The organism is Blochmannia endosymbiont of Camponotus modoc, assembly GCF_023585785.1.
GTDB lineage: Bacteria > Pseudomonadota > Gammaproteobacteria > Enterobacterales > Enterobacteriaceae > Blochmanniella.
The window spans coordinates 1-57,671 of sequence record NZ_CP097765.1; the positions used below are offsets into that span (position 1 = coordinate 1).

The following is a 57,671-nucleotide window of genomic DNA, read 5'->3' on the forward strand; positions in this document are numbered from 1 at the left end:
CAACATTAAATACTAAAACAGGCGAATTAATATCCTAATTAATTCGCCTGTTTTAGTATTTAATGTTTCAAGGAATGGAGTATGTCTACTAAATTATGCATTGGTATTATTTGTGGGGGTCGTTCTTTAGAACACGAGATTTCATTAAAATCAGCTATGTGTATTGCACAGTTTATTGATAAATTTCGTTTCGAGGCCATGATTTTATGGATAGACAAAAAAGGATGTTGGCATTTGAAAGATATCAACTTCCGTAATTTATCATATCATAAAAATGATAAAATTTCTATTTTTTTACAAAACTGTCCTCATCCATTTAAATTTCATACTAAAAATATAAATTTTTTATTAAAATTTGATGTTATTTTCCCGGTAGTCCATGGAACACTAGGAGAAGATGGTGCTTTGCAAGGTTTATTGTGTATGATGAATTTGCCATTTGTTGGGTCTAATGTTTTGAGCTCATCTGTAGGGATGAATAAAGACGTGTCTAAATGTTTGTTGCGTGATGCGGGTTTATCCGTAGTACCATTTAGAACTGTTTTGGCTCAGGATCAAGATAATATAGATTTTGACTATTTTGTTTCTATCTTTGGATTACCTTTGTTTGTGAAGCCATCAAATCAAGGGTCATCGATAGGAGTATCGAAAGTGACTAAATGTGAAGATTTTAACTTAGCTTTAAACAAAGCTTTCTCTTTTAGTAATAAAATATTAATAGAACCAGCTATTATTGGAAGAGAATTGGAATGCGCGGTATTGGGTAATGATAATCCAAAAATTAGTGTGTGTGGCGAAGTTATATTATCAGATAATAATTTTTATACTTATCATGATAAATATGTGGAACATAAAGCACAGATCATGATACCTGCTTTAATTAATGATGCAATAAGTGACGATATTCGTCATATTGCTTTACGTGCATTTCAGGTGTTAAATTGTTCTGGAATGGCGCGGGTAGATTTTTTTTTAGGTTTGGATAATAAAATTTTTATTAATGAAGTTAATACGTTACCTGGATTTACTTGCGATAGTATGTATCCTAAATTGTGGGAGGTAAGTGGATTAAATTTTCAAGAATTAATTACGAAATTGGTAGAATTAGCGCTAGATCTACATGATAAAAATAATTATTTTTATCATGTAGATGGCGCTGTATTTAAGTATTTTCGGCATGAGAGGATTTGAACCTCTGACCTCCGACACCCCATGACGGTGCGCTACCAAACTACGCTACATGCCGTTTTAGGTTTATTATAAAAAAATTTGTGAAAGTGAATACATAACTGTAGATTTTCATTCTGAATATGATTGTTAGTTTTTGTTTGTGATCACTCAGATATTTTTATATATATTTGATGTTGTGTGTATTGGTATTTTATTATTTTATATTTAATATTTATTAAATTTAATTTTCATTAGTTATTATAAACATTTTATTGCATGGTTAATGTGTATGTATATTTATATTATATAAAGAAAACAAGTCTTAATTTATAATTAAAGATGTATTTTTTAATTAGGTGTTATTTTTAAAATAAATTATGTTATTAAACACGTGTAAAATCAATATGTATTAGTTTAGCCTTGAAAGGATGATATTGTAGTTCTTGCACCTTGACTGTAATAGTTTGTTGATTTTCTATAAATAATAGAATAACATTATTTTTGTATAATTGTATTACAGCTTCAGGATGTAAGATATCGTTTTGATTCAATACAATGGGTACGCTTGGTTCCTGGCCTCTATTGTAGATAATAGCTGGACATTTGTTTTGTTTACGTAATCGTCTTGTTGCGCCTTTTTTGTGATAAATGCGTAAATTAGCTTTGATTGTTAACATTATTGTAGTACCTAATTAAATATTTTTATTAATAATTTGATTATAATATATCTTTCAATTTGAAACGATGATTCCTTTTATCACATAATATAATATGAATAACCATTTATATAATTAAATACTACATACCAATAAATGTTATTTAGTATTTTTCTGTCGTGATGAATTTTCAAGTGAATCATTTTAACCGATTAATATATTCAACAATGAAAGTAATTGAAAATTTAATATTTATACTTTATCAGTTTTATTTGATTATATTACTCTGATATATTTTATTTGTATTAAGTATATTAACATGTGAAAATCATAAAAATTCTGATGGTTTTATAGCCCTATACTCGTGATATTCATTGAATTTGATATCTTATTTTATTTTAAAGTATTTATAGTATCATAAAATTTATAAACAATGTAATAGAATAAATATTTTCAATGATTTGATCAATTTTTAAAATTTTTATTATTTGTAAAATATTTTCGATAGAAAAAATATATTAAAAATAAATGAGTAAATACAATTTTATTTCAATATTTTTAATATATTAATGGATACATAATTTATTTGTAGATTACAAAATTATCAATGTGATTTACAGAGATATTTATGTATAAACATGAGAATACATTATTGATGTTCTTGCATAAATTATAATATTTATTGTTTACAATATGAAAGTGTTGATAATGTTTAGGTGTTTTTTATAACAAATGCAATTATATAAGAATATCTAAGTAATTTAAAAAATTAATATACTTGATTGTGGGTTTGTAATAATAAAATATCCATTTTGAATATTAATCAATGTATACTTTGATTTAATTAAAATGTTTCTAAATTGGTGATAAGTACAATATATTACGTGCAAAGTTTTTCATGAGTGCGTTTTTAGAGAAAGTTATATGTCTATATTAACACAAGAAGCGCTATTAGTACGTGATGCTTTATTAGTGCGAGGATTAGAAAATCCATTAATTGAGCTGAATATTAATCATCAAATACGTAAACGTCGTATTGAAGATCATATGAGAGCTATTGTGCGTCTTCTTAATCTCGATTTAGAACATGATAGTTTATTAAATACCCCTAAACGTATAGCTAAGATGTATATAGAAGAAATTTTCTCAGGTTTAGATTATTCAAATTTTCCTAAAATTGCAATTATTCAGAATACAATGCAAATAAATGAGATGATAACAGTGAGGGGTATTAATATCACTAGTACTTGTGAACATCATTTCATTGTTTTTAATGGTAAAGTGACTATTTCTTATATTCCAGAAAAAAATGTGATTGGTTTGTCAAAAATAAATAGAATAGTTCAATTTTTTTCTAAAAGACCACAGTTACAGGAACGATTAACAAAACAAATTTTTTTAGCGTTGCAAACCTTACTTAATACAGATAATGTGGCAATATTTATTGATGCAGTACATTATTGTGTTAAAGCTAGGGGTATTCATGATGTTAGCAGCACTACAACTACTACTGCGCTAGGGGGGTTATTTAAATCTAATACGAATACTAGAAAAGAATTTCTGCATGCAATTATGTATTGTAATCATTGATTTATATTTTTTATTTAAAATTTAATAAGGTTATTATATATATCATAGAATATGAATTCTAAAGACATAGCAATCTGCTTATAGTATTTGTTTAAGTATTTGCAATGGAAACGGAATGTTTGATGCTTATTTTAATAGATATTAGAATCGTTTTAAAGATTTGTTTTTATTGATATAGAGCTGTAACTGTATATCAGAATATAGATTTAAGTATTTTTATAGCTTTTTATTAAATAAATTGATCTAAGAATTTATTTTTTTATGATTAAATGTGTCAAAAAAAAGATCATGAAAATTGAAATTTCAGTGTAATTGAATTTATTTGTGTTAATTAATAATATGGATTTAATATCTATCTATATCCATCTTATGTTTTGGGATCGTAGTTGAGGAGTGTTGTATTTAGAGATTATATTTTGAATGGAAACATGAATGAAGTATAGTTAGAAACCAAAATTTTTTAAATTATATAAGAATATTGATATGAATGGTGCATGTAAATAAAAATAAATTTTATCAAGTAATAGTCTTGTGAATGAAAGGAATGATTATGATTAAAATTATTTAATATTTAATTTTTGTTTATTGTCATTGATTTTATTATAATTATTGCGTTGTAGACGGCATATTTTAATATAGTGTTGTTTCAATTTCAAAATGTTTTAACAGAATTAAATAGTATTATCTGTTGTTGTATCTTAATGAGATTAAGAAATATTTTTGTTTATCTGTGTTAAGGTATTGAATGTAACATTACATTTATGTATATGTAAAATTTTTTCAAGTGATATTGTTATTAAACAAGAGCCTATATCATATATATTTTCATTTTTGATAATAAATTCACGTATAGATTTCATTGTGTAACGTATGCACTAATACAGTTAGTTGTTTTAGCGTCGTTATTGTGTGTTTATGTTAAATAGTGATTTGTGCTGTGTGTCTTCATACATTATTATCCGGAAGGCGTTCATTTAATTGAGATTTATTTGTTATAGATGCAATTTGGTCGGGATGGATTCGAGAAAAAATTATTTTGAATTTGTTAATTCGATGATTTAATAAAGGCATAGAAAGACTGTCCCAGGTAAGACGAGTGTTGAGAAAACATTCACTATAATTAGCTAATTTAGGCAAAACAGGTTTCAAATAGATCATCAGAACACGAAACAACTGAATACCCATAGAATAAATAGATAACGCCTCTTGTCTACGGTCTATTTTTTTTGCGACATGCCACGGAGCATGTTTATCTATGTAACGATTAGCTTCATCTGCTAATTTCATAATTTCCCGCATTGCGTAGTTAAACTCTCTTTTTTGAAATAATTTCCCTATATAATGTCTGGATTCAATAAACATATTATATATAACTGGATGCGTTAATGTATTTGATAAGTGGCCATTATAATATTGATGTATAAATCCAGAATTTCTAGATGCTAAATTTAATACTTTATTAATAACATCTGAATTTACTCTAGTAATAAAATCTGATAAGTTCAAATCTATGTCGTTAGTATGAGATGAAAGTTTCGTGGCATAATAATATCTTAAATAATCTGGGTTTAAACATGATAAGTAAGAACTTACGTTGATGCAAGTCCCTTTAGATTTTGATATTTTAGATCCATTTAAAGTAACATGCCCATGAACAAATATATTAGTTGGTTTTCGAAATTGACTACCTGACAAAACAGCTGGCCAAAATAAACAATGAAAGTAAATAATATCTTTACCTATAAAATGATATAAGTCTGTTTTGGAATTCGTGCTCCAAAAGTCGTTAAAAGATATGTTTTTATTTTTTTTGCATAAATTTTTAAAGGTACCCATATATCCAATAGGGGCATCCATCCATACATAAAAATATTTTTCTGAAGAATTAGGAATCTTAAATCCAAAATAAGGAGCGTCTCTAGAAATGTCCCATTGTTTTAAACCTAATTTAAACCATTCTTCTACTTTGTTGGCTACTTCTTTTTGTATGCTTCCTGATCGGATCCATGTACGCAATGTATCAGTAAAAGCTGGTAAATCAAAAAAGAGATGTTCGGATTTGCGTATTATCGGAGATGTTCCAGAAATAACTGATTTGGGGTTTATAAGCTCTAAAGAGGTATAAATAGTACCGCATGTTTCACAATTATCTCCATATTGATCATCTTTTTTGCATTTTGGACATATGCCTTTAACAAATCGATCTGGCAAAAACATATTTTTTTGAGCATCATATAATTGAGAAATAAATTTAGATTTGATGAATCCACGTGTTTTTAATCGAAAATAAATGTCATGTAGTAATTCACGAGTTTCTTCGCTGTGAGTAGAATAGTAGTTATCATAGCTAATTCCGAATTTGTAGCAATCTCGTTGATGTTCTTGTCGTATTTGGGCAATCATTTGTTCTGGCGCTATATTAAGTTGTTGTGATTTTAACATAATGGCAGTTCCATGGGCATCATCTGCACAAATAAAGTATACACAATTGCCTTGCATGCGTTGATAACGAACCCAGATATCCGCTTGTATATGTTCTAACATGTGTCCAATATGAAGTGAACCATTAGCGTAAGGTAGGGCACAAGTAACTAGCATTTTTTTTTTAGTCATAATAGTTTTGTGGATTTAAAATTTAAATATATCGTATGACGACATATACTGTAGATTATTAAAATGTAATTGTTTTTTATAATGCATATCATGAATGCACAGTATTTATTATATATATATTAATGATAATTAAAATTGTATTTGGTTATTTTTAATAGTTTTTATTAATGTTTTAATATTGTTGTAATGGCAGTTTTATATTCAATAAAAATTCTATTTTATAATTTATTACACATTTTAAATGTAATTTAGCACGGTGTAATAATAGTTTTTTATGATATATAAAATAACATATATGTATACGGTCCGCCTTGAGGATATTTTTTAAATAAATATTCACAATTGGCTCGGTTAATTACGATTTTATAACATTGTTCAAGCTGATTGTTGCTTTACGTTTTGTATTCATATTTAAATATTATTTAAAATTTTTTATTTTTATATTGAAGTATTTATGTATAATATTTTCATATTATGAACCAGATACAAATTAGTCATTATTTAACTATTATTAAAATATATAACATACTTATACCACAGAGGAGTAGATATGTTCAAACAACAAAAGATTGGTATTATCGGTATGGGTGTTATGGGTCGAAATTTAGCATTAAACATTGAAAGCAAAGGTTATTGTGTTGCTATTTACAATCGTTCTAAGGATAAAACCGATTCAGTTGTTACTACTAATCCAAAAAAAAATATCATCCCATGTTATTCAATAGAGGAATTCGTACTATCCTTAAATAAACCTCGTTTTATATTTTTAATGATCACATCAGGAACGCATATCGATAATGTTATAAAAATATTGTCCCCTTATATGGATCCGGGAGATATTTTAATTGATGGAGGTAATTCATTTTATAAAGATACTATGCGTCGTAATCTTGAGTTATCAAAAAAGGGGATAAATTTGATTGGAACTGGTATTTCTGGGGGAGAAGAAGGAGCTTTAAAAGGGCCATCGATTATGCCCGGAGGGCAAATTGATGCATATAAAATGGTTGAGTCGGTCTTTAAAAAAATTGCTGCTCGTGTTAATGATGAAACTTGTGTTGCATATATAGGACCAAATGGATCTGGTCATTATGTCAAGATGATACATAACGGCATAGAGTACGGAGATATGCAAATAATTGCTGAAATATATTTTTTTATCAAAAATATATTTCATTTAAGTCACGAAGCATTAGGAGAAATTTTTAATAAATGGAATCAAGGCGAATTAAATAGTTATCTTATTGAAATAACAAGTCGTATCTTCGTTAGAAAAGATGCTAATAATCATGGTTACATTCTTGATTCTATATTAGATGTGGCTGGAAATAAGGGCACTGGAGCATGGGCTAGTCAAGATGCGATTGATTTAGGAATACCATTAAGTATGATTACTGAATCAGTGTTTTCTCGTTATATGTCTGTACTTAAAAAACAACGTCTTACAGCATCAAAAATATTGTTAGGACCTAATAGAAAAAATTGTTTTGAGAGCAAATGTTTATACCTAGAAAAAGCGCGAAAAGCATTGTACCTTAGTAAGATTATTTTATATGCGCAAGGTTTTTATCAATTGAAAATTGCGTCTGATAAGTATCATTGGGATTTAAATTACAAACAAATTGCTCAAATTTTTCGTGCAGGATGTATAATTAGATCAAAATTTTTACAAAAAATTATTGATATTTATTCCCAAACTCCAGATATTACTAATTTGTTATTGTCTCCGTATTGTGTCAATGTCGCGAATGATTACCAAAAAATGTTGAGAGAGGTGGTAGTGTGCGGCATTAAATACGGTATTCCAATGCCTACTTTATCTGCTGCTATAGCGTACTATGATAGTTATCGCAGTAATGTGTTACCTGCAAATCTTATTCAAGCTCAAAGAGATTGTTTCGGAGCACATACTTATACGTGTTTTGATAAAAAAGGTACGTTTCACACTGATTGGTTAAAATAAATATAAGTAGAATATTGTTTCAATATTAATTAAATAATTTACGTAACAACCAATACCCCATTATATGTGGAATATTGAAGATATCAAAATTTATTAAGTTTTTATTCATGAGGACTGTTTTTTGTTGTATGTATAATAAATTAATTGGTATTCCTATAAATATATTAATATTGATTATATATATTATTACTAATAAAATGAGTAATTGTTTGGTTTCATTATATTATTTTATGTGTATAATGTTATTGTTTATTGGTTTAATTTGTTATCATTATTTCGAATTTTTAATTCCTTGATGATTGCATTAAAACTTACTGATTTATGTTGTAATAGGACTAATAAATGATAAATGAGATCTGATGCTTCATTAATGAGTTCTTTTGTATTACAACAGGAAATTGCTGCAAGGGCAGTTTCTAGTCCTTCTTCACCAACTTTTTGAGCAATGCGTTTGACACCACTAGCATACAAACGAGATGTATAGGATGTATTAATGAGACGGGATGATATATTTTTTTTTGAAGATATAATGTTTTCTAATTGATGAAGAAAACTTAATTCTGCTATCCCAGGATGGAAGCAGCTACTAGTATTATTATGACAAGTAGGTCCATGAGGTAAAGCGAAAATTAATAACGCATCCTGATCACAATCTGAATACCAATTGATCAATTTTAATATATTTCCAGATTTTTCTCCTTTAGTCCATAATCTATTTTTGCTGCGTGAAAAAAAAGTAATATGCTTAGTTTGTTCTGTTTTTATCATTGATTCTTTATTCATATGTCCTAGCATTAATACTTCTCCTGATTCAGCATGTTGTATGATAGCAGGCATTAGACCGTGATTTTTAGTCCAATTTAATTGCTGATGCTGATTTTTAATTAACATAATCTAATTTTTATCCCTTCTTTATCTAAAAATTGTTTCAATTTATGAATGTCAATAATTTGCTTATGAAATACCGAAGCTGCTAACGTTCCATCTACATTGGCATCACGAAAGGCTTCTAAGAAATGTTGATAGGTACCAGCTCCGCCAGAAGCTATAAGTGGTACTTTACAATGTTTTCTAATATTCCGTAATTGATCTAAATCATAACCATTTTTCGTTCCATCTTGATTCATCATATTTAATACTATTTCTCCAGCTCCATATTCTTGTACTTTTTTAACCCAATCCAATGTTTGCCATGTTGTGATCTTTGTACGAGCACTGTCCCCAGTATAGCATTTTACTTGGTAAATCTTTTTTTTAGGATTATGCCAGGTATCGATGCTAACTACAACGCATTGTGTGCCTAAATGGTCAGCTAGTTCTTGGATTAGCATTGGGTTAATTAAAGCAGGAGAATTAATTGAAATTTTGTCTGCTCCAGACGCAAGAATTTGTTTAGCTTGTTTTAATGTACTTATGCCTCCAGCAACACAGAATGGTATATTTATTGCTTTAGCAATCTGAGAAATCCATCTCTTATTCACTACTTGATCATTAGGTGATGCTGTGATGTCATAAAATACTAATTCATCGGCTCCTGATTTTGCATATCTATTTGCTAATTCTAAAATATCTCCTACAATTTTGTGATCTTTAAATTGTATTCCTTTGATTACTTTGTTATTAGCTACATCAAGACAAGGAATTATTCGTTTTGCCAACATGATATAGCCTCATCGATAGTAAATGTATTTTCTAAAAAAGCACGACCAATAATGATTCCGGCTACTCCAGAAGAACGTAATTTAGATATTTCTGTTAAATTATTAACGCCTCCAGACGATTGAAATGCTATTCGTGGCCAAGAATGACATATTGATCGATATAAAGATATATTGCTACCTAACAAAGTTCCATCTTTGGAGATATCTGTGCAAATAACATGTTTTAAGCCTACAGTATAATATTCTTCTATTATTTGTTCTAATTGCAAATCAGTTTCTTTTTGCCAACCGTAAATAGCAACTTTTCTATTTTCTTCAGAATAAACGTGTATATCTACCGCTAAAACTAAAGTATTTGGATCAAAATATTCAAACCATTTTTTTACTGTCTTTGGCTGTGTAACTGCTATAGAACCTAATACTATACGTGTTGCTCCCGATTTTAATAGAATTTCTACATCTGCAGCGTTACGTATACCTCCTCCTATTTGTATTTTAGATAGAGGAGTAGTTTCTTTTATTAATTGACTAATTAATAAACTTTGTCTTTTTGATGGATTTTTTGCTCCATCTAGATCAACTAGATGTATCATTTTTGCTCCTTGTCGTATGTATTTTTTCAATAATGATATGGGTTCTCCGTAATTAGTTTGCATACAATAAGATCCTTGATACAGTCTAACTATATTTCCGTTAATAATATCTAGCGCAGGAATAATCACAAATTATATCTCCAAAAAATTTTTTACTAATTGTTGCCCAGGCATTCCTGATTTTTCTGGATGAAATTGTACACCAAAAAAATTTTTATATTTTATAACTGAACTAAATAATTGTCCGTAATTTGTTTGAGAAATTGTTACAGAACATATTTCTATGAAATAACTATGTGCAAAATAAAAATAATCATTTTCTTTTATACCATAAAATAAAAAATGTTTTTTCGGAATAGTAATAGTATTCCACCCCATATGTGGCAGGGGAAAACCGTGGTATTGCATACGTTTAACAGGTGTATTAATAATGTTTAAAGTGTTTACACCATTATTTTCAGAACTTATGGATCCAAATAACTGCATTCCTAAACAAATACCCAATATTGGTTTAGTACAATTTTGTATTAATGTAATTAGATTTTTTTTTTTAATTGTTTCATCGCAGATGAAGCAGCGCCTACTCCCGGTAAAAACAGTTTGTCCGCCTGAGATATAACATCGGCTCTGTTACTTATTATTGGGTTGTGTCCTAATCTATGCAGCATGGTTTTTACAGATAATAAATTAGAGCAGTTGGTGTCTATAATAACTATATTCATAGCAATGTTCCTTTAGAGCTTGGTATGTTATCATTGTCTATGTAAATGGCTTGACGTAATGATCGTCCGAAAGATTTAAATAAACTTTCTGCTTTATGATGATCATTCTTGCCAGTTGCTTGTAAATGTAAAGTACAACCCATTTTTGAAGATAATGAACGAAAAAAATGTTCTATCATTTCAGTACTGAGATCTCCTATTTTTTGAAAAGTATAGTTAGCTTCATAGTAGAAGTATGTTCGCCCAGAAAGATCTAATACACATTGCGCAATACTTTCATCCATAGGTAAGGTAAATCCGAACCTTCCAATGCCACGTTTGTTGCCCAATGCAACGTTTAAAGCTTTTCCTAATGTTAAAGCTGTATCTTCTACAGTATGATGATCATCTACATGTAAATCGCCTTTTGCTGTAATATTCATACATAATCCAGCATGCACAGCTATTTGCTGTAACATATGATTAAAAAAATTAATACCAGTATTAATGTAACTTTTATTGTTTTGATCTAACCATATCGTGATGTCTATATTAGTTTCTTCAGTGGTGCAATGAATATGTGCTGATCTGTGACGTTGCGTTAAATAGTTTTTAATTTTTTTCCAACCAAAATTAGTACGATTATATTGTATTCCTTGAATATCCATATTAGTTGCTAAAATCATATCAGTATTTCGATCTCCGATAACATAACTATTAAATTTATTTAATTTGTTATCGATTAGCCAAGAACTTACTAATGCAGTTTTTGGTTTACGACAACTACATTGTTCTTCAGGAAGATGAGGGCAAATTAGTATTTGATTGAATTTAATACCCTGAGATTGAAATATTTGAATCATTAGACGATGCGGTTTATCAAATTTTTCTCTAGGAAATGAAGCACTTCCTAATCCATTTTGATTAGTAACTATAACAAATTCAAAACCTATATTTTTCAACGCTATAAGAGCAGGAATCACATATGGTTCCAATGAGAATTTGTCTAAAGAATCGATTTGAAAATTGTCTTTTGGTTCATTAATTAAGGTTCCATCACGATCTATAAATAAAACTTTATGATTCATGAGCGCTCCTATTTATCTATATAGATAATGATGCGACATGTAATTTTTTTAAAACAGAAACTACGTGTTTGCATTCATTATATGTGCCGACAGTAATACGCAAGCAATTAACTAATCCTGGTTGGTTGCTTTGATCTCTTAAAACTATTCCTTGATGCAATAATGTCTTAAAAACCTGATATTTTGGATTGAATTTAACCAATACATAATTAGCGTTACTATTAAATACTTGTTGAACACAAGAACATTTTTTTAAGCCTGTAATTAATATGTTTCGGTTTGTATTGACTGTAGCTATTCTGTTCTGGGTGTATTGTATGCTTGTAGGGGTTAGAGCTTGTTCTGCGATATCAATTACTGGAGTAGACAATGGGTATGGTGCGATCACTTTTTCTAATAATTTAATAATTTCTGGATTAGCTAAAGTGAAACCACAGCGCAATCCTGCTAACGCGAAAGCTTTAGATAAAGTTCTTAAGATAACTAGATGAGGATACATTGATAGCCAACGTACTAAGCTTGCGTCCGGGCAAAAATCAATATATGCTTCATCGGTTACTAATAACGCTCGGTTTTGAATAATGTTTAATAACTTTTTTAAACTATTTAAATGAATAATGTTACCAGTAGGGTTGTTTGGGTTACAAATATAAATTAATTTAACATTGTTTAGTTGTGATTCAATGGATGCTAAATCGAGTTGCCAGTTTTTCTTTTTAGGTATAATCCGATAATTAATTCCTAAAATTTCTGCAGTGGTTTTATACATACCGTATGTCGGTGGGCAAAATATAATAACGTCTTTTCCAGGATTACAAAAAACTTTCATTAATAATTCAATACTTTCATCGGCTCCTCTCGACACTAAAACTTGATCAGATCGAACCCCAGCATAATAAGCATAATTGTTAATCACTTCTTGTGGTTGACAAGTAGGATATCTATGAATTTTTTTATAACGAAATTGATAGTTGGGAGAGATTGGAAATTCATTAGCGTTCAGCCATATGTTACCTGAATGTGTGCATTTTCTAGCAGATTGATAAGGTTTAAGAGTCAATATATTATTCCTAGCCAAGTAACGAACGTTCATTTTGTTCCTTGATATAGTTTATACGATGTGCTATGGCATATTCATGAGCTTTTAATTGTTCGATTTGTGTTAATGTTGTAATGGTTGATGATAGTTTCAGTAATCCATTTTGGGTTAATTGTTGTACCGATATTCTTTTTTGAAAATCTATAACTCCTAGACCAGATGTGGTAACTGCGCGCCCGTATGTAGGTAAGACGTGATTAGGCCCGCTTGCATAATCTCCAGCAGTTTCCGGAGACCAATTTCCAAGGAATATTGATCCAGCATTCATGATGTAATGTAAATAATCTGATGCATTTTCAATTTGAATAATCAAATGTTCTGGAGCATAGCTATTACTTATAGAAAAACATTCCATTAAATTGTTAGTAATGATCATGCGACTATTCAATAATACATTATTAATTATATCATTTCGTGGTAGTATCTTTAATTGTTTATGTAGCTCTTTTTTTGTTTGTTCTGCAATATACGAGTGGGGCGTTATAAGTATTACGTGTGAATCAGGTCCGTGCTCTGACTGTGACAAAAGATCTGCTGCGATAAAAATAGGATTAGCCGTATTATCTGCAATAATTAATATTTCGGAAGGTCCAGCTAACATATCAATAGCAGCTCCATTTGGAGCGAGATTAATTTGTCGTTTTGCTTCTGTAACCCATATATTACCTGGTCCAAATATCTTATCCACTTTCGGAATAGACTCAGTGCCAAATCCCATAGCGGCTATAGATTGACTACCTCCTACTTGATAAATTTCGTCAATACCACAAAGTCGTGCGGTATATATAATTACGTCCGGAATTGGTGGGGGTGAACATAATATTACACGTTTACATTGCGCAATACGAGCAGGGATACCTAACATCATTACTGTCGACAACAGCGGTGCAGTTCCTCCTGGTACATATAATCCAACAATATTTAATGGGCGAATAATTTGTTGGCAATATACGCCTGGAAGAGTTTCCACGATTACCTCTGAATAACATTGTGCTTGATGAAACCGTGTTATATTGGTCATGGCGGTATGTATTGCTTGTTTTATTTCATTAGACAAGTTACGTCCCGAATTCATGATCATTTCAGTTGGGATTTGTAATTGTGTAGTTTGTACGTTGTCAAAATCAAAATTAAATTTAAATAAAGCACGATCGCCTTCGTTATAAACTTTTGTAAGTATATTTTTAACATTTATACAAATATCGTTTAATTTGTTATTTATTGGACGGGTAAGCAGTGTTTTTTGTTCAGATTTAGAACAATCATTCCAATGAATAGATATAGGATGTTCATGAGCAATCATAATATTATTCCATCATTTTTTCTATTGGTAATACTAAAATAGAACTAGCTCCAAGATTTTTTAAATTTTCCATTGTTTCCCAAAATAATGTTTCATTACTTACCATGTATATTGCTACACGATGTTGATTGCCTGCTAATGGTAATACTGTTGGACTTTCTGCTCCAGGTAGTAAATTAATAATTTCCTCTAGTTGTTCAGCAGGGGCATGCAGCATGATGTATTTAGATCCCCTGGCTTGGATTACTCCTTGAATACGAATTATTAATTTGTTGATTAGTGATTGTTTTATGTTGGATAATTCTCCAGATCGTTGAATAAGACACGCTCTAGATCGATAGATTACTTCTACTTCATGTAATCCATTAGCTTCTAACGTAGCTCCGGTAGACACGAGATCACAAATTGCATCTGCTAATCCAGCGCGTGGTGCTACTTCTACTGATCCATTTAATAAACAAGATTTAAAATGAATACCTAATTTATCTAAATATTGTTTCAGAAGATGTGGGTATGAAGTGGCAATTCGTTTTCCTTGTAAGGATTTTGGACCGTTCCATGGTTCATCTATGGGTAAGGCCATAGATAACCGACAATCTCCAAAATCTAATCGGAGTAACATAATGTAGCAAGGATTATCTCCTTGCGATCGTCTCGTTAATAACGCTTCTTCTAATACATTTTCTCCGATAATACCTAAATCTACTATGCCGTCCATAACTAAACCAGGAATATCATCATCTCGCACTCGCATTATATCGATAGCCATGTTTTCCGCAAACGCTAATAGACGTTGTTGTTGTAAATTAATTTTAATTCCACATTGTTCAAGAAGTTGTTGGGATTCTTTGCTCAATCTTCCTGATTTTTGCATTGCTATTCGTAACCGCGATCTATCCAGCATGATATTTTACCTTATGTCAACAATTTTCCATTACTAAATACTTTTTTAAAATTCTTGCAACAGAAGTACCTTTGATATTATTAATAAACAAAATATTAAAAAATGATTTCTATTGTTAAATGTGTTTGAAGGATTTAGTCAGGGTAATGATGATAAATTAACATATGAAGTACAGTCTTCCTATTGAACATTTTTTATTACTTTAATATTTTAACGAATATAATTAAATTTGTATAGGGTTGAATGTTATAAAAGTTACTTTATTTATATACGTATATAATTAATGTCTTAATTAAATTAAAAATTATTTTAAAATATTAGCTCGCATACTTGAGAAGTAATTATGTAATAATCCAAATATGTAGTTATATATTGCGTATGTTAGTATGATATGCATGTATTATAGTGTATATTGTTAGTATAAATTATGTGATTTTTTTTGCAAATTTTTTTCATATATTTTAGTTCAGATTAAGGTATATCGCATTATGTATATATGAAAAAATTAAAAATTAATTTTTAATGAAAATGAAAATAAGCTTCATAAAGATATTGATAATATTTTTGTAATGCATGTAAAAGTGTAATTTTTTGATCATTATATTTATAGATTGACAGAAGTTGATTCAGTTTATCGTTATAAGATTTTGATTGATCTTTATTAAATAATTTATTTTTTTTATAGTTCAACCATTTTTTTTGTTCTTGGTCATTTAAAGTATTAGGAAAATTTCGGGCTCTATAGTAGAATAACAGTGATTTTAAACGAGTATCAACGTGGTCAGTGCATAAATTTTTTAACTCTTTTGCATGAGTTTTACGGATACTTTCAATTATTTTGCGATCAGAATTATTGAAGAATTTGTGATATAGTTGACTGTCTACATGAAGATTATTGTATAGATTTTGTTGATTGATGTAAGCTCCTATAATGGTATATAGTGTGTTTATTTTATTACGTAGATAGACGCTATTTTCATGCATTCTAATAAAATTTAAGTTTTTTAAACAGTATTGATAGTTGATGGAGAGCTGCATGGTATAAGCAGTGTTAATATTTTTTTTGTCAAAAAAGTTTATTGGTATTAAAATGGGGCACGCATTTAATCGAATCAATCGTAGTGGTATTTTTTTAAAAATATCATATATCGTTGTGTGATTAGAATATAATTTTTGATATATCGTATTAATATTTAAATTAACTAAAGTATCTATATCACCATTTAAATCACATGCTATTAAAATGTTAGGATTTGTAGGATGTCGAGCGATTGGAGCTATATGAGTTATAAAATTTTTGTATTTATTATTTATTTTATTCATTATAAATATCAGAGGATTCATGGTATCTAGATCGATTATTTTTTGTAATTGATATTTGGTGCGATGATCAAATAGAAATTGAAATAATTGTGGCTGAACTTCTTTTATTAATTTTGTTAATTCTAAAGTAGCGTATACATCTGACATAGCGTCATGTGCGCTGAGATGTTTTATAGAATTTGCTTGTGCTAAATCTTTCAGACGAAAACTGGGTTTATTTTGAGTGTTCAATGGCCATATAATACCATTTGGACATAGTGAATAACAAGCACGTAGCACATGTAATAAGTCCCATCGGGAATTTCCTCGCTGATAAGCCCATAAGTAAGGGTCATGAAAATTTCTATAAAAAATGTTTCTACTGAATTCATCGTCAAAATGAATATTATTGTATCCAAGGATACAAGTTTTAGGGATACAAAATAATTGATGAATACGACGAGCGAACTCAGATTCAATCAATCCATGACGTAAAGTATCTTGAGGAACGATTCCTGTAATGAGGACAGATTGCGGATCGGGGAGGTAATCATTTGATAAGCGACAGAAGAAGACTTCTTCTTTTTCTATAGGTTTTAATGCGGAATTCGTACGAATTCCGGCAAATTGCGCTGGCCTATCTAGCGCTGGATTGATGCCAAAAGTTTCATAATCATAAATAAAAAAACTAGGTTGTGTAACATTAACACGCATGAGCATAATGATGTGAGCTGTTTTGATTGAATAATCATTGAATTATTTATTAAAATTATAATAATTTAATTGGATTTAATTGTATATATAATATCTATTATATATGGGTGTTTTAATTTATTATTGTTACTAATAGTCTAATTATAAATATCTACAATATGTAATGACATTACATGATACTGATAATGTTTGTTATATTAATCTTTAGTTTGATTTAATTAGGGATATGAAGTTTTAATATAAGGATGTTTGCAATAAATATAAATAGGATATGATTATGAGAGATAATGTTAATCAATCATTTTATGATGTATTAGAATTTGTGCGTATATTTCGTCGTAAAAATAAACTGCAACGAGAAATTGTTGATAATGAAAAAAAAATTCGTGATAATCAAAAGAGAATGTTATTGCTGGGTGATTTAAGTGATTATATTAAGTCTGAAACTTCTATAGAAGGAATACAAGTTATTATTGCTAATATGCGTAATGATTATGAAGATCGAGTAGATGAATATATTATAAAAAATGCAGAGTTATCAAAAGAGCGTCGTGAGTTGTCAAAAAAATTAAAAAATTTTAAAGAATCTACAACTGATTAGATTTAATGATTGTTGGTTTTTAAAAATGTTTATTTTTTCATTACATAGAAAATGTGTGTAATGTTTAGATACATAAATAAGAAAGATGCTTCATTTTCTAAATAAAGTATCATAGGTAATAAGTTTATAAAAACAAAAGTATTATTGTTTCTTATTTATGATCATGGAATATGAAATATCATATTTATAATATTGTTGCAATTTAATAAAAATATAATATGGTGATCGTTAATTTCAAATTACATTTTTGTGATATATTTAACGTTGATTAAAGTATTTGTAAATATTAATTATTTTAATATAGAATGTTATTTTTTTGGTTGGGTTTTTGTTAACTAAGGTAAAATCTATTTTGAATGTTTGTTATTTGTATTATATCCGGCAGATATATGTATTCCAATGTTATAAGAAGGACGTAACTTATATTAAATATGAGTTGTTTATGGTGTTATAGATTTTATATTTATCACTTTGATAATTATGGTAACAATTAATGATGCATTGTTATTGGAATATGCTAAAGAAACTTTAGAGATCGAAATTAACGAAGCTCAAAGAATGTTAGATAGGTTGGACGAAAGTATTGTGTTTGCTTGTCGTATGTTGTTAAATTGCACGGGAAAGGTTGCTGTTTCTGGTATAGGTAAATCCGGTCATATTGGAAAAAAAATTGCTGCTTCTTTAGCTAGCACGGGTACTCCAGCTTTTTTTGTTCATCCTGCAGAAGCTTTGCACGGTGATTTAGGTATGATTGGAACACAAGATGTAGTAATGTTTATTTCTTATTCGGGTCGTTCTTGTGAAATAATCACTTTGATGCCGTTGTTAGCGGATAGCGGTATTCCTGTGATTGCATTTACTGGAGATGTGAGTTCTCCTTTAGCTCAAGGAGCTACATGTGTTCTTAATATAAAAATACAAAGAGAAGCCTGCCCTATGGAGCTTTCTCCCACTGCAAGCGCAGTTAATACTTTAATGATGGGTGATGCGTTAACAATGGCGCTTATGAGGCATAGGGGTTTTAGTTTAGAACAATTTGCTCGATCTCATCCAGGGGGTAGATTAGGAGCGCAATTGCTAAATTGTGTACATCATTTGATGCGCACTGGAGAACAAATTTCGAAAGTTTTTTGGAAAGTTACAGTAATGGATGCTATGTTTGAATTAAGTCGTACTGGTCTTGGGCTAACTGCTGTATGTGATAACCACAATGGTGTTATAGGAGTATTTACTGATGGAGATTTAAGACGCTGGATAGTACAAGGTAAATCTCTTGATGATCCTGTTGATATTGCTATGACTAATCCTGGATATTGTATTCCGAAAGAATGGCGCGCAAGCGTAGCATTACAAGCTTTGTATCAGAGGAAGATTACCGCAGCGCCAGTAGTGGATAAATTAGGAAGATTAGTTGGATCAATTAACATGCATGATTTGCATCAAGCTGGGATAGAGTAATTATCTAACTTTGTCCGTATACAGATAAAAAGTCAGATAATTATAAAATTAAGGAAATATTTTTACTTAATTTTATCATCTGGCTCCTCTGACTGGGCTCGAACCAGTGACATACGGATTAACAGTCCGCTGTTCTACCAACTGAACTACAGAGGAACCAATATATAACCATATTATTTTATAAGAATATGAAAAACAATACAAGTACTTAATGATGATCAATGTAGTTAATAAGGCATCATTATATATAAAAATAGTGTTTTGTATAAAAATATATGTAATTTATTCGATGATGCACAGATTGTGTGTTGATTCTTTTTTGTGCCATATGGACACAAAAATGGATTTGTATGAATATAATCTGTATATAACAGTATTTTAAAGATTATTATCTTATATTAAAAAATATGTAATATTTTAGAGAATTTTTAAATAGGGAGAGATGCCGGAGTGGTTGAACGGAGCGGTTTCGAAAACCGTTTTAAAGAAATAATATCTTTCAAGGGTTCGAATCCCTTTCTCTCCGTTATTTTTGAGAATATAAATGTTGTATTGTATGATATTTTAAATGTCGTAATTATAACAACAATATGAACAAATCGTATTTATTAAGGGTTTTGTGTGTTTGAGTATGATTGTTCGTGTTATTAGGGTTATTGAATAATTAATGATGATGTTTTATAAGTATCAAATGATTGTTGATGTTAATGTATATATGTGATTGTTGTCATTGTATTTTAATACATATCAAGTGGTTTATACTGTGATGTTTTTTTGAGATGATATGCAAAGGTATTCATTTACTTATGTGTGATTCCTATGTAGGAATACATAGGAATCACACATAAGTAAATGAAGTGATGCTCTGATAAGTATAATTTAATTCGATTTTCTATTTTAAAAATATGACAGTATAGAGCAATAGCATCTTAAAAAAAATACTGAAGATAAAATCATACTGTGAATGTGAATATATATGATTATGGCGGTGAGAAAGGGATTCGAACCCTTGATACAAAATTGTATGTATACATGCTTTCCAGGCATGCTCCTTAAGCCACTCGGACATCTCACCATATTATTTATTATATATATATATAATAAAATAAAAAATAATTATAAAATCTCCTGTGTTTGATTGCAGTTAAATATGATTAATCGAGTGATGTGAATTGTGCGCATGTGTTTTCGTTTAGGTATGAAAAAGATATTTGTATCCATCACAAGTTCCAGTAATTAGTAGGTAATGGTGCATTCGTATTGTTGTTTTATTATTAATCACAGTTTACGTTTTTTATCATGATTATTATTAAGTAAAGATTGAAAAGAATAATACTTGAATTGACAATATAGCCCTAATAACGTAATCAGTCCTATTATACTTAAAATGATCCAAGGTAATTGCATAAAATTTTGTTCTTTCCCAATATCATACAACCATCCACTACCACTATATCCTACAGTACCTCCTAAAGCTAGACTTAATTTACTAAAACCTATGTAACTACTACGTGCTTTATAGTCCGTTAGTAGCGCTCCCAAAGTTTCTCTTGCAGGTTCGGCAATAATAGATCCTATGTAGAATAAGCTAATTAAAATTAGTAAAGTATGTAAGTTTTTAACTAATCCAATAGGAAATAAACTAATTATCATAGTTATTAATCCTACCATCAAGCGCGTTTCTAGTTTGAAATATTTTTCGCTCCACCAAGTTATAGGCATGATTAATAATAAAGATAAAATTGCTTCTATGATATACATCCATTTGATATATGATAATTGACCGGATACTTCATGAATGCGAATGGGTAACATTAACATTACTTGAGCTGATAAAATATAATAACCAGTTAGAGTGAAGACATAAATCACAAATCGTTGATTATTAAGTACCTTTTTTATTCCTTCTAATAATGAAGCGTGGGAACTAGAAATTTTATATGCAGGTAATCGCCAGGCATTAAACACTCCGGCAATAAAAAATAATATTGCTCCGGTAAAACATACTAATTTAAAGTTATATTGCAATAACCATGTACCTAGCACAATTCCGATAATGGCGCACATACTGTCTTCTAGCATTAATACAGAATAAAACCTCCCTAACTCCCATGGACGAACTAATTTAATTACTAGTGCAGTACGTGGAGGATCAAATAACGTACCACCTAATGCTGATAATACGCATGATAGACATAGTAGTACGGGGGTGTTTGCAACACTCATTATAATAAATCCCAAAGTACGAATGAATAACCCAGATACAATCATAGGTTTAGCTCCTAATTTGTCAGCAAAAGCGCCACTAAAAATACCTAGTCCCTGTTGAATAAATTGTCTTAAACCTAAAGCAAATCCTACTAAGAAAGCGCCCCATCCTAGTTGTTCGACAAAATATATTGAAATTAATGGAAAAACCACATAAAACCCTATAACTACAAACATGTTATCTATAATTAAAAAATATTTACCCAATCTTCTAGCTTTAGATATTGTATACATGAGTCACCGTTTATGTATTTTCGTATACATTATTATTTACTGTATGCACGAAAATTATTTTAAAAATAATTATAATTTTTTAATTTTTAAGTGTAGTGAAAATTAATATGTATCTTCTATTTTTTATGAGATATTTACATATAATAATATTGATATTGTTTACAGTTTATTTTTTTGTATATGTTATTTTAGGCATAAAATTTTAAAAAATAGGTGTAACTATATTTATTGAAGGTTAAAAAAAATTATGCATATATGTGACATATTTATGTATAAATAATTTTGTAGAAAAATTAAAGAAGCATTTTAAGCGATCATCTTTTAAAATATGCGAAATAAGAAATATGATTTTTGTCATGGTTATTTTTTCATGAGTACTGTGTTTTATATGTATTAGTCTGCATATACTATATCAGAGATATGTAATAATTGTAATTATATGTGAACTGTATTAGCATTTTAAATATATGATTTTTAAAAAATTTTTAAATGTTCTTTCGTGGAAAGAATTTTAAAATTGTACATAAAATTGGAGCAATTGTTTAAGTTATAAAAAAATAGTGTTTTTGTGTTGTTGTGTTAATACTAAATACTAAAAAATTTTAATATGATGAATCTGTTAAAGTCTTTGACTGCAATAAGTTTTATAACTATTTTATCTCGTATTTTGGGTTTTATTAGAGATACTATCATGGCTCGAATGTTTGGAGTCAGTATTATGACAGATGCATTCTTTATTGCTTTCAAATTGCCTAATTTATTAAGACGTATTTTTGCTGAAGGAGCATTCTATCAAGTTTTTCTTCCTATATTATCAGAATATCAATCTCGAGAAAGTAAAGAAGAAATACGAGTGTTTATTTCTAGAGTATCTGCCTTGTTAATAGTTACCGTAACTGTTGTAGTATTCATTGGGTTACTGATAGCACCTTGGGTTATTATGGTTATTGCTCCAGGTTTTAATAGTTCTTCAGAAAAATTTATTATGACTATTGAGATGTTTCGAGTGATGCTTCCTTATATTTTATTAGTATCATTGACATCATTAATGGGGGCGATTTTGAATGCTTGTAATTTTTTTTTAGTTCCAGCGTTTACTCCTATTTTTTTAAATATTAGCATGATAAGTTACATGTTATTGATAGGATGTTCATATTTTCATATTCCTATTATGGGTTTAGCTTGGTCAGTTATTATAGGGGGAGTATTACAGTGTGTTTATTGTTTGCTATTTTTAAAAAAAATTAATATGTTAGTTATTCCAAAAATGCAACTTTATGATAATAGGGTGTGTAGAATATTCCGGTCCATGGTGCCTGCTGTGATTGCGGTCTCAAGTAGTCAAATATCATTAATTATTAATACTGTTTTTGCGTCTTTTTTAATAGATGGTTCTGTTTCTTGGATGTATTATGCTGATAGATTGATGGAATTACCTATTGGAGTTTTTGGTGTAACATTAAGCACTATTTTAGTGCCATATTTATCTCGTTTTATTTCTAGGAAAAATTATGGAGATTATCATTATTTAATGAATTGGGGTATGAGATTATGTTTTATATTAAGTTTACCTAGTGCTCTTATTTTAGGTGTTTTTTCTGAACCATTAGTAATAACATTGTTTAAGTATGGGAAATTTTTAGAATTTGATGTGTTAATGACACAGTATTCTGTAATTGCATATGCAATAGGTTTGCCTGGGTTAATTTTTACCAAAGTATTAACATCTGGTTTTTATGCTCTCCGTGATATTAAAACTCCAGCGTATATAGTTGTTATTGTACTTTTTTTTACTCAATTTATAAATTTAGTATGCATTAATACATTAAAGCATATTGTTTTTGCTTTTTCTATCAGTTTGGGTGCATGGCTAAATGCGGGGTTGTTATATTGGAAATTTAAAAAAAAATATCTATTTCAATTGCAATCTGGATGGTTATTGTTTTGTTGCCAATTAATGATTGCTCTTTTTGTAATGTGTATAGTATGTTTAGGATTATTAGCGTATGTATCTAGTTGGGATCAAGGAAATATCTTGTATAGATTAGTTAGAATGATAGGGGCTTTGATATTAGTTAGCAGTAGTTATGGTATAATGTTATGGTGTGTAGGAATGCGTTTAAAAGATTTTATTTTTTTGAGTAAAGATTGATATTGATGTAATAAAAGAGATATTAATTTTTACATATATCTTACCGTTTTAATTCCCAATAAATTTAATCCTGTTTTCAAAATACGAACAGTAATTAATGCTAATTTTAATCTACTATATTTTATATGTATATTATGCGCTTTGATAATGGGACAGTTTTCATAAAAGGAGGAAAATAATACGGATAATTTATATAAATAAGAACACAGTATGTGAGGAGCTCCTTGATTTGATACCGCAACAATCATTTCTTCAAATTGAAGCAAACAAATTGCTAACAATATTTCTTCTTCAGTTTCTAATTGAATATTGTTTTTTTTTAATTGAAAACTAGGTTGTTTAGATCTCTTAAAAATAGCAAAAATCCTGGTACATGCATACTGCACATAAGGTGCTGTATTTCCTTCAAAGTTTAACATGTTATTCCAATCAAATATGTAATCTGTAATACGATTTTTTGATAGCTCAGAATATTTAATAGCTCCAATACTAATAATATGTGCTAGTTTATTAATTTCAGTATATTTTAAATTAGGGTTTTTTCTTAATATTAAACAACGAGCGCGTTCTAAAGCTTCATCTAATAATGTTTTTAATTTCAACGCATTGCCAGATCGTGTTTTAAATGGTTTACCGTCTTTTCCAAGCAGCATACCGCACATATGGTGTTCTAATAACACTGATTTTCCTATATAACCTGCTTTATCAGCAATTTCCCATGCTTGTATTAGATGTTGTTTTTGTCGAGAATCAATATAGTAAATAATTCTATCAGCATGTAGTACCTTACAACGATATTTTATACAAGCAATATCAGTAGTGCTGTATAAATAAGCTCCGTCTTTTTTTTGAATAATGACTCCAAAAGGAGCACCGTGTTTGTTATGATAATTTTCGAGAAATACCACAGTAGCTCCATTACTTGTAACGGCTAAGCCTTTATTTTTTAAATCTGACACAATATCAGGCAGCATATCATTGTAAAAACTTTCTCCTATAATGTCGCTTTTTTTTAAGTTAATATTCAATCGTACATATATGTTCTGATTGTTTAATATGGAAATATCTACTAGATGTTTCCATATTTGACGATAATGTTTATTGCCTTTTTGTAATTTTAGAACATAATTTCGGGACAATTCAGCAAAATCAGGATCAATATCATATTTTTTTTTAGCTTCTCGGTAAAAATGTTCTAGCGTAGATAATTGTATAGTTTTATTTAATACAAACCCAGTTTGTGTATTTTTCTCTATATAGGCGATAAGCATACCGAATTGAGTGCCCCAATCTCCTATGTGGTTGACTCGAATGACATTATGTCCTAAAAAAGATAAGACACGTGCGATACTATCTCCGATAACAGTTGAACGTAAATGCCCAACATGCATTTCTTTTGCAACATTTGGGCCGGAATAGTCAATAACAATAGTTTTTGGTGTAGCTGGAGTAATACCTAAATGAGATGCGGAAAAAATATTATTAATTTGATTGGATATCCATGTTGGATTTAAAAATATATTAATAAATCCTGGTTTTTCAATTTTTATTGTATGAGCAACATCATTTAAATTAATAAATTTTATGAATTTTTTAGAGAATTCTTCCACAGGTATATTGAGTTTCTTAGAGATAGCTATTAATCCATTAATTTGATAGTTTCCAAATTTTCTTTTTGTTGATTGTTGTACTTGTATCAAATGAAAAAATGATTCATTTGTAATTGCAAGTAAAGCTCGATGAATTTTTTTTAGTAAAAATTTTTGAATATTCATATAAGTGTTTTAAACATATATTATTTCTATATTAGCAATATAATTAAAGATTTAATTCTATTTATAATAAAAAATATCATAAATAAAAACCATATACAAGGACACAAATGTATCCTTGTATATGGTTTTGTTGTGTATTATTTATTTTAAATGATTAAGTGTTGTAATATTATTTAAATAAATATAAGTTAAATTTAAATTATGGTTAATTTAAACAAATTTTAGTGTAGTGTAGAAAAAGGTTCTATAATGTTTTTTCAGATTATTCACATCATGTTGGAAATAGCTTTATTTTTATGAATTGTTGAAAACAAAAGCGTATATATTTTTGTCAGCTACAATATACATATGTTTAATTGATATGTAATTTTCTGTAAAATAGATATTATCCAATTCGATATTCATGATTAGAGGTATTCGTATGCGTACTGCATATTGCGGTCAATTGAATTTGTCCCATGTAGGTTTAGAAGTTACATTATGCGGTTGGATTAATAAATATCGTAATTTTGGTGGGTTAATTTTTATTGATTTGCGTGATAGAGAAGGATGTATACAGGTTTGTTTTGATTCACATCAAAACAAAGAAGTGTGTATATCTGCTGCTAAATTGAAACAAGAATTTTGTATACAGTTAATAGGTATGGTGCGTGCACGCCCTAAAAACCAAATTAATAGTAATATATCTACCGGTGCTATTGAAGTAGTAGCGAAAAAATTTTCTATTCTTAATATTTCTGATCCATTACCATTGGATATCAGTAAAAATAATATTGAAGAAAATAGATTAAAATATCGTTATCTTGACTTAAGACGTTCTATTATGTTTTATCGAATAAAAACTCGATCGCGTATTATGTCAATTGTTCATCGTTTTATGGAATTAGAGGGATTTTTGAATATTGAAACACCGATGTTAACAAAAGTTACTCCAGAAGGTTCTCGTGATTATATTGTTCCTAGTAGATTGCACACGGGTAAAAATTATGCTTTACCTCAATCACCTCAAATATTTAAACAATTATTAATGGTTTCTGGTTTTGATAGATATTATCAAATTACTAAATGTTTTCGGGATGAAGATTCACGTGCAGATCGTCAGCCAGAGTTTACTCAAATAGATATTGAAACTTCTTTTATGACAACACAAAAAATACGAGAACTTATGGAAATTTTTATTCGTATCATTTGGCGTGAAATTTTAAATGTAGAACTGGGAGTATTTTCGCAGTTTACATATTCTGAAGTAATGCAACGTTTTGGATCTGATGCTCCAGATTTGAGAAATCCAATAGAAATGTTTGATGTATCATATTTATTTAAGTCAACACAGAATAGGTTGTCATTTATTAGAGCAAATAATATTGATGTGCAGGCAATAGCTATGAAGGTACCTAATGGTAGACAATTGACACAAAGACAGATCGATGAGTATATTTATTATTCTAAACAATGTGGCTTGAAGGAATTAATGTGGGTTAAGGTTCAATTTAGTGATAATGATATTACTAAAAAAGAGATTCAAGGATCAGTCACTAATTTTATAGATAACTTAACTTTAGATGTTATTTTAAATAAAACTAATATTAACAGTCATGACATTTTGTTTGTTGGGTTTAATGATAATAAAAACCAATCTATCACAAAAATGTTAAGTTCTTTAAGATTAAAATTAGGTAATGATCTTTGTTTAATCAAGAAAGATTCTTGGGCTCCTCTATGGGTAATAGATTTCCCGATGTTTAAAAAGAACAGTCATGGAGAATATATATCTATGCATCATATGTTTACTTCTCCAAAAAATTGTGACATTCAAATGTTAAAGAAAGATCCGTTATTAGTAACTTCAGAAGCTTATGATATGGTGATTAATGGTTGCGAGATTGGTAGTGGATCAGCACGTATTCATTCATTTGATATACAACAAGAGGTATTTAACATTTTAGGTATTACTCAAAACGATCAGAAAAAAAAATTTGGGTATTTCATGGATGCATTAAAATATGGAGCGCCTCCACATGCTGGTTTGGCATTTGGATTGGATCGGATAGCTATGTTATTAACTGGTTCTAAGAGCATTCGGGAGGTAATTGCGTTTCCTAAAACTACGGCATCAGCGGATATAATGACTGATGCGCCTGATTAATTTATGTCATCAAGTAGAAGTGTTTAATATTGTAGTATTTATGTGGGTAGATTGGTTGTGTATTAGTAAAAATATTTAAGGAGGTCATTATAGATATTTTAAAACATAAAAGTAATCAATAGATATTACTATATGTAATTATTTGTCACAAGGTACATAAGTAATGTGATTGTTTTATTGAGAGACAGCGTTAAAATTAAAGTCATTTGTATTATTTTCTGTAATAATTTCTTTTAATTTTGGTCAGAATGATTCTCTTTTTGTTGGAGATCGTAATATAGGCTATTAATTAGTGCGTAGTATTATTGTTAGTTCTATTAAGTTATTATATCGTTATATGCATAAGCATTATTTTATAATGGTATTTTTGTTTCTGTTAATGATTGTGATTGTAATGGTTTGCGAAGTTTTTATTTCATGCACGTTGAATAAAAATAAAAAAAATTCTAGCAAAGCATTTCTTATTAAGAACCATGAGTTTCATCAATTTGAAATTATGAAAAATGGAAAATTTTTCAATAATGTGATGGTTCGTTCTAATATTTTAAAGAAACACTGGTATTTTAATAAGTCATCAAGAGAAATAAACATGTATAACTATACAGTATCTCAGAATGAGATATTGAGTAAAATTTTAATAAAATATAGTAGCAATGGTATCGATGCTTCTGAAATTACTCTTTTGCTACAACAGTATCCAATATTAAGACAGATAAAAATGGGGCAAATACTTTCTTGGATAATAATTACAAAAAAAAAATTACAATGCTTAGTTTGGGATATTTTTCCGCAAGAAATTCGTGTCTACAATCGTATGGATACTAGTTTTACAGAAGGAATTATTAGATTTTTAAATCAATTAAATGACGGGTTATCTCCTTCAATTTTATTTATAGGTACATTAAATGGAACATTTATTGATAGCGCTCGTTCTTTAGGTATAGAGGAAAATTGTATTACAGATATAACTAATGCATTACGATATCAATTAGATTTTCACAAACTACATCAGGGAGATAGATTTGCTGTGTTAATATCAATAATGATAAATGCTGATCATAGTATTAAAAGTACATTACTTGGAGCGAGATTGTGTACTGCTGGTAAAGATTACTATGTATTTCGCGCAAATAACGGTAAATTGTATGATCGTGAAGCTGTGAGATTGGGGGGTAATTTTATACGCTTTCCTACATTAAAACCATTTCGTGTGTCTTCTAATTTTAATTTAAATAGATTAAATCCTGTGACTGGTCAAGTATCCCCTCATTCTGGAGTTGATTTTGCTGTTCCAATAGGTACTCCTGTTGTATCTGTAGGAGATGGAGAAGTTATCGTCAGCGCATATAGTAAAATTGCTGGTAATTATGTGACAATTAGGCATAATTGCCATTGTACAACTCGATATATGCATTTAAAAAAGTTATTAGTTAAGCCTGGACAAAGAGTTAAATTAGGTGACAACATAGCGCTATCTGGAAATACAGGTCGATCGACAGGGCCTCATTTACATTTTGAAATATGGATCAATCATCGCCCTGTAAACCCATTAACCACTACATTATTGAATTTTGAGAAGTTATTAGGACATGAACGTACGATATATTTAAATCAAGTAAAAGAAATTCTTCCTCAACTACGTTTTGATTAGATGTGTTTAATTTTATAATTTTTTAGCAATATAGTTTTTATTTAGTTTCTTTTTTTAAGACAGTTTATGCGCATGCATTCGTGTTTTGTTTTTAAGTAATATTACATATTATATGTATAACGATATTATTAATTTTTTATTTAATTGCAAAAAAAATATTTCAATCAATGATAATTATTCTACTTGTAAAATGTGACTAATATTAATTACATCACATTTATTGTATATATCATTTTGTATCACAACTACTAATTCACCAGATAGAAGAAGTCCTTTGTCGCGTAATAAATTACTAGCATATTTGGCATCTATCACGTTATTCCCTGTTCTATTAAAATAAATAGGGATAACTCCTTTGTAAAGAGTAACTATATTTAAGATGTGTTTGTGTTGGGATAAAGCAAAAATAGGTAATTTTGAATTGATACGAGACATTAATAACGTAGTACGTTCAAATTCAGTCAAAACGATAATAGCACTTACTCCTGTTAGGTGATTGGCAGTATACATTGCAGATATAGCGATAGCTTCTTCGATATCATCAAATTTTTTTTTTTGGTTGATGTCTGATAAAAAATTGATTTTTGAAATTTTTTCGGCACCTAAACATACATTAGCCATAGCTGCTACAGTTTCAGATGGATATTGACCTGTAGCAGTTTCAGCGGATAACATAACTGCGTCAGTACCATCCAATACTGCATTAGCTACGTCCATTACTTCTGCGCGAGTAGGCATAGAATTATGAATCATAGATTCCATCATTTGAGTTGCGGTAATGACTGCTCGATTAAGAGCGTGTGCTCTTTGTATTATTTTTTTTTGCACACCCACTAGTTCTGGTTCTCCAATTTCTACTCCTAAATCTCCTCGAGCTACCATTACTGCGTCTGATGCGTGAATGATATCATCTATTGTTTCGTCAGATGCAACTACTTCTGCGCGTTCTATTTTAGAAATAATTTTTGCATGACTACCAGCATCGACAATTAATTTTCGTGCACAATTTAAATCTATACTGCTACGAGGAAATGATATTGCTAGGTAGTCAACTCCAATTTGAGCCGCGGTGATAATATCAATTTTATCCTTGTTTGTTAAGACTTTCGCTGAAAGTCCTCCTCCTAATTTGTTTAAGCCTTTATTGTTGTATAACATACCGCCAATAATTACTTTAGTATATATTTTAGTGTTATGGATTTTTATAACTTTTAATTGAATTTTCCCATCATCTAATAGAAGTAAATCTTCTGGGTGCACGTCTTGATCGAGTTCTTTGTAATCAACACCTACGCATTTGTGATTACCTTTATTATTGTTTGTCATCATGGCATCAATTAAAAAGTTATCTCCAGATTTTAAATATATTTTGTTTCCTTGAAAAGTTGAGATACGGATTTTAGGGCCTTGTAAATCTCCAAGAATAGCAATATATATACTTAGTTTGGAAGCGATTTCGCGTACTTTTTCTGCTCGGAAAAAGTGTTCTTGTGTTTTTCCATGAGAAAAATTTAGTCGTACGATATTTGCTCCTGAGATAATTATTTTTTCAAGATTGTTACCTTTATCTGTAGCAGGACCTAAAGTAGCGATAATTTTAGTTCTTCTCAATTGTTGAGACATAATAATAGTTCCTTATGCGACTTAAATTTAAATAATCAATATTAAAGAATGGCGATCATTAATTATGTTATTTATGTTATAATTTATGTTTATTTTATATTAAATTTTAATATACTATATGACAGTATATATATTATAAATAGAATATTTGTTCTTGATATTTATAAAATAATTAATTAAATTTTTTGGAAATATTAGCAACATTAATGTAATAGCATCTAAGATTATAAATATTAATGATAATCTATCGATTAAATAAACACATAGATAGTTACAGTTGTGGTAGATAGGATTTTTTAATATAAAATAAACTATTCAATTATGAACAAACTTATGATACGTTAATTCAGTTATTGCAAAATATGTATTATTATATATTTTATTAATCTTTAGGCATATTAATTTTTTGGATATGTAGTTTGATGATATATCTTAAAAAATATAAAAATGTGTTAAAAACATTGTGAAAATATAAAGACAATTAATAATCAATATTATAAATAATGTCTAATTTCTTACGGGTTGTTATTTTTATAAACTCAAATTTAATTAGGCTACTTATTATTGTGTTTTGATTAAATATAACAAGTTTGTATTGTTATATAACCTACCTATATATGATGAATATTAGAAACTTATATTCATTTAACATATCAGAGAATAAATATGAGATTAACATCTATCACTCAAGCATGTAATTTAATTATTTTTGGAGCAAAAGGTGATTTGGCACGCAGAAAACTGTTTCCATCATTATATCAATTAGAAAAAATAGGCGCTATTCATCCCGACACACGTATTATAGGAGTAGGCCGTGCAGAGTGGAATCTTGTTATGTATATTGAAGTTGTATATGTTGCTTTAAAAACATTTATGCCAGATCCCATTGATGAATCGCTATGGCATGTGTTTAGAGCACGACTTGATTTTTGTAATTTAGATGTATATCAAACTGAACGATTCGTTTTGTTGTTAGATAAGCTAAAAAGCATAGACATAGAGACAGTAAATTATCTTGCTATGCCTCCTGATACGTTTGGTGTTATATGTAAAGGGTTAAGCACCATTGGATTAAATAAAAAATCAAATCGTGTAGTTATAGAAAAACCGTTGGGTACTAATTTAGCTTCTGCTCGTATTATTAATGCGCAGATATCAGAATATTTTGAGGAAAAGCAAATTTATCGCATTGATCATTATTTAGGAAAAGAAACAGTTTTGAACTTATTGGCATTGCGTTTTGCAAATTATTTATTTTCTTCAAATTGGGATAATAATACTATTGATCACGTGCAGATCACTGTGGCGGAAGAAGTAGGTATTGAAGGTCGTTGGAAATATTTTGATTCGGTAGGGCAAATGCGTGATATGATACAAAGTCATTTATTACAGATTTTGACTATCATAGCTATGTCACCCCCAACTGATTTAAGCGCTGATTGTATTCGAGATGAAAAAGTTAAAGTGCTTCATTCGTTGAGGAAAATTAGTTGTAATAATGTACATGATGTTACGGTGCGCGGACAATATACGGCTGGTTTTATTCAAGGGAAACCAGTGCCTGGTTATTTAGAAGAAGAAGGGGCTAATAAAAGCAGCAATACTGAAACATTTGTATCTATTTGTGTCAACATAGATGATTGGCGTTGGACTGGTGTTCCATTTTATCTACGTACTGGGAAAAGGTTACCAATTAAATGTTCTGAAATTGTAATTTTTTTTAAAAAACCAATGATTAATTTATTTCCTGATTCGTATAAAGACTTGCCTAACAATAAGTTGACTATTCGATTACAGCCAGACGAAGGGATAGATATTCAGATTTTGAATAAAGTACCCGGATTAGGCCATAAACATCAATTACATACTACCAAATTAAATTTAAGTTTTTATAAAGATTTTTGTCCAGAACATGTAGTCGATGCATATGAACGATTATTGTTAGAGACTATGCGCGGTATCCAAGCATTATTTGTTCGTTGTGATGAAATAGAAGGTGCTTGGAAATGGGTTGATTCTATTGTGCAAGCTTGGGAATTGGAAAATAATGCCCCTAAGCTTTATCAAGCTGGTACTTGGGGCCCTACAGATTCTGTAACTATGATTGCTAAAGATGGTCGTTTTTGGAATGAATATAAATTTTATACGTAATGATTTCATATATTATAGTGATCATTAATTTGTTTATTCTAATTAATAGAAGTTTAAAATTTTTTTATTTTTGAAAAAAGATATTTGTAATAATTAGACGTTTTTAATTGTTTAAAACATTAATATAGAAATGTTTTTATTGTACATAAAAGATTCTTAAAAATTGAAATTATCTATATCACTAGATATTGTTTAAATATTTAGGTTTTTTAGTAAAAAGGAAGATGGTTTTTATGATGCGTATTATATTATTTTTAATTACTAATTTATCAGTAATGATATTATTTGGTAGTATATTGAGCTTACTGGGATGTTGGTCTTCTACTACATTTGAATTAATGAGAATGGCTGGAATATTTGGTTTCGGAGGAGCGTTTATTTCGCTATTATTATCTAAATCTATAGCTTTATCTGCAGTTAATGGTTTGATCATTAGTCAAGCATCTAATGATGTAGAACATTTATTATTGAAAATAATACATGGTCAGGCTAAGCAATTAGATATTGTTCCGCCACAGTTGGCTATTTACGATTCTATAGATATGAATGCTTTTGCTACGGGAGCAAGAAGAAATTCGGCATTAATAGCCGTTAGTACTGGTCTCTTGAAAAATATGAATCAAGAGTCAATTGAGGCTGTTGTTGCTCATGAAATGAATCATATCGCTTCCGGAGATATGATTACTATGACTCTTATTCAAGGTATAATTAATACTTTTGTGATTTTTGTATCGCGTAGTCTTACCGCGATGATCTTTTATTGGACTTCGTTTATAAATGACCAAAATGATGAGCAGCTTGATATCCGTAGCAGTAATCATTGTGATATAAATAATTCTATAGTGTATATTATTGTATCAACGATTTTAGAAGTTTTGTTCGGTATGTTTGCTAGCATCATCGTGTTTTGGTTTTCTCGTCATCGTGAATTTTACGCGGATGCTGGTGCCGCTAAATTAGTAGGATGCAGAAATGTTATTACTGCCTTACAAGAATTAAAATATAGTCATACACTTAACATGTCTAATAATATTACTACTTTGTATATTAATAGTGTAAAAAAAAGTATATTAAGTGATTTATTCGCATCTCATCCTTCTTTAGATAAGAGGATAGAAGCATTACAACATGGTACTTATTTGAATAAGTCGTCTTATTTTTTTAAATAAATAACTTTGATTAAAGATGAAAATGATTGTTTTTATGAGTTTATGTAAAGGGTTATGTGTCGTATGATTTACAAAGTAAAAAATAAATGCTATCTTATCCGTAGCATTTAGCGTGAACACAATGTTTTTATAGAAATTTTTATTTTAATTTCATTATGTTCTAAAATAACGAAAAAATTTGTTTTGTTTTTAGCTTTTATATGATAGAAATAGTAGTGTAGAGTAGTTCTGTATTTATATGTAAAAATTTTTAGATATTATGATTAATTGAATAAATTGGTTTACATAGTGAGTGCGTTGAATTGCAGCATTACTTCAGTATGTCTTTGCATTATTTTCATCAATGATGATAGTGAAAATATGAATGAAAGATTTTTATATATTATTAGTAGGATCACTTAATCCTATGATTAAGTGATCAAATGTCAGGTAAACCGAGATATGCTTCCGTATATAAGTAGTATTTTGATAACTTCAGTAAAGAAGTGTTATGTATGAATAATATAATTTCCTCTTATTTGAATGTTTCACGAGAATAATAACTCTGGTTTGTCTTTTAATCGCTGTTACGGCAAATGTAAACACTCTAAAGGAAATACGTAAGATGGCAAAAATTAAAGGTCAAGTAAAATGGTTTAATGAATCTAAAGGTTTTGGTTTTATTACACCGTCAGATGGTAGTAAAGATGTATTTGTACATTTTTCTGCTATTCAAGGAAATGGATTTAAGACTTTGTCTGAAGGACAAAGCGTAGAATTTGAAATTCAAGATGGACACAAAGGTCCATCTGCTGTAAACGTGACGGCTTTATGATATATGATGATTAATGTGTGTGTATTTGTATAAAATAAGGGTATTTTGAAAAAACAGCGAGTATCATAGTACAAATTTACTGTTGATGTGAAATACATAGTACTTTTTTAAAGTTTAAGAATGTGTATAGGTACATAAGATAAGATGCGGTACTAATGTGTTAATTTAGTAATTTTGGTAAAGATCTTAAAATAATGGATGATGGTTACTGCTGTGATAGTGTGTTAGAGCTACAAAAAAATAAGAGAACCTTTTATTAATATTAAATAATATTTTTACTTCTTAGGTTCTCTTATTTTTTTGTAGCTCTAACTTTCTTGTTTAAAGACCTAATAATCCTGTCCAGTATCCAACAATTCCGATCCCAAAAAATCCTATAATAATCCATAGTGCATTTACTTTCTTATTCAGTAACCACATGCAAGCAAACGTTAATAATAAAGGAACGAATCCAGGCATGAGCTGATCTAAAATATTTTGTATAGTTGTGACTACTGTATTCCCATCATTATCAGTAATTTTAGACAGTACGCATGGTATGTTTACATGTGTCCATTTGTTAACTAATGCTCCCATAACAAATAAACCTAAAATTGAAGAACCTTCTGTCAATTTTTGCAAAACCCCTCCTTCCATATCATTAACAATGCTGATTCCTTTTTTATAACCATATGTAATGCCATAATAACGAGTAGCTAGTCTAGCTGTGTTGAATAAAATAAAAAATAGACACGGACCTAGTAAATTCCCCCCTATAGCGATTCCTGCTCCTAGAGCAGCAAATACTGGTCTAGCAGTTCCCCAAAATATCGGATCACCTACTCCAGCCAAAGGCCCCATTAGTCCTACTTTTAAACCATTGATAGAAGCATTATTTATAGTAGTAGCACCATTAGCTTTTTGTTCCTCCATGGCCATAGTGACTCCTAATATAGGCGCAGCAACATATGGGTGTGTATTAAAAAATTCTAAATGTCGTTTAATTGCCTCTTTTTGATCTTTGCTATTTTTTGGGTATAAACGTCGGATTACTGGAATCATAGAAAAACAAAATCCTAATGCTTGCATACGTTCAAAATTCCAAGATCCTTGAAAAATATTAGAACGAATAAAAACTGCACGTATATCATTTTTCTTTAATTTTATTGTTTTTGTTTTAGTGTAGATTTTTTGAGGATTATTAATCATTATGATTACCTATTAATCTAGTCTTATTAATCTAGTTCATCATCAAGTTTACTTGCGGATTGAACAGTTGGGTTAGAAAGATTTTGATTTTTAACTTGATTATAACGTGGAGATAATTGAATGTATAGGATGGCCATAATTATACCAATGATACCCAATGCGACTAAATTGAAATCGGTAAAGGCTGTAATAACAAATCCTAAATAAAAAAATGGCATTAAATATCCGGTGCGCATCATATTTATAACCATAGCATAACCAACTACAACAATAATACCTCCAGCAATATTTAAACCGTTAGTTATCACTTCTGGAATAGCATGGAGCATAGAGTGTACCGTTTCAGTTCCAACAGAAACTCCAACAATAGTAGCTGGAATTGAAACTCGCATAGCTTGTAACATGAGAGCTGTAATATGAATCCAACTTAAAATTCTTATGTTACAGTGTTCAGCTGCTTTATCAGCGGCGTGTTGAAATGCTACAGTAATAGTGCGCACAATAATGGTTAATACTTGTCCGGTAGCGGCTAATGGAATTGCTAAAGCGATTCCTGATCCGATGGATTGTTGCCCCATAATGACCAAAATAGTAGAGATAATTGAAGCTAAAGCAGTATCGGGTGCTACGGCAGCTCCTATATTCATCCATCCTAGTGCTATCATTTCTAGCGTGCCTCCAATAATGATTCCAGTTTTTATATCTCCTAAAATTAATCCAGTTAGAGTACATGCTATTAACGGTCTATGACATTGAAATTCGTCAAGTATCGAGCCCATTCCGATAATACAAGACGTAATAAACAATAAAATAATTTGAAGTGTGTTAATTTCCATCTCATTTCCTGAATATATGAAAATAAAATATAGTGTTTACATGAATTTATTAAATAAAATTGTATATTTAATTAATTAGGAATTATTTATTTTTTTTATTAATTGCATCATTTTTAATGATGGATCTGATGGCACTTTACGTACTTCTAATTCAATGCCATATTGATCTAGTTTTTTAAAAGCTTCAATATCTGTGTTATTTACTGATATAGCATTATTTATTTGTTTTTTATCTTTATAAAAAGCCATGCCCCCAATATTTACGGAATTAATAGGCACGCCACCTTCAAAAAGACGTAAAACATCTGTAGGATTAGTGAATAACATTATAACTTTATCTCCGGCATATTTAGGATTATTGTATACGCGTATAGTTTTATTGATATCTAAAACATGAGCAGTTATTCCAGGAGGACTTACTTGAGTAAGTAAAGTTTTTCGGATCATATCTTTAGATACTTCGTCGTTTACTACTATAATACGTTTAATATTGTATTCTTTAGCCCAACAAGTTACTACTTGTCCATGAATCAATCTATCGTCAATACGTGCCAAGCAAATGATCATATGATTTTTGTTATTTTTATCTGATAATTTAGGTGCAGCAGTGTGTTTAGTAATATCTTTTTCATCATATAAATGGTTGTTAGTTAATGAATATTTTACTGATTTTATGCTTTCATTACCCGATTTTAATGCTATTTGTATTAGTTCTTGAAAGGAATGGACATTGTCGCGTTCCATGAAAACTTCTATTAACATAGGGATGTTCATGCCTGTAACAATATCGTATTTTTCTTTATTTAACACGATATCATGAGCGGCATTAAATGGGCTCCCCCCCCAAGTATCCACCAAAAATAATACCCCTGCGCTTTTGTTAAGATTTGATAGATGTGCATGATATTTTTCAATTAATATTTTAGTATTTTCTTCGGGCAATAGATCAACCCATGCAACATTTTGTTGTTTTCCTATGATCATTTCAGTGGTTTCAATCAATTTTTTAGATACAGAACCATGGGCTCCTAATATTATAGCAATAGTCACTACTTTTCCCTCTTTTGTGTGTTTTTAACAATTCCTTATTATTTTAATTTTTAAAACAATAAGGAATTGTTTTTAATGTTATCGTATATAGGTTAACATTGTTTTGATATGTAAAAGTAAAAATTGTATCACTATAACAGTTTAAATTATTTTCTGATTTTTTGTTTCAGCTAGTAGACAATACAGAATTAAAATAAACTTAATGTACTGCAAAAAATAAACGAGTATATTATACTGTCTTTTTTGTCATAATGATACATTATCCTTAATATTAAAGTATTTATTTTCAATAATTTGAAGAGATATTTTATGTTATCCCATAAAAATGGTCTTATTATGTAAGTGATATCCACATAATTTATGGTCATACATAATATATTTTTAATTTTTATCAACACTCTCCTCTACACAAACTTGTATTTTGATCGGGTTTAATTTATTGCTGACAACTTCATTATGTAATCAGATATTTTAATATGTTTAATATAAATATGCCATGAGACGATTTGCTATCTAATGTTCAATGGAGATTATCATGGAATTTTTAACAGACATATCCATGTGGATAGGATTCTTAACTTTAGTAATTTTAGAAATTGTACTTGGCGTCGATAATTTGGTTTTTATTGCTATTTTAACAGACAAACTTCCAAAAAAACAACGTGAACGCGCATGTATTATTGGGTTAACATTAGCATTAATAATGCGTATCGCATTATTATCTTTGATTTCATGGTTTGTTACCCTTACAAAACCATTGTGCAAAATTGCTACTTTTTCATTTTCTGGTAGAGATTTAATTTTATTATTTGGCGGCATGTTTCTTTTGTTTAAAGCAACTACTGAATTACATCAACAATTAGAACATAAAGTACATAATCACGCTAGTCGTGGATATGCTAGTTTTTGGGTAGTAGTAATACAAATTGTAGTTTTTGATGCTATTTTTTCTCTCGATGCAGTAATAACGGCTGTTGGTACAGTAGAGAATTTGACAATAATGATAATAGCAGTTGTTATAGCAGTAGTAATAATGTCGCTATCATCTCGTTTATTAACTAATTTCATTAATAGTCATCAGACTGTAGTAGTTTTATGTTTAAGTTTTTTATTAATTATTGGTTTGAGTTTAATTGCAGAGGGAATTGGATTTTATATACCAAAAGGTTATTTATATGTTGCTATTGGATTTTCGGTATTAATTGAATTATTTAATCAAATTGCTCACTGTAATTCCATGAAGGGTCAATCAACCAAATCAATGCGTGAACGCACAGCAGAGGCGATTATGAGGTTAATGGGTAATACAGCTCAATGGAACTTTGATACAGAGAAAAATTCTTCAGTTCTTTTATCAAAAACACATTTTGCTGAAGAGGAGCGCCATATGATTACTGGAGTATTATCGTTAGCTTCACGTACCTTACGAAGTATAATGACTCCTAGAAATGAAATTTCGTGGTTAGATTCTCAAAAATCAGTGCAAGAGTTATATTCTACGTTAATGAATACTCCTCATAATATGTTTCCAGTATGTAACGGTGAATTGGATCAATTAATAGGCATTGTTCGTGCTAAAGATTTAATGGCAGCTATTGCTAATGGAGAGCAGTTAGAAACACATGCTTCAGAAAATTTGCCCATTGTAGTTCCAGAAACTTTGGATGTCTTAAATTTATTAAAAGAATTGCGGCGTGCAAAAGGAAGTATGGTTGTTGTATCTAATGAATTTGGTATTATTCAAGGATTAATAACCCCTTTGGATGTATTAGAAGCTATAGCTGGTGAATTTCCTGATGAAGATGAAACACCAGAAATTGAAATAATTAATAATGGGACAGGTTGGTTAGCAAAAGGTAGTATGGATCTACATGCATTACAACAGGCGTTACAGGCTCATGATTTGGTGCATGTTTGTGATCACGTAGCTTCTTTAGCTGGTCTGTTATTATCCCGTTGTGACCGTATACCAAAAGAGGGCGATGTGTTAACAATTAATAGATGGCGTTTTATAATTCGAAAAATGATAGAGTATCGCATTGAATTAGTAGAAATAGAATGCCTTTTATTTTTTAATGATACACATTAATAAATAGTATTATTAATGTGTATATATGTATGTGTAATACTATAAAATTGTTGATTTAAAGTAGTTATTTTAAATAAAATTTTTTTAGTAACGGTAGCAATAAAGTAGAGATTTTGTCTTGCATTTCTTGATATTCTACTTCTTCATCGCTTTCGAAAATAATACCGCTCCCTACTGAACAAAACAAATATTGTCTTTCAGCTAACATTGTTCTGATAGCAATATTGGTATCCATATTACCACAACAACTTAAATATCCAATACTTCCAGACCAAACGTGCCGACGTTGTGGTTCAAGTTGTTCAATTAATTGCATAACTTGAACTTTGGGGGCTCCAATTATAGATCCTCCTGGAAAACATGCGCGTAATAAATCACAAGCAGAAAAATTATTAGAAAGTTCTCCTGTAATGGTACTGATCATATGATGTACCCCTGGAAATGATCGAATATCAAATAATTTGGACACATGAATACTGCCCGGAACAGCTACTCTTCCAATATCATTTCTTAATAAATCAACAATCATTAAATTTTCTGATTGATTTTTTGTGGATTTAGATAATTTGATAATTTGGTGATAATCATCTTGTGCGTTTTTTAATCTAGGCAATGTACCTTTAATAGGTTGAGTTTTAATTTTTGTATTATGTAACTTTAGAAAACGTTCTGGAGATAAACTGAGTATACTTAATTTGTTTGGTAGTCGAATAAAAGCTGAAAAAGGTGCGTGATTATAATGTAACAGATAACGAAATGCTATCCATTCATCTCCTATATATGGAGCAGAGAAACGTTGCGAAAGACATACTTGATAGCAATTTCCTGAAATTATATGTTTTTGGATAGTATGGAATTTTTGTGCATATTCGGCTCGACTAATGTTACTTTGCCATGGTTGTACGAGATTAAATGATGCATTAGAAACATGATTCTTCTTATATATATGTTGTTGTTTATATACCCAGGTTAATATTTGATTGGGATTATCGTGAGTAACAAGATAATTTTTACCAAGTTTATGATCTGCAATGATCGCCCAGCGATACAAACCTATTGCCATATCTGGGAATGAAAGGTCTTGTTCTGCTAATTTTGGCAGTGATTCAATATATCTTGCGAGATCATATCCAAATACACCTAAAAATCCACCTTGAAATGGTAATTGACAATTATTTTCTGGTTTCATACTCATGATATGAGTATATTTTTTTAATAAGATAAATGGGTCTGTATTATCAATTTGATGATTTTTATTATCAGAAATTGTAGTGATATTGTTGTGCGTTATTAACGTCAGCGCTGGATCAGTAACTAATATATCAAAACGACTATCTGGGTGTTTATTATTATGCCCAGAATACAATAACATAGACCATGGTGTATTAGATAAAGGATCAAAAAGATTCAGTATAGTATAAGGATGATAGGGTAATTCTATAAGATGCATGCCCATTTAAAACAGACGTTTCCTTTATGATTTTAAGAATGTATATTGATTATGTATATAACATTTGATTGTTATTATTTTTAGAAAATGAAGAATATTTAAAATTTATGTTGTTGCACGTATCAGATTTAATTATTGTATATGTATTTTATTTTAGAATACTTCAAAAATTACATGATTAGCATATCTATATTGTTGCGCTAAAATACTTGATCATTATATCATCGATATGATTAAAATATTAGTATAATTTCTAGTTTTAATCATTTTAGTTGGTTTAGTAAAATTTTATATTTTACTATAAGTAAAATATAATATATGCAATACATTTATAATTTTATTTTTATACAATTTCATTTTTATTTACGTGATATGTCTACTCGAATTTTGGCTTTTGATACTAGCACTGAATTGTGTTCTGTTGCTGTAATGATCAATCATAGCATATATGATCACAAAATTATAGCTCCAAGGAGTCATTCAGAAAATATATTACCTATGATTAATCAATTATTAATAGACGCAGGTGTTACCTTACAATCTTTGGATTGTATTGTATTTAATAGAGGACCGGGTAGTTTTGCGGGGATACGTATTGGGATAAGCGTCGCACAAGGCTTAGCGTTAGGAGCAGATTTACCGTTAGTAGAGGTATCTTCTTTGGAAGTACTAGCGCAAGGGGCTTGGCGTATTTTTTCTGTTAAACAAGTTATATCCACTATTGATGCGCGTATGGGTGAGTTGTATTGGGCTCGTTATTATCGAATGAGCGACGATAGTTGTTGGGTACGTAGTGACAATGAGTCTGTTACAAATCCGGAAATAATTGCAAAAAAATTAATATATTATGGTTCCCAGAAGATACAGGGTAACTGGGCTCTTGTAGGAACAGGTTGGAATAACTATCTAATGTTGAAATGCATAAGAATGCCTGGTGGGATTGATTTAAAGAAAAGTGTCATGTCACCCGAAGCACAGGACATGTTGCCTTTAGGTATATGTAGTTGGAGAAATAAAATATTTATTAATCCAAATCAGGCGCAACCTGTTTATTTGCGTAATGTAGTAGTTGTAAAGAAAAAATGATATCTAGTTTTTAATAATGGTTATCAATGATAATAATAATGTTAGACGTCGCATATTTTAATAATTTTTTACGTAAGAGTATATATATTTATTATATTTTAGCATTGCAATATGATTATTTATAGAATTGTTTTACAATATTAATGTGTGGTTGTATTTTTCATTTTTTACTGTAATTTGGATTTTTGCAATAAAAATTTTTTATTGGATATTGATTAAATAAAATAAGGAGATATAACAAAGTTGTTGTAATTTTATTTTTTTATATGTCAATGTAATCTTCTTTTATACCGACAGAACATTGTTGTTCAATAGTATCGATAAATTTTTTTAATTGAAAATTGGAATTAATTGTACGATTTATTGTGTTTCTTCATTAAAAAAAATTATCTTACATTTTAAAATAGATGTATTGTTGTCTTTTTTTTCTAATTGGATTGAAAGTATGCGTGGATTATGTATATATTTACTTATTGTTTGGACTAAATCTTTTTTTAATTGAGGTAAAAAATATGGAGTAAAATTATTTCTAATGTTATGTTCAGAAATAATTTCTTGTAGTCTTTTTTTAGCGATGTTGGCCGGTGTTTTTTTTTTAAAAAAAAAGAAATTTACTAATACCATGATAGTATTATCTCTTGAAAAATCGTTTAAAAAAATTGAGTTTTTTTTCTTCAATAAAGCGTAAAGGACATGGGTTGCCTAACAAACGATCTACTGTATCTGAATAGGCTTGTCCTGCGTGCGATTTTGAATCCAAAATAATTGGTTCACCTTGATTAGATGCTTTTAATACTGATTTATCTTCTGGTATAACACCTAATACAGGAATTCTTAATATCTCTATTACATCTTCTAAACTAAGCATATCTCCTCGTCGAACGCGGCTAGGATTATATCGAGTTAGTAATAGGTGTTCTTTGATTGTGTCTATACCATTTTCAGAACGTTTAGACTGAGATGCTAAAATACCTAGTATGCGATCTGAGTCATGTACTGATGAAATTTCTGGATTGGTAGTAACAATGGCTTCGTCTGCAAAATATAGAGCTGTTACAGCTCCGCTATCAATACCTGCAGGAGAATCACATATTATAAATTCAAAGTTCATTTTATTAAGATTATTTAATATTTTTTCTACTCCAACCCGAGTTAAAGAATTTTTATCGCGTGTTTGTGAAGCAGGTAGAATATATAAATAATCAGTGTGTTTATCTTTAATTAATGCTTGATGTAAAGTGGCTTCACCTTGGATGACATTAATAAAATCATACACTACTCTACGTTCGCATCCCATGATTAAATCGAGATTACGCAATCCAATATCGAAATCAATGACAGCAGTTTTTTTACCTTTACGTGCTAGTCCAGTAGCGAGAGCTGCGCTTGATGTTGTTTTACCTACTCCTCCTTTTCCTGAAGTAATAACTATTATTCGCGTCATAAACAAATCCTTATCGCAGAATACATTATAAATTTTGAATGATAAGCATATCGTCTTTTAAACTAAGTCTTACCGATTTACCTGAAAATTCTTTTGGAATTTGATCGCTTAGCCAATAACGCCCTCCAATAGATACTAGTTCAGGAGATAAACGAGTACAAAAAATTTGGGATTCTTTACTACCAGATGCACCGGCTAATACCCTTCCTCTCATCGTACCATAAATATGGATATTTCCGTCGGCAATAATTTCAGCTCCAGCATTAACATTTGCAATAACAATTAAATCTCTGTTGCGAGCGTATATTTTTTGTCCAGAACGTATTGGTGTATTGATTAATTGTGTTTTAGAGATTATTGGAATTTTTTTTTGTAAGCATTCTGAACAATATTTATATCTTATAGAAGTTCCTTGAGTAAGAATAGGTATTCCACTACGAATTATTATTTCTTTTAATTTGTTATCATGACAACAGCATACTCCAACTATAAATAATCCAGCATCAGATATTGTTCGACACAGAGCATCCCAATTGTTACAATAATTAAGATTACCAACATTTATAACAACTGGGGTGTTTTTTAATAAAAAAAAGGGAGCTTTTTTTATTTTTTCTTCTAATGATCGACGAACTACCCCTATACACGTACTATAGACATGTATCACCAATAATGTAAAATTACTCCCTTTTATACTAATAGACACATTGATCTTTCACAATTTAGATACACATGCATATACCTATATGCAACATGATTATTTGTACGAACGTATATTTATTTATTATTCGTTTTATGATTTATATATATTAATTTTTATTTTTTAAATTATAGAATACTATCGCGCCTATAGTAGAATAGGTGAAATGATGACATATCAATAAAAATTAATTAATGACCATACATAGTTAAATAACTACCGTAGTATAATGTATTTTATCGGTGTAGTAAATATGACATATTTAAAATTGTACGATATTAATGATTGTTTATTTTTATAAATTATCAGGATAACTATATTTTTTGTTAACATGAAATTAAGGCTAATATATTGTCATAGTATATTGGTAACATAATTTTTACTTTTTAAAATTTTAGATATTAATGTAATATATACACTTTATAAAAGTTTTAAAACAATAAGAAATACTGATAATAATATTATTTCAAAAGTGTATATTATGTAGAGCAATATACATTTGGGTTGGTTTTATTAAACAATATTTTTTGAGTAAATATATGCTAGAATCAGTCAGTATATTTTATATTGATGATTTCTCAGTACGCACACAATTAAGGTAGTAGGTGACCTCAATAAAGATTGATGATAATACATAATTTTGTGTTTTATGTATAAATAAGTAATACATGTTCTTAAATGCAAAAATTGGTATGAATTTTATTTATATTCTATTTATTATTATATTTTTGGAGATCAATAATTTGTGATAGCGATACGAGTATCGCTATTATTAAGTAGTTAGCAAAAATTATAAGCATCCACTGAGATATTTCTAACGATAAAAAGTACCATTTATATTCAGCGCAATTACCATCAGCATCAAACATACTAGGCCACCACTTATTTAAAGGTAACCAATGAGGAAATTGTACAAACAAATCACACATTAAAAATGGGGATGGATGTAATTGAATATCAGTATATTCTTTAGCTAGCAACAATCCTTTCCAAGCGCTGTATATCCAAATTGGGATAGAAAAAAATCTTAAAGGAGTAAATGGAGCAATTGTTCCAACCAATCCAGCAATTCCTATGCCACATAAAGCGCATCTTTGGTAAACACATAATACGCAAGGTTTTATTAACACAATGTGTTGTAAATATAAGGCTATTAACTCTAAAATAACAACGGTAAATATTAACAAAACCCAGCTTTTTCTAGTTTTAGAGCAAATATTTAAAAAATTCAACATAAATAATTACCTAAAATTAAAACAATTTAGATTGATGTATTTTAATATTTTTTAAAAAATAAAAAATTTGATATCATCAAATCTTTTGTGTATTAAAGTTATTGCACATGATATATGTGTAATTATGTATACATTTAAATCTTGATAAGACTATCAAATTAGAAACAATGAGACAAGTACAATAATTTAATTTACATTTATTTGTGGCCAATAGTATTAAAATATTAATATTTATAATCTTTCCAATCAGGATTAATTGGATAGTTTAGATTTATAAACGTGTAAATGATCATATTGTATGTTTCATAATATGAATTAATAAAATTTTTATAGTTTTCACATTTTATTAATTCTTATTTATATTTCAAATATTTAATTGATAAGAGATGTTATTTGAGAATGTTGCAGAGATAACATCTCTTATTTGACAGTCATTAAACTGTTTTTATTTGATTCTAATCATTAATGAGACTACCTATGTAATAGGTTGAAATGTTTATCGGATAATATTATTTATGTTTTGCAATATATACACTTAAATCAATTACTTTGTCAGAGTAGCCTGTTTCATTATCATACCAAGATATTAGTTTAGCAAAATGATTATTTAGTAAGATGCTTGCTTGTGCGTCGAAAATAGAGATTAATTTTTCTCCGTTAAAATCGCTAGATACTACTTTTTCATCAGTATATCCTATAATTCCTTTTAAATTTCCGTGAGCAGCGTTTTTAATAACATCACAAATATTTTTATAAGAGGCGGATTTTTCTAAACGAACGGTAAAGTCAATAACAGAAACATTTGGAATAGGGACTCGGAATGATATTCCAGTTAATTTACCATCTAGCTCTTTAATAACTTTTCCTAATGCTCGTGTAGCTCCAGTAGAAGATGGAATAATATTTTGGTAGGCACCACGTCCACTTCTCCAATCATTATGTATTGGAGAATCGACAGTTTTTTGAGTAGCGGTGGTAGCATGAACAGTAGTCATTATACCTTCAATGATGCCAAAATTGTCATTAATAACTTTAGCTAATGGAGCTAAACAATTAGTAGTGCAAGACGCATTAGATACTATTTTTTCTCCATTGTAGTGATGGTTATTAACTCCCATAACAAACATTGGTGTATCATCTTTTGATGGGGCTGTTAATACTACTTTACGTGCTCCAGAGAAGATATGTCCATGAGCTTTTTCTTTAGTTAAAAACATTCCTGTAGATTCAGTAACAACATCAATATCAAAATTTCCCCAATATAAATTTTTTGGATCCTTTTTTGAAGTGTAGTGCACAACTTTATCATTAATGACTAGATGATCACCATGCACACTAATTGTTCCTTTAAATCGTCCATGAGTTGAATCATATTTCAACATATATGCGATATGTTCAATATCGAGCAAATCATTAATGGCGACAACATCTGCATCTTTTCTGTCTTGTACAGTTCTAAAAATAACGCGACCAATTCTACCAAATCCATTAATACCTATTTTAATAGCCATATATTATATGCTCCTGTTTTAATTGTGATTATATGTTATGTTGTACATTTTAAATGCAGACATGGAATATTGTTTTATGTATCGAACTCTCAATAAGAATTATTTTAATAACTTAAAAGTAATATGCGTATTTAATTTTTTGATATTTCATATATTACATATTAGTGATATTATCATATCACTAATATGTAATATATTTAATTTTTGATAGTTACGTGTATTTTGTAATTTATTATGATCTAATAATATAAATATATTTTTAGATTACGTTTTTTATAAGTATTAAAGTTAAATGAATTTATTAATGTAATTTTTTGTGATTGAATCATCATTTTGTAATTCTATAAGTATGTAAATAAAATTTTTATTATATATTATAATTGTTCTAAATAATTTAAATCAAGAGCATAGCAATTTTTTGGATCATTCCATGAAAATTGCGGGATGTTGAGGTTATTTATTTTTATATTATTATTAAAATTAATTAATGAAACATAATGATTTAATAAATTTATAATTATAGTGTGAATAACTTTATTAGTTTGTTGTATTAAAATATCTATCCAATTTATTTTATTTTCGTACCAATTTAGTTGATATTCTTTTAAGTGAGCTAGTTCGATAGCTTTATTTATTGCGTCATCTAAATCTCCTATATTGTCAATTAATCCATTTTTTATTGCATCATAACCAAGCCATACATGGCCTTGAGCAATTTTATGGATATCTTCTGTAGTTTTACAGCGAGATTCAGCCACAGTGTTAATAAAATAATGATAGCTGGTATCTACATAAAGTTGCATCATGTTTATATATTCAGTAGGTAGCGGGGTAGTTATTGAAATATTTGATATAGGGGATGTATTTATTCCATCACTATGAATACCGATGGTGTCAAGAGATTTTTCAAATGTATTAATAATACCAAATATACCGATAGAACCTGTAATAGTACTGTTACTTGCAATAATAACATTGGCTGGAGTTGATATCCAATATCCGCCAGATGCTGCTATGCTACCCATAGAAACCACTACTGGTTTACCAGAATCTCTGAAAGCTATTAATTCTAATCGAATTAATTCAGAAGCATTTACGCTTCCACCGGGGCTATTGACACGAAGTACTATTGCTTTTATTTTAGGATCAAACCGAGCGCTGCGAATTTTATGTGCTATAGTATCACCACCAATTGAACCTGGTATATCAGGTCCATCCACAATAGGGCCATTAATACATATTATTGCTATTTGGTTATCTTGTTTTGTAGGAGCTACAAGATTATAATCATACATGCTAATTGCATTAAACGAAGTGCCTTGTTTATTAGATCCAAATATTTCTTTCATCGTATTTTCTATAACAAAATGGGATGCGATTTCATCGATCCATTTATTTTTGAGTGCATAAGCTGCAGTATCGCCTTGCATTTGATGCAATTCATTTAGCATATTGTTAATGCCTGGAAAAATTGCTTGTGTTGTTGTATTACGATTAATAGATATTATTTTTAAATATTGATCCCATAAGCGATTTACCAATTTTGTTTCTTCATGTCGTACATGATCAGACATTTGATCTTGAATAAATGGTTCAACGGCAGATTTATATGTACCTACTCTAAAAATATGAGTATTAATTTTTAAATTATCTAATAGAGATTTATAATATAACTTGTTGGTGGAAATTCCTCGTAAATCTACAAATCCATGTGGTGTGAGATAAATTTTATTGGAATAACTAGCGAGCAAATACTGTGATTGATTGTAATAATCAGAAATAGCATAAATTGGTTTGCCAGATTCTTTGAATTCACGTAATGCTTTACCAATATATTCTAATGATGTTTGATTGCTTCCATAAAAGTTTTTTAATGATAATATCAATCCAGTTATATGTGGATCATTTTTGGCTTGACGTAATATATTAATAATATCAAATAGCGAGTTTTCTTTAGCATTTGATTTATTTGTATTTAATAAATGTTGACTGAATTTTTGAAATTTACTGTATGTCACTGGTTTATCTACAATAATACCAGAAAGATCTAGAATTAATGCAGAGTATTTTGATAATGAGGTAGAAGAATCACGTAAATTTAAATATATTCCCACACTAATCATAATGAAAATTATGAAAAATATATTTATTATTATTGTTCGTATTAAATATAGTGTACGCACGCTATATCTAAGTATTTTATAAATGATTTTCCATATATTTTGAATGAACGATTTTATCATTAAAAACATTATACAATATCCACATGAATTTTATATTTTCACACTTAAATCAAATTAGGTATTACATAATACGCATAAATTAAATGAAAATTATGAAATTTTCATGATTTTATTAATTTTTACATATATAAAAATTAAAAATTTCCAGTGAAATTATACCATATTAGTAGTTAAGGTTTATATGAAATGATTTCCGCGTGACGTAAGTAAGTATATATTAAATATCAAAATCTACCCATACCGGAGCATGATCGGACGGTTGTTGCATTCTACGAATATTATAGCTTATATCACTATTTTTACAACGATTGACTAGAGGACGTGTTGCTAATATCAAATCAATACGTAAACCATTATTTTTGTAAAAACCACGGGATCTATAGCTGAACCAGGAATAACGTTCATCATTTTGAGGGTGCATGTTTCGGTATATATCTACCAAACCCCAGCTCATCAAACGATTGATCCATGTTCTTTCCTCTGGTAAGAAAGAACATCGTCCTGATGCGATCCAACGTTTTTTATTTTTTTCACCAATACCAACATCAAAATCTGTAGGACTAATGTTCATGTCGCCCATAATCAGTAATAATGAATGACTGCGATAGGTATGTTCTACGTAGTTTTGAAAACTTTTATAAAAATTTTTTTTGTATATAAACTTTTCTGGATGATTTTTATTTTCTCCTTGGGGAAAATAACCGTTAATAATAGTCAATTTCCCTATTGATGTCATAATATCAGCCATAATTATCCGTTTTTGAGATAAATTATCATCATCAGTCAGTCCACGAGTAACAGTTAAAGGAGTTTGACGTAGAAACAATGCAACTCCATGATATTTTTTTTGACCGTAATAATATACGTGATAACCATGTTGCAGTATTTCTTTTATAGGGAAACAATCATCATGTACTTTAGTTTCTTGTAACCCAATGACATCAGGTTTCAATTGAGAGATAATTGCGTGTAATTGATGCATACGAGCACGTAATCCATTGATGTTAAAAGAAACAAATTTCATATGATGGCGATCCGTATTTATTTTCGATCATAAAATATAGGTGTTATTGACTTAATAAAATAAAAATAATTAACAATAATGAATTTACATACTTTGTATGTGTATAATAGTATATGAAAATAAATACTATTTGTTACACTTATTTAATTATTAATCAGATCAGTATATTTAATTCTTTAAAGATAATAGTTAGAGATGCAAAACTTTAAGCTATTATATATGAATGTTTCTATACAATACAATGAATTAATAAATTCAAAATATTTGTTGTGTTTTGAATAAATTATTAGCTATGGGTATGTTTATAAGTATGAGAAGATTGGTGAATATATTAAAATAAATTATTATGATTCTAATTTTTTTATATGTTTATTATTTGACGATCAATTAATTTAACTAGTCATCGAAAATTACAATTATTATTGTAATAGTTCATAAAACGTATTCTTCAATAATCTGGGGTTTTGTTCTAATTTTATTTAATAGAATGTTTGTATATCATGGTTAGTTATTTAAATTAAAATCATGTTAATTTAAAATTGGTTTGTTATCAATTTTTTTATAAAGTTGTTGAAGAATAATTAAAAAGTAATTTAAATATATATTTAAAATAGTATTTATAAAAAATAGATTTATAGCTTGTTCCAAAAGTCTATTTTGATCCTATTATTAGGAGAATTGTTTTATATAATATAAATATCAAAATATTATTTGATACTAATGATTTTTGTATAAATTTATTTTTTCAGTAATGTGAAATTATGTTGAAACAATTGAAAATTTATATGTTGCATAATTGCAAGCAATTCTATGGTTTTAAATAGTTTTTAATATGTTTTATGTTAAGGTTTTTAATGGCATCAACAGATGTATCGTATCTTTTTATATGTCAATAGGATATATTATTAAAATTTATAATCACAAAGTTTTAGAAAATATGTTGAATGGTATTCATTGAATATTAGTGAGTGTAATGATTTTTGCAATTTGAATTTTTATTGAAATATATATAACAAGTATAGTGATCGTCCTAACATACATGATGCTAGGATATTTTTAATATTTATGACATCCTTAATTTTTATTAAGCATTTAAAATATGTCTATTTAGTACGAAAACTATATTATAGTACTAAATTAAATTATATTATGATGTTATGTTGGTGTTTTTGTTTTTAATTATTATTTTAACAATTCTAAAAAAAACAGTATAGATCGTAAGTATATGTACTTATTTGGTATATATTTATATATAGGTATTGTTTTTTAATTAAAAATCAATTTTTGATAAATTGTGTAAGATATTTCCATCTAATATTTTAGATCGGGGGGGGTTATGAAGGAAATAATAATTGATATTTATATAAGTAACCATATTTAATAATCGTGATATTTATGTTAATAAAAATTTTTAAATTCTACAGTTGATGTCAATATAGTTATTTTTATTTTTTAAGATTTATATTTTTAAGGAATATAACATTCCAGTCAGTATAGATTATTAATTATAATTGATGTTGTGGGCATATGTATAAAATATACAGAGATATTTTGAGATGGAATGAAATAGAATTTATTTATATGTATGAAAAATATTACATTAATTTAATATAGTGACAATGTGTTTGGGTAATAATAAATCTACATTAGAGATGGACATTATTAAAATTACTGGAAATTTGTTTACTTCTACTAAACGGTGTAGTCATGGACAACTAGTGTTTCGATAAAAACAATGAATATACAATAGATTCATTAATTTAATTAAACATATTTGTATTCTATAAAAAGTAATTGTGATTATTATGTGTGATATTATGAATTAATAATATTAATTTGAGTGATTATGAACAGTATAATACATATTAAATTGTGCATATGATGATTCCAGACAAAGAGCTTGAAAATATTACCAAGCATTTCTTTGTCTGAGATGAAATAAATAAGTATTATTTATCATTAATTATAGTAAAAAATCTTCTAATTTTTTCTTTTTTTCATCGATAGCTTTTTTGATAATTGAGGGAGTGCGCCCTTGTCCGGTCCAAGTTTTCATTTCACCATATTTGTTAATGTATTGATACTTTGCTGGGCGAGCTGCACGTTTATTTTTGTGAAAAGGTTTAGTATTAGAAGTTATATTTTGTAATAGTTCATTAGGATCTATCCCGTCAGCTATGAGCATATCACGATATTGTTGTAATTTTAGAGAATGTTTTTCTATTTTAGCTTGAGCTTGATTACTTTCTTCTCGGCGTTCATTAACAACTACTTCTAGTTTTTCTAACATCTCTTCTAAGGTATCAAGGGTGCACGCTCTAGCTTGCGCTCGTAAAGTACGTATATTATTAAGAATTTTTAGTGTGTCGTTCATCGAATTAATCTCAAAATGTGATAAATAACAAGTCTAGAGTAAGGATAGAGCGCTAATTTATTTTCTGCAAGACCTAGGGTGTTTAATTTATAAATAATCTTATTATATTTTATGTTAATTGATAATTAAATATATATAGTGTTATAAGTATCAGTGAGTATGATTTATGTTTTCCTATTAAAATATTTAATTAATTTTAATTAAATGATTTATGTATTATTTATAATAATATTTAATATTATTTAATGTTTAAGTATTATCCATTCAAATTAAAATTATTTATTTACTTATAAAATTTTATAAATATAAATAATATCTTTTATTAATCTAAATTATTTTTGTAAATATATGGATTGTATGTTAAGTATAGATTTTTTTTATTTACCTGAATCGTTATTTTGAACATAAAATACAAAATAGTGTTAAAAACATATATGGTATTGTAAAAGTGTTTATCTCGGATAAAATAAAAAACTTATTTCATCACACATTAATTTAGTATATAAAATAAATGTTTTTTATAAGTTTATAGATTAAATAATTTTTTAAACTTAATATTATCATAATTTAAATTATATTTATGTTACTAGTAGTAAAATACTGTAAGTCGAATAGGGTGTTAATTATATGGCACAATTATATTTTTATTATTCCGCAATGAATGCTGGAAAAACTACCGCATTATTACAGTCTTCTTATAATTATCAAGAACGAGGAATGCGCACTGTGTTATATACTGCTGACATGAATTCTCGAGATAATAGATATAAACAAATTAAATCTCGTATTGGATTATATGCTTCTGCCAGAGCGTTTAACATTAAAACTAATTTTTTTGATCAAATAGTAACTATACATCAAAAGGATATAATACATTGTGTATTAGTGGATGAGTGTCATTTTCTCAATCGTAATCAAGTGATTGATTTAAGCAAGATAGTCGATGTGTTAAATATTCCAGTATTATGTTATGGATTACGTACTGATTTTAGAGCTGATTTATTTTCAGGCAGTCTATGGTTATTAGCATGGGCAGATAAATTAATCGAATTAAAAACTATTTGTTATTGTGGACGAAAATCTAATAGAGTTCTTAGAATTGATGATAAAGGTTTAATAATTCGAGATGGAAATCAAATATTGATTGGTGGTAATAATCGCTATGTTTCAGTGTGTCGTAAACATTTTGTAGAACAATTAGAGTCACCATTATCTTTAACAAAACGTGTATATAAAAATAGATAATAGTTTATTAAAGTTATGTGTATGTTACTTTCTTTTAAATAAGATATATTTTTATACATAATAAATTTTATATTCAAGTTCTAAACTGATATAGATATTACTTGTATTTTGGATTCATTTTTATTAATCAATATGGATTGATTCATATTTATATATCACAATTTGCAGTTACATGTAATGATGATGAAATACTGTGCATCTCATCATGTACTTGGCGTCAGGTGTTAGTTAGGTTAATTAAATACAGAATATATTTCTTGTTTTAAACGTATATAGAATTTATTTTTATGTAAATTAAATTAATATGTGAGTATATGTTTAATTATGATAAAGTGATTTTATGGATATTTTAATTCAAATTAATAGAAACCTATTTAATGGATGTAGTATGGGATTTGTTATATTTATTTTGAGTTATTTTGTTGAAACTAAAAGTTAAAAAATTCCTTATAAAAGAGGACTTAAGAAATAAAATAAACGTTCAACAATGCGTTCCCAATAAGGACGGTTAGCCCATTTTTGGGGATCGATTGTTTTAGAGTGTGCAATATAATTCTCCTGTGTTTTTTCTAGCTCATTACTAAAATCTTTACTATCAATGACTAATGTGATTTCAAAGTTTAGCCATAAACTGCGTATATCTAGGTTTACGGTTCCTATTAGACTTAATTGCTGATCGATTAATACACTTTTTACGTGCAGTAATCCATTTTGGAATTGATGTATTAAAACTCCGGCTTTTAATAATTCGCTAAAAAATGCTCTGCTAGCCCAGTTTACTAATACAGAGTCGTTGTTTTGAGGAATAATAATATGTACTTCTACGCCCCGTTGTGCTGCTGTACAAATGGCATGTAATAAATCATCACTAGGTACCAAATATGGAGTAGTAATAATAAGTTTTTTACGTGCTTCATATAATGATATTAGTAATGCTTGATGAATTATTCCCTCTGGACATCCTGGTCCAGAGGGAATAATTTGAACAGTATGTCCTGTTGGTATTAGTTTATGATCTGCTACTATGTGAGTGTTGAATAACAATGGGAACAATACGTGTTGTCCCGTTTCGATTTCCCAATCAGAAGAAAATATTATGCTCATGGCTGAAGCTGCAGGCCCGTCTATGCGTACCATAATGTCGACCCATTGTCCAATTCCTATGTTTTTTTTAAACAATTGTGGATCTACCATATTCATACTGCCAGTATAAGCAATATGGTCATCAATTAATATCATTTTTCGGTGTTGTCGCAAATCCATACGACGTAAGAAGACGCGTAACAAATTGACATGCAGTGCTTCTACAATATTCACCCCAGCCTGGCGCATTATATTAGGATATGAACTACTGAAAAAATTAGCGCATCCGGCTGAATCTAATATAATTCGACACCGGATACCTTTTTTAGCTGCTATAATTAATTTTTTTATAACATGATCTACTAGTCCCCCAGATTCCCAAATATAAAATACCATATCAATACTGTGTTGAGCTAATTCAATATCTTTAATTAAAGATATGATGGTATCGTCAGTTTTTTTTAATAACTGTATTTGATTACCTCTTAGAGCGCCTATTCCTTGACGATGTTCGCAAAGCTTAAATAATGAAGAAGCGATTACGCTGTGTTCAGTGGAAAATATATGTTTGTAGGTTTTTAGTATTTGTATGCGACGCATAGTAGATGACCATGCTATCTTACTTCTAGTAGATCGTTGTTTACCAAGGTTAGATTCTCCAAATAATAGATATGTAATGATACCTATTAAAGGCAAAACATAAATTACTAATAACCATGCCATAGACGATGGTACTGCTCGGCGTTTTATTAAAACTCGAAATGTAACTAGTACGATTAATAACCAATAACTGCATAAGAAAATACAATTAAATATGGCATGAATCGCAATCATGATTACATAGATCCTATTGAGATGTTTATGGGATATCTTAAATAAAGACTATAGATTATTATTGAATATTTATTTTATGACAAATTTTATAATCATATAAAAGGTGTAGATATATATAATGATCAGATTTTGATTATTAAAATATATTAATTAATATTAATTATTATTTAATAATATCAATTTCATTATTATATTTATACATTATATACAGTATATGATATTTGCAAACACTTATTATATTTTTAGGAAATAAATTAATTTGTATATTTCATATATAATTAGTAATTATTATGCGACGCAATACATATAATCGATTATTAACACTCGGATAGTACAATCAATTAACAAAAAACTGATGTATGTGTTTAGTTAAATTGTTTAATTTTAGACAATTAGAATTGATGCATAACTATTTGTTGTAGTATATATTCATTTATTTAAAATATTGAGGAGAATGATTTAAAATAATTCCTAGTATAAAAACATAAAATATTCAAAATCATAATGAAATATGATATTTTTTTAAAAAAAATAAAAGATTTGATTATAGATCCGTTCCAACGGATTTGGCGCAGACTACATATGTCAATTTATTTTTGTTGTTTTTTATCATGTGTAATACATGTATTTGTAATGCATGTATTATTATATTATTGTCATCATTCTGTTAATCAGTCTGTTTGTGCGCAAAGATCTAATATAATGACATTGTCATTACTGCAAACTAGTCAAATTTTTCATGAATCGTTAGAAAAAAATCAGTTGTCAAAAACACTTAAAACATGTCATAAGCAGCAAAATTCAAGATCTATAATTCGTTCAGAAAAAAAAATTTTAGATAGTTCTAAATATACATTAAATGCTGATAAAAATTTGTCTT

At 28.7% G+C, this 57,671-nt stretch carries 41 protein-coding genes, 4 tRNA genes and 1 pseudogene (1 of these 46 running past the window's edge); 16 read left to right on the plus strand and 30 right to left on the minus strand.

The window, feature by feature from the left end; all coding sequences use genetic code 11:
• The first annotated feature begins 81 nt into the window (after positions 1–81).
• Positions 82–1,191, plus strand: coding sequence for a D-alanine--D-alanine ligase family protein (locus M9396_RS00005; protein WP_250256676.1), 1,110 nt, complete (start codon positions 82–84; stop codon positions 1,189–1,191).
• Here M9396_RS00005 and M9396_RS00010 read toward each other — a convergent pair.
• Both M9396_RS00010 and rplY read right to left on the minus strand, forming a co-directional pair.
• A tRNA-Pro gene (locus M9396_RS00010) sits at positions 1,173–1,246 on the minus strand. The two genes, M9396_RS00005 and M9396_RS00010, sit on opposite strands and share 19 nt — an antisense overlap.
• Positions 1,247–1,553: 307 nt before the next feature.
• Complete coding sequence (gene rplY / locus M9396_RS00015) at positions 1,554–1,847, minus strand: 50S ribosomal protein L25 (protein ID WP_250241314.1); 294 nt, start codon at positions 1,845–1,847, stop codon at positions 1,554–1,556.
• Between the two features lie 903 nt (positions 1,848–2,750).
• On the opposite strand from rplY, the gene folE reads away from it, so the two are divergent.
• Entirely contained in the window at positions 2,751–3,416 is a 666-nt protein-coding gene (folE, locus tag M9396_RS00020) for a GTP cyclohydrolase I FolE (protein WP_250256677.1), read from the plus strand.
• A gap of 945 nt (positions 3,417–4,361) precedes the next feature.
• Here the strand turns inward: folE and metG are convergent.
• Complete coding sequence (gene metG / locus M9396_RS00025) at positions 4,362–6,029, minus strand: methionine--tRNA ligase (protein ID WP_320411724.1); 1,668 nt, start codon at positions 6,027–6,029, stop codon at positions 4,362–4,364.
• Between the two features lie 550 nt (positions 6,030–6,579).
• On the opposite strand from metG, the gene gndA reads away from it, so the two are divergent.
• Complete coding sequence (gene gndA / locus M9396_RS00030) at positions 6,580–7,992, plus strand: NADP-dependent phosphogluconate dehydrogenase (protein ID WP_250241310.1); 1,413 nt, start codon at positions 6,580–6,582, stop codon at positions 7,990–7,992.
• 249 nt (positions 7,993–8,241) lie between these two features.
• Here gndA and hisIE read toward each other — a convergent pair whose 3' ends face one another.
• From hisIE to sbcB, 9 genes and pseudogenes are all read right to left on the minus strand, one after another.
• Positions 8,242–8,883 carry a bifunctional phosphoribosyl-AMP cyclohydrolase/phosphoribosyl-ATP diphosphatase HisIE gene (gene hisIE / locus M9396_RS00035; RefSeq protein WP_250256678.1) on the minus strand — a complete coding sequence of 214 codons (642 nt, stop codon included), beginning with the start codon at positions 8,881–8,883 and terminating at the stop codon, positions 8,242–8,244.
• The gene (gene hisF, locus M9396_RS00040) at positions 8,877–9,653 is read right to left on the minus strand and encodes an imidazole glycerol phosphate synthase subunit HisF (protein WP_250256679.1); all 777 of its coding nucleotides are present in this window, start codon (positions 9,651–9,653) and stop codon (positions 8,877–8,879) included. The genes hisIE and hisF overlap by 7 nt, the downstream gene beginning before the upstream one ends.
• A complete protein-coding gene (gene hisA, locus M9396_RS00045; RefSeq protein ID WP_250256680.1) occupies positions 9,635–10,375 on the minus strand; it encodes a 1-(5-phosphoribosyl)-5-[(5-phosphoribosylamino)methylideneamino]imidazole-4-carboxamide isomerase in 741 nt (246 codons plus the stop codon). The genes hisF and hisA overlap by 19 nt, the downstream gene beginning before the upstream one ends.
• A 3-nt stretch (positions 10,376–10,378) precedes the next feature.
• Positions 10,379–10,968 (minus strand): annotated as a pseudogene (hisH, locus tag M9396_RS00050) (imidazole glycerol phosphate synthase subunit HisH).
• Positions 10,965–12,035, minus strand: a complete 1,071-nt coding sequence (gene hisB, locus M9396_RS00055; RefSeq protein WP_250241301.1) for a bifunctional histidinol-phosphatase/imidazoleglycerol-phosphate dehydratase HisB — start codon at positions 12,033–12,035, stop codon at positions 10,965–10,967. Before hisB ends, hisH begins: the two are co-directional and overlap by 4 nt.
• A 16-nt stretch (positions 12,036–12,051) precedes the next feature.
• A complete protein-coding gene (hisC, locus tag M9396_RS00060; RefSeq protein ID WP_250241299.1) occupies positions 12,052–13,128 on the minus strand; it encodes a histidinol-phosphate transaminase in 1,077 nt (358 codons plus the stop codon).
• Complete coding sequence (gene hisD / locus M9396_RS00065) at positions 13,106–14,437, minus strand: histidinol dehydrogenase (protein ID WP_250256681.1); 1,332 nt, start codon at positions 14,435–14,437, stop codon at positions 13,106–13,108. The genes hisC and hisD overlap by 23 nt, the downstream gene beginning before the upstream one ends.
• 4 nt (positions 14,438–14,441) lie before the next feature.
• Complete coding sequence (hisG, locus tag M9396_RS00070) at positions 14,442–15,341, minus strand: ATP phosphoribosyltransferase (protein WP_250241295.1); 900 nt, start codon at positions 15,339–15,341, stop codon at positions 14,442–14,444.
• Positions 15,342–15,860: 519 nt separating this feature from the next.
• Positions 15,861–17,363, minus strand: coding sequence for an exodeoxyribonuclease I (sbcB, locus tag M9396_RS00075; protein ID WP_250256682.1), 1,503 nt, complete (start codon positions 17,361–17,363; stop codon positions 15,861–15,863).
• A 271-nt stretch (positions 17,364–17,634) separates the two neighbouring features.
• On the opposite strand from sbcB, the gene tmaR reads away from it, so the two are divergent.
• Both tmaR and gutQ read left to right on the plus strand, forming a co-directional pair.
• A complete protein-coding gene (gene tmaR, locus M9396_RS00080) occupies positions 17,635–17,958 on the plus strand; it encodes a PTS system regulator TmaR (RefSeq protein WP_250241290.1) in 324 nt (107 codons plus the stop codon).
• 480 nt (positions 17,959–18,438) lie between these two features.
• A complete protein-coding gene (gene gutQ / locus M9396_RS00085) occupies positions 18,439–19,416 on the plus strand; it encodes an arabinose-5-phosphate isomerase GutQ (RefSeq protein WP_250256683.1) in 978 nt (325 codons plus the stop codon).
• Between the two features lie 80 nt (positions 19,417–19,496).
• On the opposite strand, the gene M9396_RS00090 is transcribed toward gutQ, so the two are convergent.
• A tRNA-Asn gene (locus tag M9396_RS00090) sits at positions 19,497–19,572 on the minus strand.
• A 280-nt stretch (positions 19,573–19,852) separates the two neighbouring features.
• Between M9396_RS00090 and M9396_RS00095 the strand changes: the two genes are divergently transcribed.
• Positions 19,853–19,942, plus strand: a tRNA-Ser gene (locus M9396_RS00095).
• A 457-nt stretch (positions 19,943–20,399) separates the two neighbouring features.
• Here M9396_RS00095 and M9396_RS00100 read toward each other — a convergent pair.
• Positions 20,400–20,491, minus strand: a tRNA-Ser gene (locus M9396_RS00100).
• A 203-nt stretch (positions 20,492–20,694) separates the two neighbouring features.
• Positions 20,695–21,918: a multidrug efflux MFS transporter MdtH gene (gene mdtH / locus M9396_RS00105; protein WP_250241285.1), complete on the minus strand. Its 1,224-nt coding sequence runs from the start codon at positions 21,916–21,918 to the stop codon at positions 20,695–20,697.
• 610 nt (positions 21,919–22,528) lie between these two features.
• On the opposite strand from mdtH, the gene murJ reads away from it, so the two are divergent.
• A complete protein-coding gene (gene murJ, locus M9396_RS00110) occupies positions 22,529–24,070 on the plus strand; it encodes a murein biosynthesis integral membrane protein MurJ (RefSeq protein WP_250256892.1) in 1,542 nt (513 codons plus the stop codon).
• A gap of 29 nt (positions 24,071–24,099) precedes the next feature.
• Here the strand turns inward: murJ and argS are convergent, their stop codons facing one another.
• A complete protein-coding gene (gene argS / locus M9396_RS00115) occupies positions 24,100–25,845 on the minus strand; it encodes an arginine--tRNA ligase (RefSeq protein WP_250256684.1) in 1,746 nt (581 codons plus the stop codon).
• Between the two features lie 421 nt (positions 25,846–26,266).
• Between argS and aspS the strand changes: the two genes are divergently transcribed.
• Positions 26,267–27,991, plus strand: coding sequence for an aspartate--tRNA ligase (gene aspS / locus M9396_RS00120; RefSeq protein WP_250241279.1), 1,725 nt, complete (start codon positions 26,267–26,269; stop codon positions 27,989–27,991).
• Positions 27,992–28,283: 292 nt separating this feature from the next.
• Positions 28,284–29,642 carry a murein DD-endopeptidase MepM gene (gene mepM / locus M9396_RS00125; protein WP_284308620.1) on the plus strand — a complete coding sequence of 453 codons (1,359 nt, stop codon included), beginning with the start codon at positions 28,284–28,286 and terminating at the stop codon, positions 29,640–29,642.
• 174 nt (positions 29,643–29,816) lie between these two features.
• On the opposite strand, the gene pyk is transcribed toward mepM, so the two are convergent.
• Positions 29,817–31,265, minus strand: a complete 1,449-nt coding sequence (pyk, locus tag M9396_RS00130) for a pyruvate kinase (protein WP_250256685.1) — start codon at positions 31,263–31,265, stop codon at positions 29,817–29,819.
• A gap of 666 nt (positions 31,266–31,931) precedes the next feature.
• Here pyk and zwf point away from each other — a divergent pair.
• The 3 genes from zwf to cspE all read left to right on the plus strand — a co-directional run bounded on the left by zwf (position 31,932) and on the right by cspE (position 35,399).
• A complete protein-coding gene (gene zwf, locus M9396_RS00135) occupies positions 31,932–33,416 on the plus strand; it encodes a glucose-6-phosphate dehydrogenase (protein WP_250256686.1) in 1,485 nt (494 codons plus the stop codon).
• A gap of 233 nt (positions 33,417–33,649) precedes the next feature.
• Positions 33,650–34,585 carry a protease HtpX gene (gene htpX / locus M9396_RS00140; protein ID WP_250241270.1) on the plus strand — a complete coding sequence of 312 codons (936 nt, stop codon included), beginning with the start codon at positions 33,650–33,652 and terminating at the stop codon, positions 34,583–34,585.
• Between the two features lie 604 nt (positions 34,586–35,189).
• On the plus strand, positions 35,190–35,399 hold the full coding sequence (gene cspE / locus M9396_RS00145) for a transcription antiterminator/RNA stability regulator CspE (RefSeq protein ID WP_011282991.1): 210 nt from the start codon (positions 35,190–35,192) through the stop codon (positions 35,397–35,399).
• 321 nt (positions 35,400–35,720) lie between these two features.
• Here the strand turns inward: cspE and M9396_RS00150 are convergent, their stop codons facing one another.
• The 3 genes from M9396_RS00150 to manX form a co-directional block, all read right to left on the minus strand.
• Positions 35,721–36,587: a PTS mannose transporter subunit IID gene (locus M9396_RS00150; protein ID WP_250241267.1), complete on the minus strand. Its 867-nt coding sequence runs from the start codon at positions 36,585–36,587 to the stop codon at positions 35,721–35,723.
• A gap of 26 nt (positions 36,588–36,613) precedes the next feature.
• The gene (locus M9396_RS00155; protein ID WP_250241264.1) at positions 36,614–37,423 is read right to left on the minus strand and encodes a PTS mannose/fructose/sorbose transporter subunit IIC; all 810 of its coding nucleotides are present in this window, start codon (positions 37,421–37,423) and stop codon (positions 36,614–36,616) included.
• A gap of 75 nt (positions 37,424–37,498) precedes the next feature.
• Positions 37,499–38,473, minus strand: a complete 975-nt coding sequence (gene manX, locus M9396_RS00160) for a PTS mannose transporter subunit IIAB (protein WP_250256687.1) — start codon at positions 38,471–38,473, stop codon at positions 37,499–37,501.
• 535 nt (positions 38,474–39,008) lie between these two features.
• Here manX and M9396_RS00165 point away from each other — a divergent pair.
• Complete coding sequence (locus tag M9396_RS00165; protein ID WP_250256688.1) at positions 39,009–40,562, plus strand: TerC family protein; 1,554 nt, start codon at positions 39,009–39,011, stop codon at positions 40,560–40,562.
• Positions 40,563–40,626: 64 nt separating this feature from the next.
• Here the strand turns inward: M9396_RS00165 and pabB are convergent, their stop codons facing one another.
• The gene (gene pabB, locus M9396_RS00170; protein WP_250256689.1) at positions 40,627–42,018 is read right to left on the minus strand and encodes an aminodeoxychorismate synthase component I; all 1,392 of its coding nucleotides are present in this window, start codon (positions 42,016–42,018) and stop codon (positions 40,627–40,629) included.
• Positions 42,019–42,384: 366 nt separating this feature from the next.
• Between pabB and tsaB the strand changes: the two genes are divergently transcribed.
• Positions 42,385–43,098, plus strand: coding sequence for a tRNA (adenosine(37)-N6)-threonylcarbamoyltransferase complex dimerization subunit type 1 TsaB (gene tsaB, locus M9396_RS00175; RefSeq protein ID WP_250241254.1), 714 nt, complete (start codon positions 42,385–42,387; stop codon positions 43,096–43,098).
• A gap of 360 nt (positions 43,099–43,458) precedes the next feature.
• On the opposite strand, the gene minE is transcribed toward tsaB, so the two are convergent.
• The 8 genes from minE to hns form a co-directional block, all read right to left on the minus strand.
• On the minus strand, positions 43,459–43,722 hold the full coding sequence (minE, locus tag M9396_RS00180) for a cell division topological specificity factor MinE (RefSeq protein WP_250256690.1): 264 nt from the start codon (positions 43,720–43,722) through the stop codon (positions 43,459–43,461).
• Between the two features lie 7 nt (positions 43,723–43,729).
• Positions 43,730–44,542: a septum site-determining protein MinD gene (gene minD / locus M9396_RS00185; protein ID WP_250256691.1), complete on the minus strand. Its 813-nt coding sequence runs from the start codon at positions 44,540–44,542 to the stop codon at positions 43,730–43,732.
• Between the two features lie 25 nt (positions 44,543–44,567).
• On the minus strand, positions 44,568–45,248 hold the full coding sequence (gene minC / locus M9396_RS00190) for a septum site-determining protein MinC (protein WP_250241248.1): 681 nt from the start codon (positions 45,246–45,248) through the stop codon (positions 44,568–44,570).
• Positions 45,249–45,952: 704 nt separating this feature from the next.
• A complete protein-coding gene (gene dsbB, locus M9396_RS00195; protein WP_250241246.1) occupies positions 45,953–46,477 on the minus strand; it encodes a disulfide bond formation protein DsbB in 525 nt (174 codons plus the stop codon).
• 509 nt (positions 46,478–46,986) lie between these two features.
• Positions 46,987–47,988, minus strand: coding sequence for a type I glyceraldehyde-3-phosphate dehydrogenase (gene gap, locus M9396_RS00200; protein ID WP_250256692.1), 1,002 nt, complete (start codon positions 47,986–47,988; stop codon positions 46,987–46,989).
• Positions 47,989–48,362: 374 nt separating this feature from the next.
• Complete coding sequence (sppA, locus tag M9396_RS00205; RefSeq protein WP_250256893.1) at positions 48,363–50,231, minus strand: signal peptide peptidase SppA; 1,869 nt, start codon at positions 50,229–50,231, stop codon at positions 48,363–48,365.
• Between the two features lie 217 nt (positions 50,232–50,448).
• Positions 50,449–51,255, minus strand: a complete 807-nt coding sequence (gene xthA / locus M9396_RS00210; RefSeq protein WP_250241241.1) for an exodeoxyribonuclease III — start codon at positions 51,253–51,255, stop codon at positions 50,449–50,451.
• Positions 51,256–53,218: 1,963 nt separating this feature from the next.
• A complete protein-coding gene (hns, locus tag M9396_RS00215) occupies positions 53,219–53,629 on the minus strand; it encodes a histone-like nucleoid-structuring protein H-NS (RefSeq protein WP_250241239.1) in 411 nt (136 codons plus the stop codon).
• Positions 53,630–54,256: 627 nt separating this feature from the next.
• On the opposite strand from hns, the gene M9396_RS00220 reads away from it, so the two are divergent.
• Complete coding sequence (locus tag M9396_RS00220) at positions 54,257–54,874, plus strand: thymidine kinase (RefSeq protein WP_250241237.1); 618 nt, start codon at positions 54,257–54,259, stop codon at positions 54,872–54,874.
• Between the two features lie 447 nt (positions 54,875–55,321).
• On the opposite strand, the gene cls is transcribed toward M9396_RS00220, so the two are convergent.
• Positions 55,322–56,791, minus strand: coding sequence for a cardiolipin synthase (gene cls / locus M9396_RS00225; RefSeq protein WP_250256693.1), 1,470 nt, complete (start codon positions 56,789–56,791; stop codon positions 55,322–55,324).
• 504 nt (positions 56,792–57,295) lie between these two features.
• Here cls and M9396_RS00230 point away from each other — a divergent pair.
• A protein-coding gene (locus tag M9396_RS00230; protein ID WP_250256694.1) for a TonB family protein crosses the window boundary here: on the plus strand, positions 57,296–57,671 show its 5' portion. 356 nt of this gene lie beyond the right edge of the window; 376 of the gene's 732 nt are visible here — the first part of the coding sequence; its start codon is at positions 57,296–57,298; the stop codon falls past the right edge of the window.

Excerpts from the sequence above, each read along its gene's own strand:
- sppA (WP_250256893.1), bottom strand. The coding sequence starts at position 50,231 with ATGATAAAATCGTTCATTCAAAATATATGGAAAATCATTTATAAAATA.
- pyk (WP_250256685.1), bottom strand. The coding sequence starts at position 31,265 with ATGTCTCAACAATTGAGAAGAACTAAAATTATCGCTACTTTAGGTCCT.
- dsbB (WP_250241246.1), bottom strand. The coding sequence starts at position 46,477 with ATGTTGAATTTTTTAAATATTTGCTCTAAAACTAGAAAAAGCTGGGTT.
- gndA (WP_250241310.1), top strand. The coding sequence starts at position 6,580 with ATGTTCAAACAACAAAAGATTGGTATTATCGGTATGGGTGTTATGGGT.
- hisC (WP_250241299.1), bottom strand. The coding sequence starts at position 13,128 with ATGAACGTTCGTTACTTGGCTAGGAATAATATATTGACTCTTAAACCT.
- rplY (WP_250241314.1), bottom strand. The coding sequence starts at position 1,847 with ATGTTAACAATCAAAGCTAATTTACGCATTTATCACAAAAAAGGCGCA.
- zwf (WP_250256686.1), top strand. The coding sequence starts at position 31,932 with ATGAGATTAACATCTATCACTCAAGCATGTAATTTAATTATTTTTGGA.
- aspS (WP_250241279.1), top strand. The coding sequence starts at position 26,267 with ATGCGTACTGCATATTGCGGTCAATTGAATTTGTCCCATGTAGGTTTA.
- hisB (WP_250241301.1), bottom strand. The coding sequence starts at position 12,035 with ATGAATCATAAAGTTTTATTTATAGATCGTGATGGAACCTTAATTAAT.
- sbcB (WP_250256682.1), bottom strand. The coding sequence starts at position 17,363 with ATGCTCATGCGTGTTAATGTTACACAACCTAGTTTTTTTATTTATGAT.
- M9396_RS00005 (WP_250256676.1), top strand. The coding sequence starts at position 82 with ATGTCTACTAAATTATGCATTGGTATTATTTGTGGGGGTCGTTCTTTA.
- M9396_RS00150 (WP_250241267.1), bottom strand. The coding sequence starts at position 36,587 with ATGATTAATAATCCTCAAAAAATCTACACTAAAACAAAAACAATAAAA.
- murJ (WP_250256892.1), top strand. The coding sequence starts at position 22,529 with ATGAATCTGTTAAAGTCTTTGACTGCAATAAGTTTTATAACTATTTTA.
- argS (WP_250256684.1), bottom strand. The coding sequence starts at position 25,845 with ATGAATATTCAAAAATTTTTACTAAAAAAAATTCATCGAGCTTTACTT.
- tsaB (WP_250241254.1), top strand. The coding sequence starts at position 42,385 with ATGTCTACTCGAATTTTGGCTTTTGATACTAGCACTGAATTGTGTTCT.
- pabB (WP_250256689.1), bottom strand. The coding sequence starts at position 42,018 with ATGGGCATGCATCTTATAGAATTACCCTATCATCCTTATACTATACTG.
- metG (WP_320411724.1), bottom strand. The coding sequence starts at position 6,029 with ATGACTAAAAAAAAAATGCTAGTTACTTGTGCCCTACCTTACGCTAAT.
- hisIE (WP_250256678.1), bottom strand. The coding sequence starts at position 8,883 with ATGTTAATTAAAAATCAGCATCAGCAATTAAATTGGACTAAAAATCAC.
- hisG (WP_250241295.1), bottom strand. The coding sequence starts at position 15,341 with ATGCTGGATAGATCGCGGTTACGAATAGCAATGCAAAAATCAGGAAGA.
- hns (WP_250241239.1), bottom strand. The coding sequence starts at position 53,629 with ATGAACGACACACTAAAAATTCTTAATAATATACGTACTTTACGAGCG.
- M9396_RS00155 (WP_250241264.1), bottom strand. The coding sequence starts at position 37,423 with ATGGAAATTAACACACTTCAAATTATTTTATTGTTTATTACGTCTTGT.
- hisD (WP_250256681.1), bottom strand. The coding sequence starts at position 14,437 with ATGATTGCTCATGAACATCCTATATCTATTCATTGGAATGATTGTTCT.
- hisF (WP_250256679.1), bottom strand. The coding sequence starts at position 9,653 with ATGTTGGCAAAACGAATAATTCCTTGTCTTGATGTAGCTAATAACAAA.
- xthA (WP_250241241.1), bottom strand. The coding sequence starts at position 51,255 with ATGAAATTTGTTTCTTTTAACATCAATGGATTACGTGCTCGTATGCAT.
- minE (WP_250256690.1), bottom strand. The coding sequence starts at position 43,722 with ATGGTATTAGTAAATTTCTTTTTTTTTAAAAAAAAAACACCGGCCAAC.
- cls (WP_250256693.1), bottom strand. The coding sequence starts at position 56,791 with ATGATTGCGATTCATGCCATATTTAATTGTATTTTCTTATGCAGTTAT.
- folE (WP_250256677.1), top strand. The coding sequence starts at position 2,751 with ATGTCTATATTAACACAAGAAGCGCTATTAGTACGTGATGCTTTATTA.
- M9396_RS00165 (WP_250256688.1), top strand. The coding sequence starts at position 39,009 with ATGGAATTTTTAACAGACATATCCATGTGGATAGGATTCTTAACTTTA.
- tmaR (WP_250241290.1), top strand. The coding sequence starts at position 17,635 with ATGAGAGATAATGTTAATCAATCATTTTATGATGTATTAGAATTTGTG.
- minD (WP_250256691.1), bottom strand. The coding sequence starts at position 44,542 with ATGACGCGAATAATAGTTATTACTTCAGGAAAAGGAGGAGTAGGTAAA.
- mdtH (WP_250241285.1), bottom strand. The coding sequence starts at position 21,918 with ATGTATACAATATCTAAAGCTAGAAGATTGGGTAAATATTTTTTAATT.
- cspE (WP_011282991.1), top strand. The coding sequence starts at position 35,190 with ATGGCAAAAATTAAAGGTCAAGTAAAATGGTTTAATGAATCTAAAGGT.
- htpX (WP_250241270.1), top strand. The coding sequence starts at position 33,650 with ATGATGCGTATTATATTATTTTTAATTACTAATTTATCAGTAATGATA.
- gap (WP_250256692.1), bottom strand. The coding sequence starts at position 47,988 with ATGGCTATTAAAATAGGTATTAATGGATTTGGTAGAATTGGTCGCGTT.
- M9396_RS00220 (WP_250241237.1), top strand. The coding sequence starts at position 54,257 with ATGGCACAATTATATTTTTATTATTCCGCAATGAATGCTGGAAAAACT.
- gutQ (WP_250256683.1), top strand. The coding sequence starts at position 18,439 with ATGGTAACAATTAATGATGCATTGTTATTGGAATATGCTAAAGAAACT.